This is a genomic window from Janthinobacterium aestuarii (genome assembly GCF_051380835.1).
GTDB lineage: Bacteria > Pseudomonadota > Gammaproteobacteria > Burkholderiales > Burkholderiaceae_D > Janthinobacterium > Janthinobacterium aestuarii.
In genome coordinates this window covers 657,963-712,071 of the sequence record NZ_JBNYXU010000002.1, presented here as the reverse complement: position 1 = coordinate 712,071, position 54,109 = coordinate 657,963, and the positions used below count along the sequence as shown (strand labels likewise).

The following is a 54,109-nucleotide window of genomic DNA, read 5'->3' as shown; positions in this document are numbered from 1 at the left end:
ATTGCAGGTAGGCCGTGGCTTCCTTGCGGATGCCGCGGCGGTCGACGACCTTGTCGACGACGGCCACCGGCGACTCGGCGAGGATGGAGATGCTTGGATACACGACTTCGAAGTTGTCGCCGAATTCGGCGCGCACCAGTTGCACTTCATTTTCAAACGTCACCAGCACGTCGCCGATTTCACGCTGCGTGAAGGTGGTCGTGGCGCCGCGGCCGCCGCCGTCCAGCACGGGTACGTTCTTGAACAGCTTGGTAACGAGGTCGCGCGCCTGCGCTTCGCTGCCGCCTTTTTTCACGGCATAGCCCCAGGCCGCCAGGTAAGTATAACGACCATTGCCCGAGGTTTTCGGGTTCGGCACGATGACCTTGATGCCGGGCTGGGCCAAGTCGTCCCAATCCTTGATGCGTTTCGGGTTGCCTTTGCGTACCAGGTACACCATGGTCGAGTAAAACGGCGCCGCATTGTTCGGGAATTTCTTGGCCCAGTCGGCCACCACGAGGCCGCGGTCGACGAGGATATCGATGTCATTGGCCTGGTTCATGGTCACGACGGACGCTTCCAGGCCATCGGCGACGGAGCGCGCCTGCTTGCTCGAGCCGCCGTGCGACTGCTTGATGGTGATAGTTTCGCCCGTTTTGGCTTTCCAGTCAGCAATAAATGCGGGATTCACATCCTTGAACAGTTCGCGCATCACGTCGTACGAGGCGTTCAGCAAGACCACGGGTTCGGCGGCGCCAGCTGCCATCGGCAGACTCAGGGCGGCGGCGGAAGCGGCCAGGGCGCTAGCCAGGAACCAGCGGCGCGAGCGTTGGGTGAGCGTCGCTGCGGTGGTCGATACGGCGTTGGAATGGGGCATGTTGAACTCTTGTTGTGAGAATAGATAGACATAGTCTAAAATTCCGGCCGGAAAAGAAACGAATTTTTCGTAATATGCTTAGATTTAATTCCCGTTTACGCTAAAAAACAGATATCGATTTTTGGAAACATTCGTGGGCAAGGCGCGCATCAGCACTTAGTCTGCAGGCATGGCGCCATAGGCAAAACCGGTCTGTGGCGTGCGGCAAAAAACCCGATTGCGCCGCTTGGTGTATAGTCGAATCGCACGATACAAGGGTGAAACCGTTTGCATCGGCAACTGGAATATTTTGTGAGCGTACATGAGTCTTGAAATTCGTATTGCAACATCGACCGACGCTTTCGAGGCGTGCAACGTATTACGACGCTCCATCGTCGAATGCTGCCGCCTCGATCATCGGGACAATCCGGCCATCCTGGAAGCCTGGCTGGGCAATAAAACACCGCAGATGGTGGCGTGCTGGTTTGCGTCGCCCACCAATTTTTCGCTGGTCGCAGTCGAGGCGGGCGCCGTGGTCGGCGTCGGCTTGCTGACGCGCGCTGGCAAGCTGGCCCTGTGCTACCTGCTGCCCGAGGCGCAAGGCCGCGGCGCGGGCAAGGCGCTGGTCGAGCAACTGGAAGCGCAGGCGCGCGAGTGGGGCATCAAGGCCCTGCAGCTGCACAGCACGGCCAGCAGCCAGGCCTTTTTCGTCAAGCGGGGTTATGTCGAGGCGGGCAATGTGCGTTCGCCATATGGCGTGGAAACGATTTTTTGCTGGAAACAGCTTGATCCCGCAGGTATTTCCAGCGGCGACCCCAAGCGCAAGCGCTTTTGCAACTGCAATTCGGCCTGACGGCTATCCTGCACTTCAGCCCGTCCATCCGGCGGCGGGCCTTTCCTTCCTTTGAATAATTTCTCTCAATAACTGATCTGGATATACACGCCTTGTGGCGCGCTATCGTTTCCCGGCAGCAAGGTGCCGCCGGCAAACAGTTTCAGTTCGCCGGGCGCGAAGGCCAGCCAGTCCTCGTTTTGCGTCAGCGGATGCGTGGCGATGACGGCGATGCGGTCGTCCAAGTGGTTGTGCTGGCGAAAATCGATGCTGCGCTCGCAGTCGATCAGTTGCGCGACGGAAAACGGGTATTCGCGTATCACATAGTGCAAATGCGTGGAGCAGTGGGCAAACAGCAGTTCGCCGTCCGACAGGATGAAATTGAAAGTGCCGTGCGCGGCGATGTCCGTGGCGACCTCGGCGATGGCGGCGCGCAAGTCGGCGCGCGCGGGTTCGCCGAGCGGAAACCGCGTGCGCAAGTGGGCCAGCAAGTGGCAAAACGCCTGTTCGCTGTCCGTGTCGCCGCTGGCGCGGTAGTGCGCGTTGGCGGGCGCGCGCCACGTTTTCAAGTCGCCATTGTGGGCAAACGACCAGGTCTTGCCCCACAGTTCGCGAGCGAACGGATGGGTGTTTTCCGGCGCGATACGGCCTTGCGTGGCTTTTCGGATGTGCGCGACGATGTTTTTCGCCTTCACGGGATGTTGCTGCACCTGCGCCGCCAGCGGCGAATCGATGGCGGCCAGGTGATCCGTCAGCAAGGTGCAGCCGCTACTGGAATGATAGGCGATACCCCAGCCGTCGCGGTGCTCGTCCGTGCGTCCGCCCCGTTCGGCAAAGCCGGCAAAGGAAAATCCCAGCGCTGCCGGCTTGCTGCTGTTCATTGCGAGTAACTGGCACATGGCGGCCCTTTCTGATGGTATCGGTACATGACCACAGTAAAGGCCGGGGCAGGTGGCCGGAACGAATGTTTCCGACTATCGTTATGCGCTGGCCGTCGCATGCCTTATGTGCTGGGCGCATATCAAATGGCGAAACCATTCGTTCTCCTTTGGTTTGTGCTGCCTTACTCTGCACACTTTGGCGCCGTCTTCCCCACGAGGGCAGCCGGCGCAGCCCGATGAAGGAGCACGTATGCCATTTCCCGTCCTGAAAAATTACCTTGCCCGCCTGTCGCACCAAACCCAGGCCGGCACCAGCGTCTGGCTCGACGGGGAGGGCAGGGCGCTGGGGCGCTTTTTCAATTGCACCATGACGAGCGCCTTCCAGCCGCTGCGCGAACTGGGCAGTGGCAAGCTGGTGGCGTTCGAGGGCCTGGCGCGCAGCGTGTCGAAGGCGGACGAGGGCTTGTCGCTGTGGCGCTTGCTCGACCACGCGGCCAGCGACGACGAATCCGTGGAGCTGGACCGGCTGTGCCGCATGCTGCACGCGATCAATTTCTTCCGCCAGGGCGAAGCGGAGCAGTCGGACCTGTACCTGAACGTGCATGACCGCCTGTTGAGCGCTGTCAGCAGCAATCACGGCCACGCCTTCCAGCGCATTCTGGACGCGCTGGGCTTGCCCATCGAACGCATCGTGCTGCAATTGCCGACGGTCACGCCGAACCAGGGCTGGCTGCTCAACTATGTGGCTGACAATTACCGGCGCAACGGTTTCCGCCTGGCCATCAACGTGGCCAGCGTGCAGGAAGCAACAGGCATGCTGGAGCGCTTGCACCCGCATGCGTTCAAGCTCGACGCGGGCAACCTCAGCGACGAGCAGGCCGTTGCCAGCTTCGTCACCGTGTGCCATGCGGCGAAAATCCGCGTCATCTTCAAGCGCCTCGACACGCCGGCGGCGCTGGCCGCGCTGCAGCGCATTGGCGCCGCCACGGGCTTGCCCATCGTGACCCAGGGTTATCTGCTCGATAAGCCTTTGACGGCGCTGGCGCAGGCGAAAGGAGGCGTCGCGTCCGTCGCGGCTGCCGCCTGACGCAAAATGTCTTGAAATGAGGGCGACACGATAGGCAACGGAGGGTTTTTCTTCGCAGCACAATACGCTATAGTATTCCCATCGTTAAATTGGACTGACTATGGCATCGCGCAGAAATTTTCTACATCACGGTATGGGCCTGGCCGCGCTGGGCCTGGTAGCCACCCCTCTCATCGGCTGCGCCTCGCGCACGGCCGCTCCCGCCTCGGCTTCGGCCAGCGCCAAGCCGCGCGCGCCGCGCACGGCCGTGCCACCGCAGCCGACGCAACTGGCCAGCGTCGACCGCTCGATCACGTCGCAGTCGCGCCAGGCCATCACCGAGATGGAACCGCCTCCGGACATCTTCGACGCGCAGGCGCTGGACCTGGAATTCTGGCTCAAGCCCCGCACCCTGGAAGTGGTGCGCCCGGCCAGCAATGAAAAGGCCAAGCTGCTGTACTGGAAAGATGGCGAAGTCATCGATTCTGCCTACCAGGAACTGTGCCACTTGCTGCGCGACGTGAACGGCAAGAAGACGGCGCCGATCGACCCGAAACTGCTGGAAACCCTGTGGGGCACGCAGGCGTTCGTGGCCCGTTACGGCATCGAGCAGCCGCTGGAGATCCTGTCGGGCTACCGTACGGCCGAGTCGAACAGCCGCCTGCGCGAAGCGGGCGTGCCGGCCGCGCGCCAGTCGCTGCACATCTCGGGCCGCGCCGCCGACATCCGCGTGGCGAATCTGAACGCGGAAGTGCTCGGTTCGCTCGTGCGCAGCTTCAAGCAAGGCGGCGTGGGCTTCTATTACCGCAACGGCCCGCGTGGCGGCTGGATTCACGCGGATACGGGTCTTCAGCGCACCTGGAAAGGTTAAACACCTGACCAAACCTACTGCGCGGCGCGCTTTGCGGCTTGCGATGCTCGCTGTGCTATAGCACTGCTGCGCTTCTCGGCCACAAATCACTGCCGCTCGCTACGGTTTTGTCAGGCGTTTTTAGTCGTAGTGATACGGCGGCTCCGGCACGCTGTCGGCGTGGATCAGTTCCAGTTCGCGCAGCTTGGCCGGGCGCTCCCACCAGATGCGCCAGCCGCGCCGCTGGTTTTCCAGTACTTCCGGGTGCATTTGCAGATAGCCGTCGATAAAGCGGGTAAAGTCCGAGACATAGCCGCTGCGGCGGTAAGGTAGTCGATGGCGCATGCGCGTCCTCCCATGGTTTTTCCTTTTGACCGCCCTTGTGCGCAAAAGTGCCGCACTTTCCACCGCACTTTCTACTTTCCCCATGAAATTGTCCAGCCATAACATCGAACTGTTCCTGGCCGTCGTCGATGGCGGTTCGTTCTCGGCCGCCGCGCGCGCCTTGCGGCGGGCGCCATCGGCTGTCAGCATGGCGATGGGTAATATCGAGGCGGAACTGGGTATCGCCCTGTTCGACCGGGGTGCGCGCGAAGCCGTGCCCACGCCGGCCGCCATGGCGCTGCTTCCCCACGCGCGCCTGATCGCCGAGCAGTTGAAGCAGTTGCATCTGCACGTGCAGGAATTGTCGCAGGGACTGGAAAGCCGCATTTCGCTGGGCATCGCGGCCGAGCTCGACCATACGCCCTTCCTGGCCGCCGTGCGCGCCCTGTCGCAGCGCCATCCGCTGCTCGACATCGAAGTGCTGACGGCGCCGCAGGATGATGTGCTCGACATGCTGCACCGGGGCCGCATCAGCGCCTGCATGGCTTTTGCTGGCGGGCGCATCAATCACGAAGAACAGTTCCAGCTGGTGGGCAGCGATGCCTTGCTGGCGATTATCTCCACCCAGCATCCGCCCGACGTGGCGGGGCGGCCCTTGTATATCGAGGAATTGGTGAATCTGCGCCAGATCATCGTCGCCAGCCGCGAACTCGACCTGGCCGATGCGCGCCCCGTGGTGGGCTTGTCCTATTGGCGCACGGACAGTTTGCCGATGGCGCTGGCGATGGTGGAAGCGGGACTGGGCTGGGGCAATTTTGCCGCCTCGGCCATCAAGGATTCGCTGGCGGCGGGGCGGGTGCGCTGCGTGGCGTTCAAGAATACGGGCAATGGCCTCGTCGTGCCCATCCACCTCGTGTGGATGAAGGACCGGCCGTTGGGCATGGCGGCGCGGTCCTTTCTTCAGTTGCTCAGCGAAGCGGCCTGAACATTCGCTGGCTCTTCCTTCGGCTGCTGCGCCGACAGGGGCACGCCGAACAGGCCGTCGAAGAAGTAATTGAAGATGAAGCTGTAGCACGGGATGATCAGCATCAGCGCGAAATCGAGCACGAACGCTTGCCACAGGCTGATGTCGAGCCACCAGGCGATCAGCGGGATCAGGTAGATGACGAGCGTGATCTGGAAGCCGATCGCGTGCAGGATACGGCGCCAGACGGTGCGCGTGCGCGACACTTGGCGGATTTCCCAGTATTCGAACGCCGTGTTGTAGAGCAGGTTCCAGATCACGGCGATGGTGGTGATCATGATTGCCAGCGGACCCGTGCTGGTGGGCGATTCGCCCGAAAGCAGTGTCAGCCAGGCCGTGGAAATGGCCATGCCGATGATTTCAAAGGCGGTGACGTAGACGATTTTGCGTTTGATGCCTTGCATGTAAAGCCTGTAAAGAAGAGATGGCGGCTATTTTAAGTCAGGTGTACTGATGTTTGAAGTCGATAGCTGTCAGATTTTCTGATCGATCCAGCGTGGGAATACCATGCGCCCCGCGAACGGTGGATAATGGCGGCTGGCGGGCAACCTGTCCCGCCGCATCACCGCAGAAAAGGTCAACGAGCATGCAAGGCGCAGCAGACAGCAACATCCCAGATACCCCCGCCAGTCCGGAAGAACGTCCCCGTTTCCGCCCCCGTCCGTGGGAACACCTGGAAACGCCGTACGACGTGGAAGTGTGGATCGAGGAACATAATCGCAGCATGCAGGACAATATCCGCGCCACGGAGACGGGCGTGGGCATCTGTTTTACCCTGGCCGAAGGGGGCGATATCTATATGCAGACGAGCGCCGACGGCGCCGTCGTGCTCGACGTGACGCCGGACGCGGCCTGGGTGTCGCCCCTGATCAGCGCGGCCACGGGCTGCGAGGCGCCGGACTCGTCGCTGTGGATATTACCTGACGATAAGCTGATCCAGCTGATCGTCGGGCTGTCGAGCCTGGTGGCCAGTACTTTGCTGGTGGTCGGTCATGATTTCGGCTTGCGCCGGCACCGTATGGGTCTGGGCCGCTGAGGGCCTTGTTGCGGAAACGGCATCCATGACAGGCATGGCTCGACACTGTGCGTGGCGCGTGCTAGTCTCGCTACTGCACCCACCTGTTTTCCAGGGCGGCCATGCCAAGGACAGCCATGGATACACCACCGCAAGCGGTACCTGCTCTGGATTCCTCCCCGCCCGGCCACGACGGCGTGCCGCGGCATGTCGCGCCCCTGCTTGACGATGGCGTCTTCAGTCCGGAACGGATGAAGGCCGAACGCGAACAAGCGTATTTCAACGATTTATACCTGCTGGCGCCCGTCGCCTATTTCGTGCTGGGACTCGATGGCGTGATCCTGCAGGTCAACCTGGTGGCGGCCGAACTGTTCGGCCTGGCGCGCGGGCGTCCCGGCCACGTGCTGTTCCGTTCTTTTGTGCACGAGGCGTTCCGCCGCGATTACGAACAGTTCGTGGAGCGCGTGCTCAATAGCAGCGAGCCCGAGCGCATCCAGCTGCAGGTGCAACTGCCCCCGCCGCGTCCCGGCGTGCGCGAGGCGGGCTTGCCCGTCAGCCTGCTGGGCAGCGCCGATCCGAACGGCCAGGCACTGCGCCTGGTGCTCGAGCAGGCCGAGGGCAAGCTGGCCGCGCTTGAACGCAGCGAAGAGCGCTTCCGGCGCATCGTGCACAGCGCCGAGGAAGGCATCTGGGAAATCGATGCGCAGGCGCTGACCAGCTTTGTCAATCCGAAGATGGCGCACATGCTCGATTGCCAGATCGAGGATATGCTGGGCCAGCCGCTGGCGGCCTTCATGGATGAGGAGGGGCGCGCCATCCTCGAGCGCAACATCGCGCGTCGCCAGGACGGCATCGTCGAGCGCCACGAATTCAAGTTCCTGCGGCGCGACGGCAGCACCTTGTGGGCCACCCTGGCCACCAATCCCATCTTCGACTCCAGCGGCACCTACCTGGGGGCGCTGGCGCTGGTCAGCGACATCACGGCGCAGCGCGCCGCGTCCGAGCGCATCTGGCGGCAAGCCAATTTCGACCAGCTGACGGGCTTGCCGAACCGCTACATGTTTCTCGACCGCTTGCAGCACGAGGCGGCCCATGCCAAACGCGAGGGCGCTTGCCTGGCCCTGCTGTTCATCGACCTCGACCATTTCAAGCAGGTGAATGACAGCCTCGGTCACGAGAAGGGCGACATGCTGCTGCGCCAGGCGGCGCGTCGCATCAGCGAGCGCGTGCGCGCCACCGACACGGTCGCGCGCCTGGGCGGCGACGAGTTCACCGTCATCCTCGCTGGCGTGGGGCAGCTGGGCGGCATCGAGCGCGTGCTGCAGGAATTGACGGCTGCGCTGGCCCTGCCGTTCGTGCTCGACGGCGACACGGCGCAAGTGTCGGCCAGCGTGGGCGTGGCCCTGTATCCGGCCGACGCCGAGTCGCCCGACACCTTGCTGCGGCATGCCGACCAGGCCATGTATGCGGCCAAGAGTGCGGGGCGCAACGGCTACAGTTATTTCACGCCGGCATTGCAGCAGGCAGCCGAATTGCGCCGCAGCACGGTGCGCGAGATGCGTCTGGCGCTGGCGCAGGACCAGTTCGAAGTCCATTACCAGCCCATCATCCGCCTGTGCGATGGCAGCATCGAGCGGGCCGAGGCGCTGTTGCGCTGGCGCCATCCGCTGCGCGGCTTGCTGGCACCCGCCGATTTCATCGGCTTTGCCGAGGCGAACGGCCTGATCATCGATATCGGCGAGTGGGTGTTTCGCCAGGTCGTGCGCCAGGCGCGGCAGTGGCAGGACGAGCATGGCACTGCGTTCCAGATCAGCATCAACAAGTCGGCCGTGGAATTTCGCTGCGACGCCGCGCTGTACCAGGACTGGGGCGGGCATCTGGCGCGCCAGGGGCTGGCGCCTGGCGCCATCGTCATCGAAACAACGGAAGCGGTGCTGCTCGACGAAGCGCGCCAGGTGGTTGACCGGCTGCGCCAGTTCCGCGCCATGGGCCTGGCGCTGGCGCTCGACGATTTCGGCAGCGGCCAGGTGTCGCTCGCGTGCATACAGAAGGCCGATATCGATTTTCTCAAGATCGACCGTTCGCTGGTCGGCGAACTGGGAGGCGATGGCGCCGGGCAGGGCTTGTGCGAGGCGATCATTGCCCTGGCACAGCGCCTGGGCTTGAAAGTCGTGGCCGAGGGCGTGGAGACGGCGTCGCAGCGCGATCTGCTGCGCGCCGCCGGCTGCGACTATGCGCAGGGATATTTCTTTTCCCGCGCGCTGCCGGTGGGGCAGATGGATCGCCTGCTGGCATCTCAGCCGGCGGCCTGAACTGTCTCCTGCGCCGGGCCGGCGCCCTCCATCAGTTGTTCCACGGCGGCCAGGGTGTCGACATCGCTGACGGTGGCCAGGGTCAGGCCCGGCGCCAGGATGACGCGGTAATGACGGCTGGCTGGATAAAACCAGCGGTAGTTGTCGGTGCGGATGTAGTAGCCGACGATTTTCTTGTCATACGCCGAAGCGATGTGGATCACCGACGTGTCGGGCGACAGCACCAGCTCGCAGCGGCGTATCAGCGCCGCCAGCTCCAGGATGTGGCCGGTGGGCGGCGCGCTCATCACATTGGCATGGCCGGCGTCGCGCACGATCTCGGCGGCGCGCGCCTCGGTGCCGGGCGCGGCGATCACCAGCAACGCATGGCGCGGATAGCGTGCCGCCAGGGCGGCGCAGCAGCGCTGTGCATCGGCCACGCTGACCGTGCGTTGCGCATTGCTGCCCTGGAAATTGAGGCAGAACAAGCCTTCATGCGTGCGCAGCAGGCTGTCGCAGGCGGCGTCGACCCGTGCCGCGTGCGCGTCCACGCCGAACAGTTCATAGCGCATATCGATGTCGCGCAGGCCAAACTCCTCGAACGTGGCGAAAAAGCTGTGCAGGATGTGGCGGCTGCGGTCGCAAGGCACCGTATGGTCGAACATGCCCAGCTTCGCCGTCGAAGTGCCGTACTTTGGAATGGCAAAGCCCGTCAGATAGCGCGCACCGAGCCATTTGATACGTAGCAGCAAGGGAATCGAAAAGCGGTTGTAGGGGTTGAAGATGACGTCGTAGCGGCGCCGGCGCAGGTCGGCGATGGTGGTGCGCAAGTCGCGCAGCAGCGGCTGCTTGTCCCAAATGAGGATCTCGTTCACATGCGGGTTGCCGGCGATGACATCGCGGTTGGCACTGCTGGCGGCCACGTCGATCTGCCAGTGCGGATAGTTTTTCTTCAGCTCGCGCAGCAGGGCCGACGTGACGATCATGTCGCCGATCTTGTCGTTGCGCAAAATCAGCACCTTGCGCACCTTGGCGATATCGAGGGGCTGCTTGCCGGATTTGCCCAGCAGGGTGTAGCTGATCAGCCGGGCGGCGGTTTTTATCAAGGGAACTCCGGAGGTGGATGACGGGACGCGCTGGCGTATTGGTGAATCAGCCAGCGACAGCAGCATCTTACGGATTGGCTCTGTCATCGGCAAGTAGGGGAATGCCGGAATTTTTCCTTGGCCGTGCTGTCTGACTCTGCATATCAATCACGCAGGGAGCAGATCATGCGGCCAGCCGAATGGAAGAGATTTATCGCGCAACTTTCGCAGTTGAGCCAACGCCAGCGGCAGGCAGGCATTGCCCTGCTGCATGGCAACGCGCCACACGACGCGACCGTTGCGCTGCTGGAAAGTGTGGCGCAGTCGCGATTGGCCTGTCCCGCCTGCCACTCGGCGCACCTGCACCGGCACGGTCATGCGCACGGCCTGCAGCGCTACCGCTGCGTGCCCTGCGGGCGCACCTTCAATGCGCTCACCGGCACGCCGCTGGCGCACCTGCGCCACAAGACCTTGTGGCTCGACTACGCCGATTGCCTGCTGGCATCGGATTCCGTGCGCAAGGCGGCCAGTCAGTTAGGAGTGCACCGCAACACCACGTTTCGCTGGCGCCACCGGTTTTTATCGCTGGCAAAAACGGACCGGCCGCATGGCCTGCACGGCATCGCCGAGGCCGACGAGTTATATCTGCTGGAATCGGAAAAGGGAGCGCGGCAGATGAAGCGTCCGGCGCGCCGCCGTGGCGGCCATGCCCACAAGCGTGGTATTTCCAATGAACAGGTCTGCATCCTGGTGGCCCGCGACCGTACGGGCCAGACCCTCGATTTCGTCACGGGCAAAGGGGCGTTGACGAAGGCGCAGTTGCATCACTGTTTGTTGCCTGTCATCGACAGGGACGTGCTGCTGGTCACCGACGGCCATACCGCCTACCGGGCTTTTGCTCGGGAAGCTCGTATCAGCCATCAGGCCGTCAACTTGCGCGCAGGCATCCGTGTACAGGGTGCCGCCCACGTGCAGAACGTCAACGCCTATCACAGCCGCTTGCGGCAATGGCTGGGCCCGTTTCACGGCGTGGCGACGCGCTACCTGCCGAACTATCTGGGATGGCGCTGGATACTCGACGCCGGGCGTATCCGCTCCCCTGAAACGTTATTGAAGGCAACGCTGGGCGCATTCCCACATCTAATGGTGACATAGCCTACGGATTTCCATCGTCCTGAGCTAGGGGCATGCCCCATTATTGCCGCGTGCGCCAGGGCGGCGCACGCGCGGGAAGCGGTTATTCCAGGCCCAGCAGGGCGACGACTCTCTCGCGGCTGATGCCGACCAATGCCGAGCTGATTGCCAACAGCGATTCATAGCCGGGTTCGCTGGCCTTTTGCGTGAAGTTTTCCGCCAAGGTATCCATGCTGACGTTTACTTGTACCGGTTGCGCGCGGGCAACCCGTCCCGTCGCTTGCGCCAGGGCCAGGCTGACGGAACTGCGCGCCGCCTGCAACTGCGCCAGCGCCTGCACCACTTGTTGCAAGGTGGCGCGCAGGGCTTCCACGTCGCCGGTATTCCATTCTTCCGGGGCGATGGCGGCCGGTTCCGCATCCGTGCGCACGCGGCTCATCTGGCCGGTCGGGTAGCGGATGCCGCTGCCGCGCACGGACAGGCTGTCGCGTACGTTGGCCCAGGCCGCTTCCGACGTGCTGAACACCAGTTCGCCATTCTCGCCCAGCTTGACGCCGATGCCTGATGGCATCAAGGCGCGGTCGAAGCGCGAGACGATTTCGTTCGTGCTCAGGCCAGGTTCGATATTGACCGAGCGCAAGGCCTGGTTCGCGCCGCCGACGGAAAATGCCAGCACTTCCTGCGGACCTTCCTGCAGGCTGGCCATGGTCAGGCCGCGGATGCTGAAGTTTTGCTGTGCCGCCTGTGGGCTGGTATAGCTGAGCTGTGCGTCGAGCGTGCCGCCCGAGGCGCTGGCGCGCTGGCGCCAGGTATTGCTGAACTGGCGTACTCTTGCCTCGACTTGCCCTTCGCGGCCCTGGCGCGCGGCCAGCTTGGCCGCCAGTTCGCTTTTCAGCGCTTGCAGCTGGCTGCTGCTGCGTTCCAGATAGTCGAGTGTTTGCTGCGCGTTGGAAATCTCTCCCTGCAGCTGGTGATCCCAGTTGCTCAGGCCCCGCTGCAGGCTCGCCGTCGACCTCTTCGCCGCTGGCGCCTCGCTGCGCGCACTGGCGCTGCCGTTGATGGCGGCGGATGCGTCATCGACGACGCGGGCTGTGCCGGCGCCTTTGGCATTGACGCCGGAAGAGGAGGAGGTCTGAACGATTTGCATGATGGTCAGAGAAGATCAAACAGGGAAAGGGTGCCAACCTTGGCGTATGCCTTGTATGTTGCCTGCAGGGCCGTCTGGTAGCCGGTCAGTTCGATGGCCGCCGCACCCATATCGGTCTTTTTCAGGTCCAGCAAGGCCGAATTGTTCGACAGCGAGACATTCGACAGGTTGCCCGACAGCGTGGTGAGGATGTTTTGCGCGCCGCCGAAAATGGCGATCTTGCCGGAAAGCAAATCCATGCCATCGTCGGTGCCGCCGAGGCCATCGTTGACGATGGCGCGCACGGCCGGGTCGTTCGGGTTGACGCCCGGCGCGCCGAGGGTGGCGACGACCTGGTCGATCTTGTTGAGCCACACTTCCAGGTCCTTCACGTCGACGTTGGCCGCCTGCGTCACGCCATTGCCGACCACGACGGTCTGCGTGTCGGTATTGCCGACGTAGCTGTAGCGCGAGCCGACAGCTGCCGCCGGGTCGTATTTGATCGCTGGCTGGTCGGTGGCGGTGCCGGAAAACATGTAGCGGCCTTCCTGATCCTTCAGGTTGGCCGTGTACAGCACGCTGTCACGCATGGCCGTCAGCGATTGCGTCATCGCGTTCAGGTCGCCGGGCGTATTGCTGCCGTCGGCGGCCCACACCAGCAGGTCGCGCGCCTGGCCCATGTCGGTCACCATGCTCGACAGGTAGTTTTCGTTTTTCAGCAGGCGCACTTTCACCGTGGCGATATTGTCCTGGTACTGGGTGACCATGGCTTGTTCGCGCGTCAGGCGCGAAATGCGCACGTTGCCGATCGGATCGTCCGATGGCAGCTGAATGCGCAGGCCCGAGGACATCTGCTGGGTCAGGAAGTTGATGCGCTCCTGATTTTGCTGAAGCGAAATATTGATCAGCGATTGGTACTGGCTACTGGCGACACGCATGATCTTCTCCTTAACCCATCATTTGCAAAGTGGCGTCAAACAAGCTATTTGCCACGGAAATGACTTTCATGTTTGCTTGATACATATTCTGGAATTCGACCAGGCTCATCGCTTCTTCGTCCTTGTTCACGCCGCTGGTGGACTTCCAGTCATCGATTGCTTGCGAACGCACCGTGTTGGCCGTCTTCAGCAGGGCCTGGTTCTGCTGGCTGTAGATACCGAGCTTGCCGACCAGTTGCGTGTCCGCGTCGCTCATCAGGACCGAACCCACCCAGCTGACGGTGATCGGTTGATTCTTGATCTCGATCAATTTCTGCAAGTTGCCGCTGTCGCCGGCCGCGCCCGTCAGCGACAGGGCCAGATCCTTGGCGTTGAAGCCCGGGGTAATGCTCAGCTTGCCATTTGCATAGGCCAGCAGGGGACCGCCTGGGGCGCCGGCCATGGTTTTTCCCAGTGCCAGCTGCGCGTTGACCTTGTTGGTCAACTGGGTCGCCATGTCTTGCAGCGACTGCTGTAGCGGTTTCAGGGTGTTTTTCTCGAATTCGCCCAGGCCGCCCATCTGGCCGCCGATGGCAACCATATCGAGCGTGTACGAGGACTTGGAGAAATCGAGGCTCAGGGTCTGGTCGCCCGTGTTCGTCATGCTGCTGGTCAGCGTACCGGCCAGGCTGCCGATGACCAGGGGCTGGCCCGATTTCAGCGAGACATTGCGCGAGCCGTCCGGCTGGTCGAGGACCTCGATGCTCATTTGCGCCGCCAAGCCATCGATCAGCTGGTCGCGCGCATCCATCAGCGACGACACATTCGTGCCCGCGGCGGTGGAGGTGCTGATGCGCTGGTTCAGCGCGGCGATATTGGCCAGGGTGGTATTGGCTTGCGGCACGATCGCAGCACGTTGCTGCTGCAGCGACAGCAACTGGTTGCCCATGACGGTGCTGATGCTGTTGAAACGCTGCGCCATGGCGTCGGCGGAGGTGACGATCTGCTGGCGCAGCGGCGTCGACGTCGGGTCGACGGCCGAGGCGTTGAGGGCGGCGAAAAAGCCGTCGATGCCATTGCTGATGCTCGACGCATCGTCGCCCATCACGCGTTCGAGCTGGGTCAGGTAAGGCTGGGTCTGCGAACGGGCACCCTGGTCGGACGCGGCGCGCCACATTTGCTGGCTTTTATAAGCATCGGCAAAACGCAGCAGGGCGGACACTTCCACGCCATTGCCGGCCGAACGTACGCCGGCGGTGGCGCCAAGCGACGACAGCAGCACACCCTGGCGCGTGTAGCCCGCCGTTTGCAGGTTGGCGATGTTCTGGCTGGCCGCATTGAGTGCGGCCTGGGCGGCGATGCTACCTGACAATGCATTGCTGATGATGCTCATTGGGCAAGTTTCTTTCGTGAAGAGTGTGGCGCGTGCGGGTGGGCGGGCATTGAGTCCTTGTTACCTTTTACAGGCGACACTTCAGACGGATTTATTAAGCGGCGCTGCAATATTGTCGGTCTTGACGGCGTTTTTGGCTGCCACGGGTGCGCTGGCCGCCGGCAGCAGCTGGCGCAGGATGGCGTCGGCGATGCCGAAGGCGCGCTGCCCGGCCATTTTGTCGGCCACCAGGTTGTCGGCCATTTCCAGCATGTCGCTGTTGACCGGGTCCTTGAAGACGCTGTCTTCGCCCGCCATCTCGCGCGTGCCCGAACGCATCTGGCGCAGCATGTGCGAGATGAAGAAGGCTTCGAACTTGACGGCCGCCTCGGTGGCCTTGGCCGCATAGCGGGGATCGGCCGGCTTGGCGGCTGCAGGAGAGCGGTCGTCGAGCGCCGAGGGCAGGGCGCTGCTGCTGTCGTTGATATTCATCATATAACCACCAGTTCGCCTTCGATGGCCCCGGCTTGGTCCAGGGCTTGCAGAATTGCCATGATGTCATCGGGCGAAGCGCCCAGGCTGTTGACGACGTCGATGATGGCCTGCAGCTTGGCGCCGGCTGGCCATTTGAACATATTGCCGTTGCCCTGGTCGACGGACACCTTCGATTGCGGCGTGACGGTGGTCTGGCCGCGGCCGAACGGCGCCGGCTGGCTTACTGCCGAGCTTTCGGAAATGACCACTTTCAGCGAGCCGTGCGTGACGGCGGCCGCCTTCACGCGCAAGCCTTCGGCGATGACCACGGTGCCGGTGCGCGAATTGAACACCACTTTCGGCGTATCGACGCCGACGTCGACGGAGAGCGCTTCCAGCTTGGCCATGAAGGCCACGCGCTGGGTCGGGTTTTCCGGCGCCAGCACTTCCACGCTGGTGGCGTCGCGCGTGGTGGCGACGGCGCCAAAGCGGCGGTTGACGGCTTCGACGATATTGATGGCCGTCTCGAAATGCGGGTGGCGCAAGTTCAGGGTGACGGTCGGCTTGGTCGAGAAATCGCTGAGGATTTCGCGCTCGATGTTGGCGCCGTTGGGAATGCGGCCCGAGGTGGGCGTGTTGACGGTGACGGACGAGCCGCTCTTGCCTGTGGCGTTCAAGCCGCCGACGACGACGTTGCCTTGCGCCAGCGCATACGTTTCATTGTCGGCCGCGCGCAATTGCGTCAGCAGCAAGGTGCCGCCGCGCAAGCTTTTCGCATCGCCCAGCGACGAGACGGTGACGTCGATGGCCTGGCCACGGCGGTATCCCGGGGGGAATACGGCGCTGACCATGACGGTGGCGACGTTCTTGCTTTTCGATTCGGCGCCGTCCGGCATCTTCACGCCGAACTGCTTGAGCATGTTGACCACGGACTGGCTGGAAAATTTTACCTGGGTGGTGTCGCCGCTGCCGTTCAGGCCCACGACGAGGCCGTAGCCGACCAGCGGGTTGTCGCGCACGCCCTCGATGCTGACCAGGTTGCGCAGCACTTGCGCGGCGCTGGCGGGCAGGGCAAAGCCGGACAACGCAGCGAGCATGGCTGCCAGGGGCAGGGCGGAACGAAATTTCATGAGCTCACCTTAAAACGGCATCCATGGGCCGACGAAGAAGCGCGTCAGCCAACCTGGTTTGTTGGCTTCGGCCAGGGTGCCCTGGCCGGAATAGGCGATCTGCGCATTGGCAATGCGCAACGATGACACCTGGTTGTTCGAATCGATGTCGGCCGCGCGCAGGTAGCCGCGCAGGCGCACGAATTCCTCGCCCTGGTTCAGGGTCAGGGTTTTCTCGCCCTGCACGCGCAGCAAGCCGTTCGGCAACACTTCCTGCACGATTACCGTGATGGCGCCGGACAGTGCGTTTTGCTGCGTGCTGGTCGAGTCGCCGGCGAAGTTGCGGTCGGCAGACAGGTCGATGCCCGTCTTGGGGAAGGTCTTGCCGAGGAGATTGGCCGCTTGCACGCCGACGGACGAGCCCTTGTTGAACGAGGTGCCCGCCTTCTTGCTGGCCTGCGTGGTTTCCTGCAGTGCCACCGTGACGACGTCGCCGACGCGGAAGGCGCGGCTGTCGGAAGTCAGGGCCAGGCCCGCGTCGGGATTGAAGACGCCGCCGCCCACGCCGCCTTGCGCAGCGCTGCGCGGCGCCACGGGCAGCGGCGTATCGGAAAAGCTGGGCGCCAGGGGCGCCATCGGCTGGCTGGCGCAACCGGCCATCAACACCAGCAGCATGGCTGCCGTGGCTTTCATGGCGGCTGTCATCAGCGTGCCGCTTGCGCCAGGTATTGCAGCATATTGTCGGCGGCCGACAGCACCTTGGTGTTCATTTCATAGGTGCGCTGGGCAGCGATCATGTCGACCATCTCTTCGACCACCTGCACGTTCGAGCCTTCCAGCGCGAACTGCTTCAATTTGCCCAGGGCGCCTTCGCCTGGACGGCCTTCCGTCGGCGTGCCGCTCGATGCCGTTTCCTGGAACAGGTTTTCGCCGAGTGCCAGCAGGCCTGTCGGGTTGACGAAGCTGGAAAGATTCAACTGGCCCAGTTCGGTACCCGCGACATTGCCCGGCACGGTGGCCGTGACCATGCCGTTTTCGCCGATGGTGATCGCCGTGGCGTTGTTCGGCACGGTGATCTGCGGCACCAGCGGCAGACCCTGCGCGTTGACCATCACGCCGTTTTCATTCAGGCTCAACTGACCGGCGCGCGTGTAAGCCGCTTCGCCGTTCGGGCGCAGCACTTGCAAAAAGCCGTTGCCGGTGATGGCGACGTCGAATTCGCGGCTCGTCGTTTGCAGGCTGCCGGTGGTAAACACCTTTTGCGTGCCCACCATGTGGGTACCGTTACCCAGCTGTACGCCCGATGGCGAAAGGGTATTGTCGGCGCGCTGCGTGCCCGGCTGCTGCTCGACCTGGTAAAACAGGTCTTCGAAGACGACGCGGTCGCGCTTGAAGCCAACGGTATTGACGTTGGCCAGGTTATTCGCGATGGCTTGCAGTTTGGCATCTTGTGCCTGCACGCCGGTCTTGCTGATCCACATTGCTGGATTCATGATTTACTCCTGGTAATTGGTTGGCGTTGGGCTTAGGCGCCCAGCAGGCGGTTGCCGGACTCAGTCATCGCGTCGCTGGCCTTGAAAATTTTCATCTGCATCTCGAAACTGCGGTTCAGGCTCATGGTGGCGACCATTTCCTCGACGGCCGAGACGTTGCTGCCTTCCAGATGGCGGTCGCGCAGGCGTACCGCCGGGTCGGCCTGCAAGTCTTCGCCGCTGCGCGCCACGATCAGGCCCGCCTCGTTCTTCGTCAGCTCGCCCGCTTCCGCGTTGACCAGCTTGAGCTTGTCGACGGTCTGCATTTGCGCGGTGCCCGGCACCTGGATGGAAATCGTGCCATCGCCGCCGATCGACAGGCTGGTGTGCTCGGGAATCGTGATGGGGCCGCCTTCGCCCAGCACAGGCCGGCCGTTGATGGTCAGCGCGCCCGTTTCATCGAGGTCCATGGCGCCGGCGCGCGTGTAGGCTTCGCCGTTTTGCCATTGCACCGCGAGAAAACCGGGGCCAGTGACGGCCACGTCGAGTTCGCGTCCCGTTTCCTTGATGGCGCCCGTGCGCGTGCCGATGGCGCTCGACTGCGTCTGCGTCATGTGGCGGTCGTCGTAGCCATAGCCGTTCTGCAGCGGCTGGGCAGTGGACACTTCCAGGTTGGCGCGAAAGCCGCCCGTCTCGATATTGGCCAGATTGTTGGCGTGTACCTGCTGTGCCCGCAGGGCACGGTCGGCCCCGCTCATGGCGGTATAAATCAGCGCATCCATTGCTCTTTACCTTTGCGTATCGTGGATTACAGCGCTTGCATCAGCGATTGCAGCATGGCGTTCTCGGTCGAGATGACCTTCGAGTTGGCCTGGTAGTTACGCTGCGACGTCATCAGACCCACCAGTTCGGAGGTGATGTCGACGTTCGACTGTTCCAGCGAACTCGTCACCAGTTTGCCGGCCATGCCGACGCCCGGACGGTCATAGATGGCGGTGCCGGAGGTGGTCGAGGCGACCCAGCTGGTATCGTTGACGGCCGTCAGCGCGCCTTCGTCGGGGAAGGTGGCCAGGGCGATCACGCCGATGCTTTGCTTTTGGCCGTTCGTGTATTTCGCCACGACGGAGCCGTCATCGGCCAGTTCCACGCCCGTGTAGGTGCCCGAGGAATAGCCGTCGGCGCGGTCCGTCGAGGTCGTCGCTTCGCCGGCGTACTGGGTGGTGCCCGTGTAGTCGATGGCGATCGCCAGCGCTGCGGCGCCAGCCGGCGTCGGCAGCACTGGCGTGGCGGCCGTGCCCGTTACCAGCTTGCCATTCGTGTCGAAGGTCATGCTTGTCACCGGTGTCACATCGGCGTTGTCGAAGGTGTAGTGCACGTCCACACCCGTTGCCGTCTTGACGAAGTACTGGCCCAGCGAGTGCTTGGCGCCCAGCGAATCGTAGACGATCGAGGTCTTGGCGCTGTTGTAGCTCAGTTCGTTGGTCTTGTTGAAGGGCACAGCCTTGATGGTCCATTCGGACGACATGTTGGCCGCATACGCGAGCTTGGTCGACGCCACGGCGGGAATCTGGCCTGTCGGAATGTTCATGTCGCCCATGGTGCCCAGGGTGGTGCTGCCCTTGACGGCGGCATAGCCTTGTACCAGGCGGCCGTTCGAATCGATCAGCTTGCCTTCATTGCTGGCCGAGAAGATGCCGACACGGCTGTAGCTCATGGTGTTTTGCGCATCGCGCGCGACGAAATAGCCGCGGCCATCGATGGCTGCGTCGAGCGCGCGGCCCGTGTTCAGCACGCCGCCATTGAGCGACATGCTTTGCGTGATCGAGCCGATTTCCGTGCCCGTGGCGCGCGAACCGGCGTACATGGCCGAAAAGTTGGCGCGGCTGCTCTTGAAGCCATAGGTGCCGGCATTGGCGATATTGTTACTGGTGCTGTTCAACTGTTGGTTGATGGACTGGATACCGGACAGGGCGATGTCGAAACTCATGTTGATTTCCTTTAGTGAAGGACGAGATTAGTGTGCGGGAAACGAAGGGGCGAGCGGATCAGGCCGTCTTGCCGTTAAAGCCGGTGATCGCGCCAGGGTTGACTTCGCCCAGGTTCGACACGCTCAGTATCATGCTGCCGCCGGACGACAGGCGCACGCTGTTGAGTTTGCCTGCGATATCGACCGATGGTTTTTCGGCGCCGCTGGTGGTGACCTTCATGCTGTAGGTGCCGGCAGGCAAGCCCAAGGCCACGGGATCGATGGTGAACGGCACCGTGCCGGCCGACTTGGCGCCCAGTTCGATCTTGTATTCCTTGTCGTCCAGCCCTTTCAGGGTCACCGTGGTCTTGGTGGTGCTGGCGGCCAGCGCTATGCTGCCGCTGACCTTGCTCTTGTCGAGCTGCACCGTTTCACTGTTGACCATCACTTCGGAACCCACTTGCGCACCCAGCGCCAGTACTTGCATCGATTGCAGCACGCTGGCATTGGCGCTGGTCAGCGCCGACAGGTTTTGCATCGCTTCCGTCTGCGCCTGCTGCGTCAATTGATTGACGAACTGGCTCGGATCGGTCGGCGCCAGGGGATCCTGGTTCTTGATCTGGGCGACCAGCAATTTGGTGAACATATCCTGGGTGGCATTGCTTTGCGACTTGACTGCATTGCTGTTGCTGCCGCTGCCGCTGGTATTGTTTGTAAAGAGATTGGTTTCCATGGATTATGCTTCACCTAATTTGAGGAGCGATTGCTGCATCGACTTGATGCGGCCCAGAACTTCGACATTGGTTTCAAAGGCGCGCGACGCCGACATCATGTCGGTCATCTCGGCTACCTGGTTGACGTTGGGGTAGAACACCATGCCATCGGCATTGGCCATCGGGTGGCCCGGCTCGTACACCTTGCGCAGGGGCTCGTCGCTTTGCACCACGTCGAGCACCTGTACGCGCCCGCCGGCACCGCTGGCGCCAGGGCCGTCCATCACGGCCGCAAACACGGGTTTGCGCGCGCGATAGGTTTCGCCTTCGGAACCGGCAACGGAATCGGCATTGGCCAGGTTGCTGGCGATGGTATTGAGGCGCACGGTTTGCGCGGCCATCGCCGAACCGGCGATCTTGGAAATATCCTGGAAGCTCATGCTGATCCTTATTGTCCGGAAATGGCCTTGGACAGACCCTTCAGTTTCATGTTGACGAAAGTGAGGCTGGTCTGGAAGTCGGTGGCATTCTGCGAGAATGCCGCCTGCTCGACACCGATTTCGACGGTATTGCCGTCGCGGCTAGGGTGGTAGGGGACGCGGTACAGGGCGCTCGCATCGTCATCGGTCGACAGCAGGCCGGCCTCGTTGTCCTGCAACTGTTGCAGGGCGCTGCCGAAATCCATGTCCATGGCCTGGAAGCCGGGCGTGTTTTCATTGGCGATGTTGGCCGCCAGCACGCGTGTGCGGTCGGCACGCAGCGCGAGCGCATCCGCGTGCACGCCCAGCGCATCCTTGAAATTAATCCCCATGGTCATCCTTTGTGTTGAATTCGATCGTGCTTTTTGTGGTTCGGGCCAGAAAACAGGTGGTGCAGAGGTAAAATCTCAGCCAGGTCATGTTGACGCATGGTAAGGTCATGCCGCTTCAGTATCTTTGATTAAGGTTAGCAATGATTTACTTTGAGAACTATTTCGTGATGTGGAACAAGGCGCAATGTCGTCAAATACTGCTTCCAGGCCTCTTTTTACTGGCCAGCCTATATAGTAGTGCAGGTCGCGCAGAATTGCCAGCCGACAATATATTTTCACGTGTGGAACAGTTGGCGCGTGAGCAATTGGCGCAGCAGGCGGACAAGGCGGGGCTGCTGGAACCCCAGTTTCAGGTGACCGTCGTGAAAAGCACGCGCCCCGTGCCAGCGTGCGCGGCGCCCGTGGCGCTGGAGACGGCGGACAGCCGCTCGGCGCAGCGCATGCGCTTTGTCGCGGTGTGTCCTGGAAGCAACGGTTGGCGTTACGAAATGCTGGCGCGCGGCAGCATCACGGCCCAGGTGGCCGTTACCAGCGTGCCCGTCACGGCCAATACGCCGTTGCAATCGGGCGACGTGACGTTGGCGCGGCGCGACGTGACGATGGTGCCGGACAGTATCGCCTCCTTGCCCGGCGCCATTGGCCTGTCGAGCCGGCGCAGCTTGCGTGCCGGCGAAGTGCTGCGCCAGGGGCAACTGGCCTCGCCCGTGCTGATCAAGCGTGGCAGTGCGGTCAGCATCGTGGCGCGCAAGGAGCAGGTCGAAGTGAGCATGGCCGGCGAAGCGATGGATCCGGGTGCGCTGGGCGAGGTGATCCGCGTGCGCAACGCCACCAGCGGCACGGTGATACGCGCCAGGGTGGTCGATGCGGGCGTGGTGGAACCGGCCGATATTCCCGGCCGTTAAGGAGATCAGTCTGCGGCGGCCGTGCGCTGCAGACGTGTCGCCAGCTGTGTCAGCTTGGCAGCGTAGTTCGGATCGGTGGCGTAGCCGCCGCGCGCCAGACCTTGCGCAAAGGCGCCCGCGTCGGCGCCCGTGTTCAGGGCGGCGCGGTAGCGTGGGTTGTCGAGCAACACTTGCGCATAGTCGCGGAAGGCGCTGGCCTGGTCCGGGTAGCTGCGGAAACGCTCGGTTTTCTTCAGCGCCGTGCCGCTGCCCGCTTCGTACTCGGTCGTCATGTTGCTGGCCACGTCGCCCTGCCATTTGCCGCCGGCCTTGATGCCGAACAGATTATTCGTGTCAGCGCCCGTGCCCTGGCGCAGCGGACGCTGGCCCCAGCCCGATTCCAGTGCCGCGTGGGCGGCGACGATTTCCGGCGCCACACCCAGGCGTGCGCCCGTTTCTTCCGTCCACGGCTTGATCGAGGCGAGGAATTGTTGCTGCGTCTCGCCGATCTCGCCGCCCTGGTTGATGCTGCCCAGCACATTGACGGGCTGGCTTTGCTCCAGGTAGGCGCGTCCTTGCGGGCTCAGGCTGGTGGCATTGCCGCCGCCCTGTTCGATGAAGCGGGCCACTTCGCCCTGCACTTGCCGGAACACGCTGCTGAAGCTGCCGCTGGAGCCGGTGGCGTCGGTGGCGCGCATATTGCTCTGCACGGCGGAGGTGGCCGCCGTCGATGGCGTCGCCGCCGTGGCGCGGGTGGTCAGGAAATCAGCCTGGCGCATACGTATCTTCCTCGCCATGCAGCACGCGCTGCATGATGCTGTACTGCTCTGTTAATAAATCGCTGTTGCGGGCATTCAGGCGCTTGCATTCGAGCACCATCTGCTCGAGCGCGGCCCAGTCGCGCTGGGCGGTCGTACGCGCGTCTTCTTGCAACAGTGCAAACAATTGTGCCATATTGCCTTGCGGGCCCAGCAGGGCAGTGACGAGGCTGACCCGCTGGCGGCGGCGCGCATCGAACGGTTCGACGGCGGCGACGACCTGGTCGGCCAGCGCCGTCAGCCGGGCGCTCTGGTGGTGCAAGGTGGCCTGGAATTGCTCTTCCAACAAGGTTTGCAGGGCCGCATAGCCGGCGCGGTCCTCCGTCATGCCTTGCAGTACGCGGCGCACGGCTTCCTGGCGCGTGATGCCCTTGCGCGGCGCGGTCACGATTCACCGCCGTGGAAACGCTGGATCAAGCCTGCCAGTTTCGATGGATCGAACGGCAATTCGCCCTTGGCCAGCGCATCGCGCAGCATGGCCACTCTTTCATGGTCGATCTCGGGCATGGCGCGCAGCGCGGCCATGGCCGGTTGCAGCACGGCCGATTGCAGTTCCGCCCCGGCCGACGAGCCGCCCATGGCGCCTGCGGCGCCCGCGTTCTCGGCGATCGCCTCGGCAGGCGCGACGGCACTGCTGCGCACGGCAGCACCGGTATTGCCGGAGGAGATTTTCATACGTTGTCCCTTGCCCTTAATTTGCATGCTCGTCCCGATCTTTCTTTGCGGGCAGGCCCAGTTTTTCGCGCAGCCGTTGCAGGGTACCGGAGTCCGGTTCGCCCACCTGCAATTCGTCGCCTTGCGGCTTTTGTCCGGCCATGCCGAACATGGCGGCGATGCTGTCGGCCTGGCCACGCGTCAATATTAACAGTTCGATGCGGCGGTTGATGCCGGCGCCGGCATTTTTCACGTCCAGCGGCGCGCGGTCGGCCATGCCCACCACTTGCAGCACGCTGTCCGGGCTCATGCTGCCGATCAACAATTGTGCGCGCGCCGACATGGCGCGGTTGGCCGACAGGGTCCAGTTCGAAAAGCCTTCATAGCCGGTATTGGCGTATTGCATCGAGTCCGTGTGGCCGACGATCAGCATCTGGTTTTCCATTTGCGCAAACACGGGGCCCATCTGGCGCAGCAGCTTGCGGAAACGGTCGGTCGGCACGGCGCTGCCGCGCACGAACATGCCTTGCTTGTCCGTATCGTGCAGCATGACGCGCAAGCCGTACGGCGTGATCACCGATTGCAGGTTGCTCTTCAGTCCCGCTTCGTCGCTGAGCTTGTCGAGCGCGCGCGACAGCGACAGCAAGTCTTCCGGCGACTGGTAGCTGACCTTGGTCTGGTTTTGCGGCGCGGCGCCGGCCTTGCCGTCCTGCATCTGCTTGCCTTCCGTGCGCGTATCGCCCGAGCCCTTGCGGGGCATGGGGAAGCGCTCGATCAGGCTGCCGCGCGTACCGCCGCTCTGTTCCGGCATGACGCCCTGGCCTTCGCCCTGGCGGCTGCTGGCGGACGCATCCATCATGATTTCCTTCATCGCCTGCTGTTCGCGCGCGGCCATCAGCCACAGCACGAGGAACAGCGACAGCAGGGCCAGGCAAAAGTCGGCGAACGCTACTTTCCAGGCGCCGCCATGGCCATCGTCGTCGTGCTTGCGTCCCGCACGCTTGATGATGGCCTGTTCATGTTTCTCATGCGGCTTTAGCACGGCGGCCTCCCCGGCCTTGGCCTTGCTCTTGTTCGGCGCCGCCATCTTCCAGCGCATTGATCCAGCTTTCCAGCTGGGCGAAGCTCGGCTTGATGTTCAGCTGTACCAGGCGGCGGCCCGCATCGATGGCCAGCAGCGGCGGTTTGCCCGCCACGTGCGTGACCAGCACGACCTTCACGCACTCCATGGTCGAGCCTTCCTCGCCCACCAGCTGCTTCATCATGTTGCACATCGGATCGAGCACGCCGTAGCAGAAGAAAATACCGATGAAGGTACCGACCATGGCGGCGCCCACTTTTTCCGAAATTTCCGCCGCATCGGCGCCGTCGGCCACGGAATTCATGGCCATCACGATACCGAGAACGGCGGCCAGAATACCGAAACCGGGCATCGCTTCGGCGATCTTGTGCAGGGACTTCGACGGTTGCAGCAATTCATCATGGATGGCTTCCAGTTCCTGCTCCAGCACGCCTTCGAGTTCATGCGCGTTGATCTTGCCCATCGCCATCAAACGGAAGTTGTCGACGATGAAGGCCAGCAGCTTCGGCTCTTCCAGCACCAGCGGATAGCGCTGGAACAGGGCGCTTTCGCGCGGTGCCTCGACGTGGGCGTCGAGCGCCTTCAGGCCGCCGGCGGCCGTTTGCAGCAGTTCATACATCAGCAGCAGCAACTGGCGCTGGAATTCCGAACCTTGCTTCTTGTGCGTGACGATCTTGCGCATCTGGTGCAGCATTTCACCGAGTACATGCTTCGGGTTGCCCAGCACCAGGGCGCCGACGGCGGCGCCGATGATGATGATCAACTCGACCGGTTGCCAGATCGCGTGGACGGTGCCGCCCATCAGGGCGAAGCCTCCGAATACACACCCCATCACGATTAAGATACCGATAATTACCATGTCAACTGCCTTTCTGCGTCATTGTGCTGCGTCAATTTGATGGATAGTGCTGAAACTTATGCGTCTTGCAGCATGGCTTTCATCTTGCCCAGCGCCGTCTTGTTGAGCTGGCAGACGCGGGCGTCGCTCAGGTCCAGCACGGCGGCTATTTCTTTGTAGCTCAGCTCGAATTCGTAATACATCTGGATCACGCGCTGCTCGCGTTCGTCGAGCGCGCGCAGTGCCTGCTCCAGGCTGCGCCGCACCATCAGCTGCTCTTCCGGGCTCGGTGCGCTGTCGGCCTGTCCCAGGCTTTCCTGCAGCACTTCGTCGAAACTGGCGATCAGCTCGGCGTTTTCCGCCAATTGATATTCCTGGAAGGCTTCCGGCGTCAGCTTCAGGGTGGCCATGATTTCCGCGTCCAGCGGCTCGCGTCCCAAGCGGCGGGTCAGGGCGCGCACGCTGTCGCGCAGGCGGTGGCTTTCCTGGCGCACGGCACGCGGACGCCAGTCCTGGCGCCGCAGTTCGTCGAGGATGGCGCCACGGATGCGCAGGCTGGCATAGCTGCCGAAAGACTGGTCCGGCACGCCGTAGCGGCGCAAGGCTTCGAGCAAGCCCATCAGGCCAATCTGTTCCATGTCGTCGCGGTCGATGGCGCCCGACACCTGCGAATTGAGCTGGCGCACGATGCGTTTCACCAAAGGGGAGTACGCCACCAGATGTTGTTGCTCTTCAGCAACGCTGAGCACGGCCGCGCAAGCGCTGGCGGCGGCATATTCGCCGGCGCCGTACGCTTCCTGGTATTGCTCTACATAGGCCAAGGGATCTCCCACTAGGTCGGCTGGCGTGTTGGCTTATTCAATGATCAGCTTGCCGACCATGACTTCGGTGAACGGTTTTTCCATCTGTTCGCGCTCGTAGCTGACGTTGAAGGCCTTGTTGATCTGCTCGGCATATTGCTCCACGGTCATGGTCTGCGCCTTGTCCAGCGGAAAGCTCGACAGGGTGCTGACGGCGATCGAGCGCATCAGCGGCAAGTGGTCCTTCGTCAGTTTTTCCTTTTCCTCGGTGGTGGCGATCACCAGGTCGGCCGACAGATAATGCGTTTCGCCTTCGCCGGGGCCGCGGCGCAGCATCACGATGACTTTGTCGAGCGTGAGGAACTTGCGCGCCTTCTTGCCCGTGGCCGGCGGTGGCGGGGCTTTCGCTTCGGCTGCATCGGCATGGCCGGCGACCGGCTTGGCCAAATACCACATGGCGCCGCCAGCCGCACCGGCGGCCAGCACGGCCACGCCGACAAAGCCGGCTATCAGTTTCATTTTCATATTCATCAGGCGGTCTCTCGCTCGTGCATGGCGTAAGTGGTGGCGGCAGTGCTGCCGTCGGACAGGGCGCGGCCCGGCTCGGCATCATCGTGCTGGCGGCCCGGTTGACGCTGGCCGCGCGCATCGCCTTCGGCAAACGCCTGGGCGGCGGGGCTGCGCGGGGTGGCGCTGATATTGACGGCCACGTCGGTGTACTGGCGCTGCGCCAGGTCGCTGCGCATGTTTTCGCCGATGCCTTGCAACTGGCGCAACACTTCCGAGTTCGACGCCGTGACGTTCACCTGCAGCGCACCGGCCGTGTGGCGGATGGAAATTTCAATGCGTCCCAGCATGGGCGGGTCGAGGCGGATTGTCGCGTGTTCGCTGTTGCGGCCGATCTGCGTCTGCAGGCGTTCGCCCAGCGCTTCGCGCAGCGGTTCCTGCCATTGCTGGGCAGGGCCGTTGAGCTTGATGGTGTCGCCGGCCGCGGCCGCCGTGGCCGTATTGCCGATGGCGCCCGTCAGGCCCAGATTGGGCGTGGCCGGCGCTGCGGCGCCACGTTCGCCCTCGCGCGCGGCAACCGCGGCAACGGCAGGGGCTGCGACGGCTGTGGCAGGAGCGCTTTGCTGCAGCAGAGATTCGAACGGCTGTGCCGGCGCGCTGCCTTTGGCGGGCGCCGCCGGATTGGCGGCGGCCAGCGGCTCGCGCGTGTCGCGGCCTGGCGCTGGGGCCGTTGCCGGCGCATTCAAGGTGATCGCCGCGGGATGCAGGCTGATGTTGAGTGCCGGGTTGGCTTGCGCCACATTCGCCTGCACTTGTGTCTGTGTTTGTGTCTGTGTCTGTACTTGCGCTTGCGCGTAGGCGCGTGCTTCGGCCGCGGCGGCGTCCGCCGGCGGCGGCATGGTTACCGGCAAGCCGATGACGGGGGCGGCCATGGCTGGCAGGCTGCTGTCGGCCGGGCTGTCGGTATCGCCGTCCTTGGCGGGCGCGGGCGCGGGCGTGTCGGCGTCGGCCGTTGCCACGCCGGTCACATCGAGCACCTGCGCAAACAGGGGCAGGGCGGCGCCAGTGCCGCCATAGGCGGGCGCGCCGGGCAAGGCAGCGGCTTGTGACGGTGCTGTCGCCGGAGTTGGTACGGATGCGGCTGGGGCCGCTGGTGCCGGAGCGGCCGGCGCCGTGTTGAAGTTCATGATCATGCTTGATTCCCGTCCGAGTCGTATTCGCCGAGCGCGGCGTAGGCGACCCAACCTTCCTTATTTGCCTGTAATGCACCCAGGTGTAAGCCCAGGCGTTCTTTTTCCTCAGAGCAAATTTTAACCGCTTGCGCGTGAATTTTGCGCAAATGCAACAATTCTGTTTGTTCCTGCGCATTCCATGCGCCCCGTTCGGCCAGCAGCGGGATGTTTTTCGCCAGGCTGGCCGAGAGTTTTTCCATCGCATCCCAGTCCGGCTGAGCGACCGCCGCGCTCAATTGCCGGCTCAGCTGCTGCAGCGCCGCGCGCCTAGGCATTGTTGGCCTGGACGCCCACCCAGCCGCGCTTGATAGTGGTCATCAAGGTCGTCACTTCGTCGATCAGGGTCGGGTCGAGCTTGATGCCTGCCGTGTACAGGCGCGCCACGCAATAGTCGTACAGGCGCGCCAGGTTGACCACCACTTCGCCGCCATTGTCGAAATCGAGCGAGCTCGACAAACCGTTGATGATTTGCGTGCACTTGTCCAGGCTGATGGCCTTTTGCTCGTAGCGCTTGCCCACGATGTGCCCGCGCGCGCGCGCCAGTTCTTCCAGCAGGCCGTCCGTCAGCACCAGTACCAGCTCGACCGGTGTGGCACGGGCGGTCTGGGAATCCAGGTTGACGGCGTGGTAGCTGCCGTAAGCTTCATTGTTCAACATTGTTATCTTCTCGCTATGTTAACGTGGCGCGGTGCGGCAGGCACGCTCGCCTTAGGATTTGTCGTTGCCGAACATGGCATCGAACATGTCGGAATTCCGGGTCATTTGCTCCTGCAATACCTGCAGGCGGGAATACTGGTCCAGGAAGCGGTTGTACGCCGTGTTGTACTGATTGGTCAGGCGTTCGCTGCTCTGGGCCAGACTTTTCTGCAACTTGTCCGTCGCTGCCAAGCGTTGGGTGATCTGGCCTTTGGTGACATTGCTCCACTGTCCCAGCACCTTGTCCAAGCCGCCGAGTACGCCGGCTGGTGCCGACAGGCTGTTATTGCCGAACAGTTTGTCCAGGCCGCCAGGATTGTCCGCCAGCTTGGCCGTCAGCTTGGCGGTATTGAGGCTGATCGTGCCGTCGCGCTGGGCGGTAATGCCATACGCCACCAGCGATACGCCATCGACGCTCAGGCGCAGGGCATCGCCCATGCTCGAGCGCAGGGCGTTCAGGCCGGAGTCGTGGGCAAAGAGGCCGGCGGCGATGTTCTTTTCCGGATTGCCGGGGCTGGCCAGACCATCCATCACGCTTTTCAGCTTGTTGTAGGCGTCGACGAAGGCTTGCACATTGGCGATGGTGCCCGTGTTGTCGGTGCCGACGGTCACGGTGACCGGGCTCTCGCCAGGGCTCATGGCCTTGGTGAACGTCATTTTCACGTCGGGCACGTTGGTGAAGGTATTCGATGCCTGAGTAATTTTGGTGCCGGTGCCGTGGGCGCCCAGCCAGACGATGGCATCCTTGGGCTCGACGAGGGTTTTCTTGTCGCTCTGCAGCGCTGTCTGCAGCCCCGGATCCGTCACGCTGTTGGTGTCGATCGAGACGGCATTGGCCACGCCGGTGAGCGTCGACGTCAGCACCAGTTGCGCCTGGTTGCCGATATTGATGACGGAAGCGGTAACGCGCGCATTGTTCTTGCTGTTGCCATTGATGGCGGCGGCGATTTCCTGCGGCGTCAAATAGGCGTCGCCATCCTTGTTGGCGGCGGCCAGGTCGATGTCGAAGGCGTTGTCGGCGGTCACGGCGGCCAGCGGATCGCCGATGCGGATGGTCATGGCGCCGCCGTTGGCGGGCATGGTGTTGCTCAGGCCGCCATACGACGTCTGGCTGGCCGTGGCCAGCTGTTCCACAAAGAACGCGTAGCTGCCTGGCGCCGCCTTGATACCGGCCGTGCCCGTGCCATACGCGGTATTGCTGAAGGTGGCGGACTGGCTCAGCACGGATTTGCTGGACGTCATGGACGACATCGCCAGCTGGAATGCCGAGATGGCCGATTTCAGGTTACCCAGCGCGCTGGAGGTATTGTTGGCCAGCGCGGTCTGCGCTGCCAAGGCGGCCTGTTGCGCCGCTACCGACTTGGTCGCCAGATTTTTTGCGGTGACGATCGGATCGTATTGCGGTGCAGTAATTACGTTTGCCATGCCAGACTCCTGAATAAAGGGATATACCGGTACAAGGCGACCCCCATTCCCGTTTCGTGAAGTTTTCCTGAAAGAAACTTACACAAACTCATTTTACCTGTCCGCGGAACCAGAATTGCGTCGCCAGTTCGTCTTGTCGCTTGGCATCGACACGTTGTTGCTCGTTCGCAACATGCTTTTGTTTTTGTGTCAGCACCTGGTCCAGCACCTCGCGCTTGGCCCAGGCCGTATTCAGGGCGCGTTGCGAAACGGCCATGTTGGCTTCGTGCAAATGCAGGTCGGTACGGTGCTGGTCGGCCATCTGCATGACGGCCTGCTTGAAGTTGCCGCAGTTGACGGACAGGGCCAGGGGCAGGGCGCCGCTGGGGCCGCTATCCGTGTACAGGCCCGTCAGGCGTTCCAGGTTTTTCTGGTAGCGCTCGCGCACGGCTGTCTGCGCCGCCATTTCGCTTTGCAGGCGTTCCACTTCGGTGCTGCGCAGGCCGACCAGGGTGGTCAGGTTGCGGATGGTATGCGCGTTGCTCACGTATGCTCCTAGCCCATGATCTGTTCAAGTTGTTCGATGCACGGCGCCATCGGCGCTTCTTCCTTGGTGCCCTGGCACAGGAACGCTTCGATGGGCGCGTGCAACTGCACGGCGCGGTCGGTGATCGGGTCGGCGCCGGGCACGTAGGCGCCCAGCGGGATCAGATCGCGCACGCGCGCATGGCGCGCCATCGACGCTTTCAGCGCGCGCGACGCCTGCATGTGGGTGGGCGTGATCACCTGGGCCATGCAGCGGCTGATCGAGGCGGCGATGTCGATGGCGGGGTAGTGGCCCCGCTCGGCCAGCTCGCGCGTGAGCACGATGTGGCCGTCGAGAATTGCGCGCGCCGTGTCGACCACGGGGTCCTGCTGGTCGTCGCCTTCGGCCAGCACCGTGTAGATGGCGCTCATGCTGCCTTCCGGGTGGGCGCCATTGCCGGCGCTTTCCACCAGTTGCGGCAAGTTCGAGAAGACGGACGGCGGATAGCCGCGCGTGGCCGGCGGCTCGCCCAGGGCCAGCGCCACTTCGCGCAGGGCCATCGCATAGCGCGTCAGCGAATCGACCAGCAGCAGCACGTGCTTGCCCTGGTCGCGGTAATGGGCGGCGATCGAATGGCACAGTTCGGTCGCCATGATGCGCATCAGCGGCGATTCATCGGCCGGCGCGATCACCAGCACAGCCTTTTTGAGACCTTCGGCGCCCAGCGACTTTTCCACGAATTCGCGCACTTCGCGGCCCCGTTCGCCGATCAGGCCGACGACGACGACATCGGCCACTGTCTGGCGCGTGATCAGGCCCAGCAGCACGCTCTTGCCCACGCCGGAACCGGCCATCAGGCCCACGCGCTGGCCCTTGCCCAGGGTCAGCATGCTGTTGATGGCGCGTACGCCCACGTCGAGCGGTTCGACCACCGGTTGTTTCTTCAGGGGATTGACCTTCGGCGGCGTCACTTCCAGGATGTGTTCGCCGCCGAGGCGGCCCAGGTCGTCGATCGGCTCGCCGAGGCCATTGACCATGCGGCCCAGCCACGACGGGCCGATCTGCAGGCTGGCCTTGTCGGGCAGCGGCAGTACGCGCGCGCCCGTGGTCAGTCCCGTCGCCTTCTTGAACGGCATCAGGTAAGACAGCTTTTCGCGGAAACCGACGACTTGCGCGTCGAGCCACTCGCCGTTCACAGTTTCAATTTGACAACGCTGGCCCGTGTGCAGGCGGCAGCCGGCGCTTTCCAGCAGCAGGCCGGAAGCGCCGACCAGGCGGCCGGTCGGTGTCGCGACCGGGATATCGCCGATCTCGAAGCTGCGCAGCGTGTCGGCGATCATGCAGGAGCGCCTTGATCCGCGTGTTCGGCGGCCAGCGCCAGGTGGCTGCTGACCTGTTCCATGCAGGCCGACAGGCGCTGATGGCAGCCCGCGTCGACTTCATTGTCGCCCGCCTTGATGCGGCATTCGCCCGCGTCGAGGCGCGCGTCGGCGATCAGGTTCCAGCGTTTGGCGCGCTTCGGATCGAGTTCGCTGATGCGTTTCAATTCTTCCGGATTGAGGAAGACGTCGATTTCCTCGCGCGTGGGCGGCATCGAGGCCAGGGTCTCGTCGACCAGGGCCAGCAATTGCACCGGCTGCAGCGCCAGTTCCGCGCGGATCACCTGGCGCGCCACCTTGGCCACCAGGTCGACCACTTCCTTGCGCTGCGCTTCGCGGTAATCGGCGCGCACTTTTTTCAGGTCGCGCAAGATGGCGTCGACAGGGCGGGCCAGGCGGTCCAGCGCCACCAGGGTTTCATTGCGGCCTTCTTCGCGGCCCTGCGCCATGCCATCGTTGCGTCCGGTGTCGTAGCCGTCTTGCTGGCCTTGTACCAGGCCCACTTCGTAGCCGTCGCGCTGGCCCTGCTCGAAGCCTTCCGAGACGGACGCCTGCCACTGGCCATCCGTGTCCTCGTTGGAGGCACGCTGGCCGGCGGCGATGAATTGCGACAGCGGCGGGAAACGATACGAGCGGAAGTGTTTCATTCGATCACCGCTTCAGCAAACAGTTGCACTTCGATCTCGCCCGCATCGGCGAGGCCCTTGACGGTGGCCATGATTTCCTGGCGCGTCTGTTCGATGCGCGACAGCGGCACGGGGCCGGAACGGCGCATCATGTCTTCGAAGCTCTGTGCCTGGCGGCGCGGCATGGTTTTCAGCACGGCGTCGCGGATCGACGGTTCCGCGCCCTTGAGTGCGATCGCCCACTGTTCCATCGGCACGTCTTCCAGGATGCGCGTGAGCGTGACATCGCTCTGCGTGGCCAGGATCAGGAAGTCGTACATGCTCAGTTCGATTTCCGAGACGACGTCCGGGTCGTGCGCGCGCAGCAGTTCGACCAGTGCGGCGCGGTTGCCCGGCATGCGGTTGAGGATCTCGGCTGCCTGGCGGATGCCTTCCACGCTGGTACTCTGCGTGTCGAGCGTGCCCAGGCAGCGGCCCACCAGCTCGTCGAGCTCGACCAGCAGGTCGCGGTCGATCTCGTCCAGGCGTGCCAGGTTCAGCAAGACCAGGTCGCGGCCTTCGACGGGGAGGGCGTCGAGGATCTGGCCAGCCAGCGCGGGCGGCAAAAAGGCCAGGAACACGGCTTGCATCTGCACGTGCTCGTTGACGATGTATTCGGCCAGCCACTTTGGCGAGGCCCACTGCAGGCGCGCCATTTTGGGGCGGATCGCATCGCCATAAATATTGTTCAGCACGCTATTCGCGATATCGCTGCCCAGCGCCATGTCCAGCGAGCGCTTCAGGTAGCTGCGCGAGGCGCCATGCACGCCGCTTTGCTGGCGGTAGTCGTCGAAGAAGGTCTGCATGGCCGTTTTCACGGATTCGACCTTGATGCCGCTCATGCGCGACATCACTTGCGTGACTTCCAGCAATTCTTCACGCGACAGGCAGCGCAGCACGTTGGCGGCCTGCTCTTCGCCGATGCTCAGCAGCACGATGGCGGCCTGTTCCACGGGATTCAGACTGGCGCTTTCGTATTCGGCGCCGTCGGAGGGATTACTGTTGTTGAGTTCGGCCATTTTTCTGCATCCATTGTTTGACGACTTCGGCGACACGCTCGGGTTCTTTTTCCGCCAGCACTTTCAGGTGGTCGACCATCACGTCGACCGCCGAGCCTGGCGGCGGCAAGTCATAGTTTTCCAGCAGCGGCACGACCGGCATGTTGCCGGCGCCGGCCTCGCCTTCGAGCGCCAGCGGGTTGCCGTTCACGCCCAGGGCCGGCGCGCCGGCAGCGGCTGTGCCATTGGCGCCCGCGGCGGCGTTGCCGCCGCCCAATGCCAGGGCCGGATCGAGCTGTTTCAGCGGCGGCGGCGCCAGGCGCGTGGTCAGCAGGCGCAGCAGCGGACGCAGGATCAGGAAGTAGCCGAGCACGGCGCCCAGCGCGTACAGCAGCCAGCTGCTGAAATCGACGACGGTGTCGCGCTCTTCCCACCATTGCGCCACAGGCGGCTTGGCAGGGAAGGCCAGCGCCGTCAGGCTCAGGCTGTCGCCGCGCTGGGCGTTGATGCCCAGGCCGCTGGTCAGCATTTTTTCGATATTGCCCAGTTCGGCAGGGGTCCAGCCCGTTTTCGGATTCGGTGCGGCGGCGCTGTTGAGGACGACGGCGACGCTGAGTTTTTCCAGGCGGCCGCGGCTGCGCTTGATCTGCGTGATGCTGCGGTCATATGCGTACTGGCGCGTGGTGGCGTTCTTGCGGGCCGTGCCATCGTCGGACGGCTTCGGCGCGCCATCGGCGGGTGCGGCGCCGGCGGCGTCGGCCGGTGCCGGCACCGCGGCCGCTGGCGGACGGTTCGACAGGCTGCCGGGAATGCCGGCCACGGTGCGGTTGCGTTCCTGCTCTTCGCGCATCGCCTCGCTCGTCACTTTCGGGGCTTCGCCGTATTTTTCCAGCGTTTCGTCCACGCGGTCGTTGTTCACGGCGGCCGTCACGCTGAGCTTGAAGTTGTCTTCGCCGATGACGGGACCCAGCAAGCCGGTGACGTTGCGGCGGATGTCATCCTGGAAGCGTTTCGCGCCTTCATTGCCGGCGGCCGACGCGTCGAAGCCGTCCGTCAGGTCGACGTGCGAGGACAGCAGGTTGCCGCCCTGGTCGACCAGGCTCACGCGCGTGGGCGCCAGGCTGGCGACGCTGCCGGCCACCATGTTGATGACGGCGGCGATCTGTTCCGGCGCCAGGGTGCGGCCCGGTTTCAGCGCCACGACGATGGAAGCCGACGATTTGTCGCCGTCGCTGGCGACGAACGACGTCGACTTGGCAATCGACAGATGGACGCGCGCCGAAGCGATCGCGTCCATCGTCATGATGCTTTGCGCCAGTTCGCCTTCCAGGCCGCGGCGGAAGCGCACGTCCTGCACGAATTGCGACACGCCCAGCGGGTCATTCTTGTCCATCAGCTCCAGGCCGGCCGGCAGCTGCGCCGTCACGCCTTTCGACGCGAGCAGCATGCGCACCTTGCCCAGCATGGCGTCAGGCACCAGCACCTGGCCGCTGTCCGGATGCAAACGGTAGGGGATGTGTTCGGCATCCAGGGTGGCCATCATGTCCGTCACGGCCACTTTTTCGCGCGCGCCAAACACCGGCTTGTAGTTGGCCTGGTCGCGCCACGCGTACATGGTCACCATGGCGGTGATGCCGATGGCCAGCACGACGATGGGAACCAGGTTTTTCAGCAGGGCGGGCGGGATGGCGGGCTGGGCGCCTGGGCGCCAGCGCGCAAATGCGGACTTCATGGTGGTAATCACTTGGGGTAACTTTCGCTGGGAGGCTGGGCGTGGATCAGGACGTGAAGATTACAGAGGCAGTTTGATGAGTTCGTCGATGGCGCCCATGACCTTGTTGCGCACTTGCATCAACATGGAGAAGGACAGGCTCGCTTCCTGGCTGGCCAGCATGGCGCCGACCATGTCGTCGCTCTTGCCGCTGTCGACGTCGCTCATTTTTTGCGCGGCCAGGCGGTCGTCGCCGTTGACCTTGCCGATGGCGTCTTTCATGCTTTGCGCAAACGAGAAACCGGATTGTTCCGGTGCGCCGAACTGGGCGGCGGGCGCGATACTGGCGCCCAGGGCGCGCGCGTCATTGCTCAGTGCTGCCAGATCGGCCTTGATCAGACCTGCGAGTTCGTTGCTCATCTTGCCCTCTACTTTCAATATGCGGTGACGTATCAATCAGAAATTACTGGTTTGCCATTCCGGCAGGCATTACATCCAATGCCATCTTGCCCGGCCCGATTTAAATTGGACTCATCAGTTTTATCAGTTGCCACACCATCCGCTCAGCAGATTCAAACAAACCCGGCAGACTTGCGCCGACATGATTTACATGGCCATGACAACTAATAATTATCTGATAAAAGTTTCTTCTGGTGGCAATAAGAGGGGCTGGGAACTGCCATAAAAACCGGAATCAGGTAAGCGGAATGGCGCACTGCAAATCACTATTTTGTCGCTATAAGCTTACCTCGGGGCAACTATAAAGTAAAGAGAGAATTGCCTCAAGGAATATTGATACATGGCAATATTTGGCTTTTTCATGTATTGTTCAGCACCGTAGTCATCGAGCATGCGATACGATGCGCAATCGTTTGCTTGCAGACCTGTTGGCAAGGCCAAGATGATGCTGTATTTAATTTCGGGCGATCCGTATAATTTGTTCTGCCACCGCAATACCGACATGACCACTACATGACAATCATTACCAAGACAGATCAAACTGTGCGCCATCAAGTCCTCGATTCCTGTCTGCTTGGACGTCCTGTCCATTTGCTGCATGTATTCGGCGCCCAGCTGCGCGACGACCTGGCCGTGGCCCTGCGCCAGCCAATGAGCCGTCGCTACTGGGGCAATTTCCAGATCGACGCCGTGACTTTGTCGCGCGTGGACAACGAAGACAGCGTGAACCGCTGGTTGAGTTTTTCCACGTCGGCCGGTCAGCCGGGCTTTGCCCTCGAACGGCAGATACTGTTGAGCGTGCTGAACTACCGCTACGGTAGTGCCGGCGCCAAGGGTGCGCTGCCCGATCCGGCGCAAGTGCGTGTGACGGCAACGGAAGAGCGCCTCGCTGTGGTGCTGGGACAACAGCTGGTCCACAGTTTGTTCACCCGCATCCACAAGAACCTGCAAACCCTGGGCAAGAGCAGCGACATCGACACCAGTGCCGAGGTCGCCGTGCAGTCCGGCGTGCATCCGGCGCGCGGCAGCTGGATCGTCACCGTGGCGCTCAGCGACGTCGAGGCGGGGCAGAGCGGCCAGTTCTGGTTTTCGCTGGACAAGCGCCTGATGGCCGACGTGCTGCGCGGCCTGCTGCCCGAGCGCGCGCAAGCGAAGAAAGCCTTGCGTGGCAGCGTGCGCCCGCTCGCTTCGCGTCTGCAAGTAACCCTGGAGGGGCGTCTGGTCAGCAAGCAGGTGCAGCTGGGCGCCTTGTTCGACCTGCGCGTGGGTGACGTGATTCCCGTCAGCCTGAGCCGTACTGACGTCATGCTTGACGACTCCCGTTTATTTACAGCGGCTGTTTCCGAACACAAGGGCAAGCTGTGTTTAACCTCATTTGAAGATGTCGAATAATATGAATATCACCGATACCAACCAGAGCGAAACCCTGCTGGAAGACCTGGGCGACGACATGATCATCGACCAGGGCGACGTCTCCGACGTGGCCAGCACCCGCGCGCGCCGCGACATTCCGCAGATGATGCGCAAGATTCCCGTCACCCTGACCCTGGAAGTGGGCTCGGCCCGCATCTCGCTGGAAGAGTTGATGGCCATCGGCCCGGAAAGCGTGATCGAACTCGACATGCTGGCCGGCGAACCGCTGGTGATCAAGGTCAACGGCACACCGATCGGTCGTGCCGAAGTGGTGGTGGCCGGCGAGAACTATGGCCTGAAAGTCATCGACCTCGACGGCCTCAATCTCGACCTGATGACAGCATGAAGCTGGCGGTACCCGGCTTGAGCCGGCGCCGCGGCGCGCTGGCTGCCGCGCTGGCTGTCCCTGTTCTGATGCTGTGCTGCAGCACGGCCGGCGCGCAGGACCTGCTCGCTGGCGTGGTGCCGGGCGCGAAAACCGACCTGTCGGTGAAGATGCAGATCCTCGTCGTCATGACCCTGCTCGGGCTGCTGCCCGTGATGGTCATGATGATGACCAGCTTTACCCGTTTCGTCATCGTGCTGTCCCTGCTGCGCCAGGCCCTGGGCCTGCAGCAGGGCTTGCCCAACCGTATCGTCACCGGCATCGCCCTGATTCTCACCTTGCTGGTCATGCGTCCCATCGGCGACCAGGTGTGGAAGGAAGCGTTCGTGCCTTATGACCGCGACCAGATCGGCATGCAGGAAGCCTTGAAAATTGCCGAAGTGCCGATTTCGCGCTTCATGCTGGCGCAGACGAGCAAGGCGGCGCTGGCGCAGATCGCGCACCTGGCCGGCGAACCGTCGAGCACGCGTCCGCAAGACCATAGTTTCACGGTCAAGCTGGCCGCGTTTGTATTGTCCGAACTCAAGACGGCGTTCCAGATCGGCTGCATGCTGTTCATCCCCTTCCTCATCATCGACCTGGTGGTGGCATCCGTGCTGATGGCCATGGGCATGATGATGCTGTCGCCACTCGTCATCTCGCTGCCGTTCAAGCTGCTGCTGTTCGTGCTCGTCGACGGCTGGACCCTGACCGTCAACACCTTAGTTACCAGCATACAGGGCTATTGACCGATGTTTACCCCTGAAGTCGCCGTCGACCTGATCATCGAAGCATTGCATGTCGTCATGCTGCTGGTGGTGATCCTGGTCGTGCCGGGTTTGCTCATGGGCTTGCTGGTCGCGCTGGTGCAGGCGGCCACCTCGATCAATGAACAGACCATGAGTTTCCTGCCGCGCCTGCTGGTCACCCTGCTGGCCCTGATCCTGGCCGGACGCTGGATGGCCGGTTACCTGATGGATTATTGCGTGTCCATTTTTCAGCGCGCCGCCACCCTGGTCGGATAGCGCCGCGCGCCATGGATCAGATTTTCAATCAGGTGCTGCCGTTTCTGCTGGCCGTGTGGTGGCCGTTCTGCCGCATCCTGGCCATGCTCAGCGCCTCGCCCGTGATCGGCGACGCCATGGTGCCCGTTCCCGTGCGGGTGCTGCTGTCGCTGGTGCTGGCGATCCTGATGCTGCCCGTGATGCAGGCGTCGGGCGTGTCGCAGGAATTACTGAAGATCGATCCGTTTTCCCTGCACGCCCTCGTCGCCACCCTGGAGCAGGCCATCATCGGCTTCGTCCTGGGCCTGGCTTTCCACTTCGCCATGTCCGTCATGTCGGTGCTCGGTTACCTCGTGTCGAGCCAGGTGGGCTTTTCCATGGCCGTCATGAATGACCCGCTCAACGGCACGTCGTCGGACGTGATCACGGGTTTGCTCACCATCATGTGCATGATCGTGTTTTTCGCCATTGACGGCCACCTTGTGCTGACGGGCGTGATCGGCGCCAGTTTCACGGCCTGGCCCGTGGGGCAGGGCTACGGGCCGATGCTGTTGCAGACGGTGGCGTATAACGTGGCGTGGATCTTCGCCGCCGCCATGCTGCTGGCCTTGCCCATCGTCTTTTCCACCATGGTGGTGCAGCTGGGCTTTGGTTTCCTGAACCGGGTGGCGCCGTCGCTGAACCTGTTTTCGCTGGGTTTTTCCATGATCACCATGTTCGGCCTGCTGATGCTGATACAGATCGTGCGCTTTATCCCGGAGCACTATGTCGCCATGACGAACCGCGTGCTCGACATGATCCAGGAACAAATGCGGGTGGCCCATGGCGGATAGCAGCACTGGCGACAAAACAGAAAAGGCTTCAGCACAGAAGCTGAAGAAATCGCGCCAGGAAGGGCAGGTGGTGCGTTCGCGCGACCTGTCGACGGCGCTGGGCATCCTGATCAGCATGAAGGTCTTCATTTACCTGCTGCCCGGTTATCTGCTCAGCTTTCGCGAGCTGTTCGCCATGGCCTTCATGCCGCTCGACAGCAAGGGCGCGCTGGAAAATGCCATGTCGATGGCGTTTACCACGTCGGTGGGTTTGCTGATCAAGATGATCGTGCCGCTGTTCTGCGTGCCCTTGTTCGTCGTGCTCGGCTCCTTGATCCCCGGCGGCTGGGTCATCAGCACGAAGAACTGGGCGCCGAAGATGGAGCGCCTGAGTCCGGCCAAGAACCTGGGCCGCCTGGTGTCGCCCAAGCATGGCTTTGAATTCGGCTTGTCGATCGCCAAGGCCGCCGTGCTGGGCATGGTGCTCGTGCACGTGAGCCGCTCCAGCCTGACGCAGTACGTGGATTTGCAGCACCGGCCCCTGCAGCAGGCCATGCTCGATGGCTCGGCGCTGATGCTCGACGGCCTGATGGCGCTCATTTCCGTCTTCGTGCTGTTTGCCATCATCGATGTGCCGGCGCAGGCGTTTTTCTTTGCCCGCAACCAGCGCATGAGCAAGCAGGACGTCAAGGAAGAACATAAGAGCAGCGAGGGGCGGCCCGAAGTGCGCCAGCGCATCCGCCAGCTGCAGCAGCAGATCGGCCGGCGCAGCGTGCGCAAGACCGTGCCCGACGCCGACGTGGTGATCGTCAATCCCGAGCATTACGCCGTCGCGCTCAAGTATGACCAGGACCGCGCCGAGGCGCCGTTCGTCGTTGCCAAGGGCGTCGACGAGATGGCGCTGTATATCCGGCAAGTGGCGAAGGAACACAATATCGAAACGCTGGAGTTGCCGCCGCTGGCGCGCGCCATCTACAACACCAGCCAGGTGCAGCAGCAGATTCCCGTGCAGCTGTACCAGGCCGTGTCGCAGGTGCTCAACTACATACTGCAGCTGAAAGCATTCCGTACTGGGCAGCGCGCTGCCCAGCCCCCATTTCCCACCGAGGTGGTCGTGCCATCTCATTTGAGCGAGGTAGTACCTTCATGAATTTCCTGAACCGGTTGGTTGCCGAAATGCGCCGCCACAAGTTCGCCACGCCGCTGTTCCTGCTGGTGATCCTGGCGATGATCATCCTGCCGCTGCCGCCCGTGCTGCTCGATATCTTGTTCACTTTCAATATCGTGCTGGCACTGATCGTCATCCTCGTCAGCGTCTCGGCCAAGCGGCCGCTCGATTTCTCCGTCTTCCCGACGGTGATCCTCGCCACCACCATGCTCAGGCTGACCCTCAACGTGGCGTCGACGCGCGTGGTGCTGCTGCACGGCCATACGGGCGCGGATGCGGCCGGTAAGGTGATCGAGGCCTTCGGTAACGTGGTCATTGGCGGTAACTTCGTCGTCGGTATCGTGGTCTTCGTGATCTTGATGATCATCAACTTCGCCGTTGTCACCAAGGGCGCCGAGCGCATTTCGGAAGTGTCGGCGCGCTTTACCCTCGATGCCTTGCCGGGCAAGCAGATGGCGATCGACGCCGACCTGAATGCCGGCCTGATCAACCAGGAAAAAGCCCAGATTCGCCGCAAGGACGTGGCCGCCGAAGCGGATTTCTATGGCGCCATGGACGGCGCGTCGAAGTTCGTGCGCGGCGATGCCGTCGCCAGTATTTTGATTTTGATCATCAACATGGTCGGCGGCGTGGCCATCGGCTCGCTGATGCACGACCTGTCGTTCGGCGACGCCTTCCGCCAGTACGCACTGCTGACCATCGGTGATGGCCTGGTGGCGCAGATTCCGGCGCTGCTGCTGTCGGCTGCGGCCGCCATCCTCGTAACCCGCATCAGCGATTCGGGCGATTTCGAACAGCAAGTGGCAGGCCAGGTGCTGACCTCGCCAACGGTGATCTACAGCGCGGCCGGCATGATGGTGGCGCTGGCTCTCATTCCGGGCATGCCGTGGTTCATGTTCATGACCTTTGCCGCCGTGCTGGCCTTTGTCGCCTGGCGCCTGACCAAGCGCGTGAAGGGGCCCGACGCGGCCGGCCTGGCGGCCATCGAAGCGGCCCTGCGCGACGACAAGCCGGCCGAACTGGAATGGCAGCAATTGCCCGCCGTGCAACCGCTGATGGTGATGCTTGGCTACAAGCTGGTTGGCATGGTGGATAAAACCCAGGGCGAACCGTTGAACAAGCGCGTCAAGGGCGTGCGCCAGAGCCTGTCCGAATCGATGGGCTTGCTACTGCCAAATATCGGCGTGCGCGACGACCTGGCCCTGAAGCCATCGCAGTACGCGATCGTGCTGTCTGGCACCGTGGTGGCGCAGGCGGAAGTGCAGGCCGACCGCCTGATGGCGATCCCGTCGCCGAACGTGTATGGCCAGCTCGACGGCATTCCCGGCATCGAGCCGGCCTACGGCATGCCCGTCACGTGGATCGAGCCGAGCGAAAAGGCGCATGCGCTGGGCCTCGGCTACCAGGTCATCGAGGCGCCCAGCGTGATCGCCACCCACTTGTCGAAGATGGTGCGCGAATACCTGCCGGAACTGTTCCGCCACGAAGATGTCTCGAACATGATGGAGCGCCTGACGGCCCTGTCGCCGAAACTGGCCGGCGCGCTGGACAAGGCGCTGACGCACACGCAGCTGCTGCGCGTGTTCCGCGTCTTGCTGGCGGAAAGCGTGTCACTGAAGGATATCGTACCCATCGCCACCACCTTGCTCGACAGTTCGGAAACGACCAAGGACCCGATCCTGCTGGCCGCTGAAGTGCGCTGCGCGCTGCGGCGCCAGATCGTCAGCGGCCTGTTCGGCCAAAAGATGGAAATGCAGGCGTTTAACCTGGGTGGCGAGCTGGAAAACATGCTGCTTGGTTCCCTGAACCAGGCGCGCCAGTCGGGCAAGGTGACTTTGGACAACTATCCGATCGACCCGCATTTGCTGTCGCAGCTGCAGGTGAACATGCCGGTGGCGCGCGAGCAGATGAAGCAGCAGGCCACGCCGCCGCTGCTGCTGGTGCTGCCGCAGATCCGTCCGCTGCTGGCCCGCTACGCGCGCCTGTTCGCGCCGGGCCTGCACGTGCTGTCGTACAACGAAATCCCGGAAAACCGCGAAGTGAGCATCATCGGCACGGTGGGGTAAATTGCAGGAACGATAAAAAACGGCGCTGCGGGCGCCGTTTTTTTATGCCGCGTCAATCCTGCTCGTCGATGGGCGGTAACAGCTCGTGCTCCTGGCCGTCGGCCAGCAGCAGCACGGTGCTGCCTTGCGCCGACTCTTCCTCGTCGCCATAGTCGTAACCGAACGGCGCCGCCACTTCCTTCGAGACGAGGATGGGCTCCTCTTCGGCTTCGGCGGCGGGTGCCGTGGGCGCATCGGGATCGGCCGCCGCTTCCGCTTCCGGCTGCGTCAGCAGCAGGGCCACTTCGGCCATGGCGCGGAACAGGGGCAGCGATAGCGAAGCGGCGCCCGCCTGCATCGGGTAGTTGCCGTGCACGCGCTGCGCATGCAGCTGGCGGTTCAGGCGGCAGCGCACCAGGCGCAGGCCCGCGCGCCGCACGGCGTCGGCGATCTCGGGCAGGGCCAGGCGCAAATGGCGCAGCGCCGCTTCCTCGTCGGCGGCCAGTTCCAGCAGCACGCCGTCGCCGGACGGCTCCATCTGGATCACCACCCGGCCGATGCCGATGATGATCAGTTCAACGCGCAGCGCCACCTTGCCGCGCCGTCGTGGTGTTGCGTCGTCGTCTTCATCGCTGGCCAGTACGCGCAGCAGCAGGCGCTGGCCGCCCCAGCCATACACGGCAAAGCGCCACGCTTCGCTGTCGACCGTCAACGGCGGGCGGGCGCCTTCGCGCAGCAGGGCCGGTTGCTGTTCGGCCATGAACAGATTGCCCGGCACGTGCTGGCCGCGCGCCTGTTCCTGCAAGGCCGCATATTGTTCGCCATAGGTCCTGACCATCACGCGCCACGAAGCGGCCAGCTGCGCCGCGTCGGGCGGCTGCCAGATCAGCTGGCGCGTGAAGAACAGCTGGTTGACCTGCATGGCGCTGCTGTCGCGCGGCAGGGCTCCGCCCGTACCATCGGCATTGGGCTTGATGAGGGATGCCAGGCTGTCCTGTCCCTTCTGCTGCAGCTGGGCGGGCAGGGTGCCGGCGTCGGGCGCGGGCGCCATGTAGGGGCCGATCGGCACCAGCGGCTGGACCACGCCCGGCACCATCGGCGTAGCGGGGCTGACGTCGAAGCGCTGGGTAATCAGGGGCACCGGATTGCCCGATGCAATGCGGTCTATCGCCATGCCATTGTTTCCTGCTGATACATATTCATCCGATCTGCCATCGCGCCCTGCCGGTAATTATTGTAATAAAGAAAGAATCAGCTTGCTCATGCTCTGGCTTTGCTTGAGCATTGCCGTGCTCGCCTGCAGCAGCATTTGCGCCGAAGTCATGTTGGCGCTTTCTGCCGCGTAGTCGACATCCATGATGCGGCCGATGGCGGTCCTGGTGTTGGTGACCATGTTGGACAGGTTATTGTAGATGTGTCCGAGCCGGTTCGCGGTGGCGCCCAGCGCCGAGCGCACGCTGCCGACCTTGTCGACGGCCGCCGCCAGCATGTCGATCATGCCGTTGGCGCTGCTGTTGCTGGCAAATTCGCTGCCGGCGGTGGCGCCTGGCGCGAAATTGACGGAGATCGCCTGTAGTGCCGCGTTGAGCGCGCCCATGTCGCCCGCCACGCTGAACTGCATGGTTTCGCTGCCGGTGGCGCCGATCTGGAACGTCAGGGCTTGCGACAGGGTGCCCATGCCGGCGCTGCCGTTGCCCAGCAATAAAGTGCCGCCGTAGCGGGTGTTCGTCATCACGTTGTACAGTTCGGCGCCCAGCGCATCGTATTCGCCCTGCATGGCCTCGCGGTCCTTCTGGTTCGACGAGGCATCCGCTGCCTGGGTGGCCAGGTCCTTCATGCGCACGAGCATGCTGGTGACTTCGCCAAACGCGCCTTCGGCCGTTTGCAGCAGGGAAGTACTGTTTTGCGTGTTGCGCATGGCGACCGCCATGCCGCTGGTCTGAGCGCTCAGCCTGGTGGCGATCTGCAAGCCGGCCGCATCGTCCATGGCCGAGTTGATGCGAAAGCCCGTGGAGAGGCGCGTCATCGACGTCGACAGCAGTTGCTGTGCCCAGCCCATGGCCCGCTGGGCAGACAGTGCGGCAGTATTGGTATGAATGCTCAGCACGCGGCGGCTCCAGTGGACGATTGTTCGGTGTTCTACCTTGTATAGGCGACTATGCCGGCAACATCGTTAAACGTGATGGCAATTTAGGTCAAGATGCCGGAAATACCAGAAACTGCAGACGAAAAAAAGCCAGACCGGAGTCTGGCTTCGAAGAGACTGGCCGCAAGCGGCCAAGCCGATATTATTGCAGCAGGGACATGACCATCGAGGACATGCTGTTGCTTTGTTTCAGCATCGCGGTGCCAGCTTGCAGCAGCATTTGCGACGACGTCATGTTCGAGCTTTCGGTAGCGAAGTCGGTGTCCATGATGCGGCCGGTAGCAGCTTTGGTGTTGGTGGCGATGTTCGACAAGTTGGTGTTGACGTGGTCCAGACGGTTAGCCGTCGCGCCCAGTGCCGAACGCACGGTGCTGACGCTGTCGATGGCGGTAGCCAGCAGGCCGATGGTGGCGTTGGCGGTAGCGGTCAGTTCCGTTGCGCCGGTCGATGCTGCCGACGAGAAGTTCTTGCTCAGGCCGGTCAGGGCTGCGTTCAGCGCGGTCAGGTTGCCGGAAACGTCGAAGCTCATTTTTTCCGTCGAGCTTGCACCGATCTGGAACGTCATCGAGGTCGACAGCGTGCCGGAGGCAGCAGCTGCGCCGTCGCCCAGCAGCTTGGTGCCGCCGAACGTAGTGTTGGTCATGACGTTGTACAGCTCTTGGCCCAGTGCGTTGTACTCGGCTTGCATGGCGATCTTGTCGTTGGCGGTCGACGAAGCATCGGAGGCTTGGGTAGCCAAGTCTTTCATGCGCACCAGCATGTTGGTGACTTCGGCGAACGCGCCTTCAGCCGTTTGCAGCAGCGAGGTGCTGTTTTGCGTGTTGTTCATCGCAACGGTCATGCCGCTGGTTTGTGCTTTCAGGCGGGTTGCGATTTGCAGGCCGGCAGCGTCGTCCATGGCCGAGTTGATGCGGAAGCCGGTGCTCAGGCGCGTCATCGAAGTCGACAGTTTGGATTGGGTATTCGAGATCGAATTTTGTGCCGACAGGGAGGCAGCGTTGGTGTGAAGGCTCAGCATGGTGTCATTCCTAATTGGGTGGTTACGGTGAGGAGCGACGGTTTATCTGCTCCTATCAGTACAAGACGACCGTGCCGCCACCTTAATTAAATGCTTTAAGGAAATTTTTTAAAATAAATGCTGTTTCTTGTTCCGCCGGCCCATTTTGCTGGTGTTGCGGCCGGTTTGCGCCAGCTGCAGACGAAAAAAAAGCCAGACCGGAGTCTGGCTTCGAAGAGACTGGCCGCAAGCGGCCAAGCCGATATTATTGCAGCAGGGACATGACCATCGAGGACATGCTGTTGCTTTGTTTCAGCATCGCGGTGCCAGCTTGCAGCAGCATTTGCGACGACGTCATGTTCGAGCTTTCGGTAGCGAAGTCGGTGTCCATGATGCGGCCGGTAGCAGCTTTGGTGTTGGTGGCGATGTTCGACAAGTTGGTGTTGACGTGGTCCAGACGGTTAGCCGTCGCGCCCAGTGCCGAACGCACGGTGCTGACGCTGTCGATGGCGGTAGCCAGCAGGCCGATAGTGGCGTTGGCGGTAGCGGTCAGTTCCGTTGCGCCGGTCGATGCGCCGCTCGAGAAGTTCGCGCTCAGGCCGCTCAGGGCGGTGTTCAAGGTCGACAGGTTGCCCGATACGTCGAAAGTCATTTTTTCGGTCGAGCTTGCACCGATCTGGAACGTCATCGACGTCGACAGCGTACCGTCGGCAGCGGCGCTACCTTTGCCCAGCAGCTTGGTGCCGCCGAACGTGGTGTTGGTCATGACGTTGTACAGCTCTTGGCCCAGTGCGTTGTACTCGGCTTGCATGGCGATCTTGTCGTTGCTGGTCGACGAAGCGTCGGCTGCCTGGGTTGCCAGATCCTTCATGCGCACCAGCATGTTGGTGACTTCGGCGAACGCGCCTTCAGCCGTTTGCAGCAGCGAGGTGCTGTTTTGCGTGTTGTTCATCGCAACGGTCATGCCGCTGGTTTGTGCTTTCAGGCGGGTTGCGATTTGCAGGCCGGCAGCGTCGTCCATGGCCGAGTTGATGCGGAAGCCGGTGCTCAGGCGCGTCATCGAAGTCGACAGTTTGGATTGGGTATTCGAGATCGAATTTTGTGCCGACAGGGAGGCAGCGTTGGTGTGAAGGCTCAGCATGGTGTCATTCCTAATTGGGTGGTTACGGTGAGGAGCGACGGTTTATCTGCTCCTACCAGTACAAGACGACCATCGCCTCCACTTTATTAAATGCCGTATGGAAATATATTTTTCCTTGCCTGAATGGCAAGGCTTCGGAACGCTCAGTCCGTCACGCCGCCGTGTTCCGCTTCCCATTGCTGGCGGCTGCTTTTCAGGATGTCGATGACCAGCAATGCCTTCGCTTCGTCGGCGCACAGGTCTTCCAAGAACATGGCGTTATTGTTGCGTACCCATTCCAGCGGCATTTCCCACCAGGCCAGTTCCAGCAGGGCGGCACGGACTTTTTCCGTGAAGCGGTGGCGGATCAGGCGCGCCGGCGAGCCTGCATAAATGCCATAGGGTTCCGAGCGGAAATTCGGTGGCAGCAGCGAGCGGGCGCCGATGACGCAGCCGTTTTCGATCACGCTGCCGCCCAGCACCATCACTTCGTCGCCGATCCAGACATCGTTCTTGATCACCGTGTCGGCATACTGTGGCGGTGGCGCATTTTTCAATCCGCCGCCGAGGATCGACAGCATGTACGTCGAGACCGTGCGCATTTCATGCTGGCCATTGAGGATGAAACTCAGGCGCGAGCCGCCGGCCACATAGCGTCCGACGCACAGGCTTTGCTGTCCGCTGTCATATTTCACCAGCGAACCGACGCCGAAACAGGAGCCGCGCCCGATGTAGAAGTGGCCGTCCTCCGGTTCCTGGTCCAGCCAGTTGCGGAAAAATTGATGGGGCAGGGTGCTGATGGCGCCATCAGCGTAGCCCAGTACCGTGAATTGGGCCGACCAGGGATGGTTTTCGGCCACGCCGGAAAAATTGGTTTCGGTGGAAATTTGCATCAGGCGATGTTCCGTATTACTTCTTGTTGCGCCAGATCGTTTCCAGATACGGCAGGAAATCCTCCAGCGGCAGCAGCAGGGGCTGGGTGACATGCACGGGTTTGTTTTTTTTGCGCGCTCATCATAATCCGATCGGCGGGTTGGGTACGGCCACGGGTGCTTCGAACGAGACGGGCGGCAAGCCTTCGCACCAGCGTTGCCAGATGATGCGCAAGCCATTTTCCAGGCCTTCCGTGATCAGCTTGGGTTTGCCCAGGACGGAACGTTCCAGGCGGTGCCGCATGCTGAAGCGGTAGGCGCCCAGCAACATCGGATTGGCCGCCATGGCCACGCTCTTGCGCACCAGATCCTCTTCGTCGGTGGCGATAAAGTCATCGAGTTCGACCTGGCGCAAGATCATGTTGCCGGCGCGGCTAGGCATGGTGGGGCCTGCCGTCGTCAGCGTGGGCACGCCCATCCACAGCGCATGCAGGGTCGTCGTGCTGCCGCAATACGGGAAGGCATCGAGGCACACGTCGATGCGGTGATGGATGGCCATGAATTGCGCCATGCCCGTGCGTCCTTCGAAGGTCAGGCGCTCCGGCGCAATGCCTTCTTCCGCGAACCAGGCCGCCAGTTGTGGCGGCGCTTCCGATTTCGGCATGGCCGCCACTATCATTTTGGAGTCGGGGACGGCGCGCAGCACCCTGGCCCAGCGCGCGATGACCTGGCGATTGATTTTATTGGTGCGGTTGAAGCTGCCAAACGTGATGTAGCCATTTGTCAATACAGGCGCGGGCTGGACGCTGGGCGCCAGCTTGGACGGCAGGAAGGGCACGCAGGCGGGCAGCAGCAGCAGTTTCTCGGAGAATTGGTCGCCCAATTCGTCCGGTGGCGTGAAGTGCTGATCGCCCAGATAGTAATCGATCGATTGCAGTCCCGTCGTGAGCGGGTAGCCGATCCAGCTGGCCTGGACAGGGGCGGGCTTGGCGGCAAACATGAGCAGCCGGTTCTTGCCGGTGTGGCCGGACAAATCGATCAGGATGTCGATGCCATCGTCGCGGATCAGCTGGCCCAGGTCAGGATCGGACAGGTGTTCCACCTGGCGCCAGTGGGGAATGACTTCCCGCAGGCGCTCCGTGATGTCGTCATTACACGGATTGTTGTGGTAGGCATACAGCGACAACTGGGCGTCATCGGCGATATTTTCCAGTATCGGAATGAGAAAGTGCGGCACCGGGTGGTTGTGCAGGTCGCCCGACACGAAGCCGACTTTCAAGGTGCGCAGCGGGTCGCGGCTGTTGCTGTGCTCCCCGCGTCCTTTGGCGATATGCGTTTCAAAGGTGTCACTGAAGCGCCGATGCTCGGCAAAGAGTGCCTGGGGATCGATCTCGGTGCTATGCGACAACAGGAACAGGTAGTTGCTGAACAGGGTTTCCCACAGCGGGCAGACGGCCAGGCCCTTGCGGCAGGTTTCAATCGCTTCTTCTATCCTGCCGATATTGCTGAAAGTGGCGCTGATATTGACGTAGGCGTCACGATAGTCGGGATTGATTTCCAGTGTCTTGTGGTAGCAATCGAGCGCCAGCAGCGGCTCGTTCATGAGCACGTAGCAATTGCCGAGCGCAAAGTAAGCGCGCTCGAATGCGGGGTCGATAGCGAGCGCGGCCAGATACGTCTGCTTTGCGTGTTCCAATTGTTTCTGCGCCTGTCGCGTCGAGCCCAGGTTGCACAGCGCCGAGATGTTTTTCGGTTCCAGTTCCAGTGCGCGCTCATAGGCGGCGGTGGCAGCGTCGTATTGCTCCAGCTCTTGCAGGGCGACGCCCATGTGGTTGTGCGTTTCGCTATCGTCGGAATCGAGTTCCAGGGTGCGGCGGTATGCCTCCACCGCGAGCGGATAGCGCTTGATGGTGCTGTAGTAATCGGCCAGCTGCCTGTGGTTCGCGGCGTTGCCGGGAGCCAGGTCGATGGCTTGCTGGAAATACTTCAGGGCATTGTCATGGTCTTCGGCGGCGCCGTAGGCGATGGCGAGCTGGCCGCAGGCTTGCGCGTCGTCCGGCCGCAGGCGCAGCACTGTTGCGCAGTACTCGATGGCGGCCGTGTAATTCTTTTGTTTGCATTGAAGCAATCCCAGATGGCTCAGCGCCTGGGTGAAGTCGCCATTGAGCGCGATCGCCTGTTCATACGCGGCGATGGCTTCTTCTGGCCGCTCCAGCGACTGGAGGGCGCGTCCCAGGTTGTTGTGCAGCTTGGCGTCGTCGGGATGCAATTCGATGGCGCGGCGGTAGCTGGCCACGGCACCCGCGTAGTCTTCGGCCTCATGCAGTGCCGCGGCCAGATTGGCGTGCGCCGCCGTGGTGTGGGGCGCCAGTTGCAGCACGGCCCGGTAGCTGACGATGGCCGCTTGCCATTGCTGCAAGTCCTGCTGGGCGTTGCCCAGATTCAGATAGATGTCAGCATCGCCCGGCAGCAGGGCCAGCGCGCGTTGATAGCACGCGATGGCTTCGGCGCTGCGCTGCATCGCTTGCAGTGTATTGCCGAGATTGAAATGGCCCTTGGCGTAATCGGGACGCAGCGCCAGCGCTTGCCGGTACGCCTGTTCGGCCTGCTCCAGCTTGCCTTGCGCCTGCAGGGCCGCCGCCAGGTTGCCATGCGCCTCGACAAAGTCCGGATTCAGCTCCAGCGCGCGGGTATAGCTGTCGATCGCCTGGTCGTACATGCCCCGTTCCTGCCATGCGGTGCCCAGGTTGCCATGCGCTTCGGCATCGTTGGGCGCCAATTGCGCGGTTTTTTGCAGGGCCTCGAACGCATCCTTGCCCTGTAATTGCAGGGCGGTGCCTAGCACGCTCCAGGCAAAATCGGAATCGGGATAGCGCTGCGTCAGGGCGTGGCTGGCCGCTTCCAGTTCGGCATGGTGGCCGGCTTGATACAGCGCAATGACGTGCTGCGTTTCCTGCGCTGTCGGCGTGCTGGCGATCGCCGTTTCGATGCGGCTGCGCAAGCCTTGCGACTGTTCGTTGTCGAGACCGCGCGTGATGGCCGCCGTGACGATCTCCAGCGCCTGTTCGCGTTCGCCCGCCTTGAGCAAGCCATCCGCATACGACAGCCAGAACTGGCCTTCGTCGGGGTTCACCGACAGCGCCTTGTGCAGATACGGCAAGCCTGCCTGGTATTGCCCGACTTGTCCCGCCAGCAAGCCCATATTGTGGTTGGCGATGGCGTGATACGGCTGCGCCTGCAAAATCGCCAGGTAAAGTTCTTCCGCCTCGGCATAACGGCCAGCCTGATGTTCGGTGATTGCCTGCTGCAATTCGGCGTCGAGGGACACTGCGGGGAGGGCGTTTGCGTTCATGGGCGGAGGGAATGGGAAATGGTTAGCAGAGGGAATTGTAACTGTTGGAAGTGCTTCTGAGAAACTTTCCATGTGGAATTTATCCAGGAATGCTGTCGCAATGCAAACTTGGTGTTGCTGGCTGGTCAAAGCGCGGGAAAAAGTGGCTGTTTTAAAAACTTTGCCGTCGGCTGGATGGGATATCTTGCGCCGGGCTGCTGGTATGATGGCTGGGATTGGCGCCGTCCTTGCGGGATGGCCGCTGCCCGGTATCGTTCACTTTTCAGCTCAGATATGCAAAACATTTTAATCATTGGCTCATCCGGCCACGCGAAGGTCGTCATCGACGTCGTCGAACGGCAGGGGCTCTTTCGTATCGCCGGCTTGATCGATGCGTTCCGAACGGTCGGCGAGGAAACCTCGGGCTATCGCGTCCTGGGCGCCGAGTCCGATCTGCCGGTCCTGGTGGAGCAGCTGGCCGTGGCAGGAGTGCTGGTGGCCATCGGCGATAACTTCGTGCGGTCAAGCGTGACCGCCCGCGTGGCGGCATTGTGCCCGCAATTGCCCTTCGTCAGCGCCGTGCATCCGCAGGCAAGCGTCGCCAGGACCGTGCGTATCGGCGCGGGCAGCGTGGTGATGGCGGGGGCGGTGATCAATCCCGGCTGCGAGGTCGGGCACGGTTGTATCGTCAATACGCGCGCCTCGCTCGATCACGATTCCGTGATGGAAGCATTTTCCAGCCTGGCGCCTGCCGCTGCGACGGGCGGCGGCTGCTTCATCGGCACGTGCAGCGCCTTGGGCATGGGCGCCTTGCTGCTGCAGCGCATGCGCATAGGCAGTCACAGCGTGGTCGGTGCCGGTGCCGTGGTGACGCGGCCCGTGGCCGAGCTGTGCGTCAGCTATGGCACGCCGGCAAAAACGATACGCAGCCGCCTGGCTGGCGACAAGTATCTGTAAGCCCACGGCAGCCGCAGCAGGGCAGCGCTACCGGCTGCGGTAGCGCTGTTGCGGCGGCATGCCGGGCGACGTGCTTACATGTTCGGATAGTTCGGGCCGCCGCCGCCTTCCGGTGTCACCCACACGATGTTCTGCGTCGGATCCTTGATGTCGCAGGTCTTGCAGTGTACGCAGTTCTGCGCATTGATCTGCAGGCGTTCGGCGCCATCGTCGTTCTTTACGAACTCGTACACGCCGGCGGGACAGTAACGGGCTTCCGGACCCGCATACGTGGCCAGGTTGACATCGACGGGCACGCTGGCGTTCTTCAACGTCAGGTGGATGGGCTGGTCTTCCGCGTGGTTCGTGTTCGAGATGAACACGGACGACATCTTGTCGAAGGTCAGCTTGCCATCGGGTTTCGGATACACGATCTTTTTCGACTGGGCGGCCGGTTTCAGGCATTCGTGGTCGCCATGCGAGTGGTGCAGGGTCCACGGCGCCTTGCCGCGGAAGATCAGCTGGTCGATGCCCGTCATCAGACTGCCCAGGTACAAACCTTTCGACAGCCAAGGCTTGACGTTGCGCGCCACGTGCAGCTCTTCATGCAGCCACGATTTTTCAAAGGCGACAGGGTAGCTCGTCAGTTCGTCGTGCTGGCGCTGTTCGCCCAGCGCGCCGAAGGCCGCGTCCGCCGCCAGCATGCCGCTCTTGATGGCCGCGTGGCTGCCCTTGATGCGGCTCATGTTCAAAAAGCCCGCATCGCAGCCGATCAGCGCGCCGCCGGCAAACACCAGTTTCGGCAACGATTGCAGACCGCCGGCCGCGATCGCGCGCGCGCCGTAGGAAATACGCTTGCCGCCTTCGAAGAACTTGCGGATTTCCGGATGCGTCTTGTAGCGCTGGAATTCCTCGTACGGCGACAAATACGGGTTTTCGTAGTTCAGTCCGACCACGTAGCCGACCATCACCTGGTTGTTTTCCAGGTGGTACAGGAAGGAGCCGCCATAGGTTTTCGTGTCCAGCGGCCAGCCGCTCGAGTGGATCACCAGGCCAGGCTTGTGCTGGGCCGGGTCGATTTCCCACAATTCCTTGATGCCGATGCCGTACGACTGAGGATCCTTGCCGGCGTTCAAGTCATACTTGGCCATCAACTGCTTGCCCAGGTGGCCGCGCGCGCCTTCGGCGAACAGCGTGTACTTGGCGTGCAATTCCATGCCCAACTGGAAGTCGGGACCCGGTTCGCCGTCGCGCTTGACGCCCATGTTGCCGGTCGCCACGCCTTTCACGGAGCCGTCGTCGTTGTAGAGGATTTCCGCGGCAGGGAAGCCCGGGAAGATTTCCACGCCCAGGTTTTCCGCCTGCTGGCCCATCCAGCGCACCACATTGCCCAGGGAGACGATGTAGTTGCCGTGGTTTTCAAAGCAGGCCGGCACGGCGAAGCCCGGCGTTTTATACGCTTTCGTTTCGGTCAGGAACAGGATGCGGTCTTCCGTCACTTCCGTGTTCAGGGGCGCGCCCAGTTCTTTCCAGTTCGGAATCAGTTCCGTGAGCGCTTTCGGATCCATGATGGCGCCCGACAGGATATGTGCGCCCAGTTCGCCGCCTTTTTCCAGCACGCAGACGGACACTTCCTGGCTCTTTTCAGCGGCCAGCTGCTTCAGGCGGATCGCTGCGGCCAGGCCTGCGGGGCCACCGCCGACGATCACCACGTCATACTCCATGGTTTCGCGCGGTCCGTACTGTTCAACTAAGTTATTAGGCTGTGTCATGGTCTCGATTTATAGTCACTCAATTAGGTAGCAAGGATAGGGAATAAAGCATCATCGGGGAAATTTAAGCACGAGTGTGCTTGTTTTTGACGAGGATTGCAACTTTGGCGCCATTTTGCGTGACATTGCCCCTCGCCGCAATCTAAATCCGGCCATTTTGTGTAATGATGGCGTTTACTTTTG

The 54,109-nt window shown here is 62.6% G+C and carries 57 protein-coding genes (1 of these 57 running past the window's edge); 16 read left to right on the top strand and 41 right to left on the bottom strand.

Translation table 11 applies throughout. The annotated features are described in order from the left end of the window. On the bottom strand, positions 1-856 hold the 5' portion of the coding sequence (locus ACQ4WO_RS09340) for a sulfate ABC transporter substrate-binding protein (protein ID WP_436481142.1). The gene continues 200 nt to the left of window position 1, outside the view; only the first 856 of its 1,056 coding nucleotides appear in the window; its start codon is at positions 854-856; its stop codon lies beyond the left edge, outside the window. 301 nt (positions 857-1,157) lie between these two features. On the opposite strand from ACQ4WO_RS09340, the gene ACQ4WO_RS09335 reads away from it, so the two are divergent. Continuing rightward, positions 1,158-1,688, top strand: a complete 531-nt coding sequence (locus ACQ4WO_RS09335; RefSeq protein WP_436481141.1) for a GNAT family N-acetyltransferase — start codon at positions 1,158-1,160, stop codon at positions 1,686-1,688. A gap of 65 nt (positions 1,689-1,753) precedes the next feature. Here the strand turns inward: ACQ4WO_RS09335 and ACQ4WO_RS09330 are convergent, their stop codons facing one another. Next, positions 1,754-2,566, bottom strand: a complete 813-nt coding sequence (locus tag ACQ4WO_RS09330; RefSeq protein ID WP_436481140.1) for a class II glutamine amidotransferase — start codon at positions 2,564-2,566, stop codon at positions 1,754-1,756. Between the two features lie 232 nt (positions 2,567-2,798). Here ACQ4WO_RS09330 and ACQ4WO_RS09325 point away from each other — a divergent pair, with 232 nt between their 5' ends. After that, on the top strand, positions 2,799-3,635 hold the full coding sequence (locus ACQ4WO_RS09325) for an EAL domain-containing protein (RefSeq protein ID WP_436481139.1): 837 nt from the start codon (positions 2,799-2,801) through the stop codon (positions 3,633-3,635). 100 nt (positions 3,636-3,735) lie between these two features. Further along, a complete protein-coding gene (locus ACQ4WO_RS09320; protein WP_436481138.1) occupies positions 3,736-4,485 on the top strand; it encodes a YcbK family protein in 750 nt (249 codons plus the stop codon). Positions 4,486-4,605: 120 nt separating this feature from the next. On the opposite strand, the gene ACQ4WO_RS09315 is transcribed toward ACQ4WO_RS09320, so the two are convergent. Continuing rightward, positions 4,606-4,809, bottom strand: a complete 204-nt coding sequence (locus ACQ4WO_RS09315) for a DUF3460 family protein (protein WP_230518696.1) — start codon at positions 4,807-4,809, stop codon at positions 4,606-4,608. Between the two features lie 82 nt (positions 4,810-4,891). On the opposite strand from ACQ4WO_RS09315, the gene ACQ4WO_RS09310 reads away from it, so the two are divergent. Next, a complete protein-coding gene (locus ACQ4WO_RS09310; protein WP_436481137.1) occupies positions 4,892-5,773 on the top strand; it encodes a LysR family transcriptional regulator in 882 nt (293 codons plus the stop codon). Here the strand turns inward: ACQ4WO_RS09310 and ACQ4WO_RS09305 are convergent. Beyond that, on the bottom strand, positions 5,749-6,216 hold the full coding sequence (locus tag ACQ4WO_RS09305; protein ID WP_034757742.1) for a PACE efflux transporter: 468 nt from the start codon (positions 6,214-6,216) through the stop codon (positions 5,749-5,751). The two genes, ACQ4WO_RS09310 and ACQ4WO_RS09305, sit on opposite strands and share 25 nt — an antisense overlap. 182 nt (positions 6,217-6,398) lie before the next feature. Between ACQ4WO_RS09305 and ACQ4WO_RS09300 the strand changes: the two genes are divergently transcribed. After that, positions 6,399-6,848, top strand: coding sequence for a hypothetical protein (locus tag ACQ4WO_RS09300; protein ID WP_436481136.1), 450 nt, complete (start codon positions 6,399-6,401; stop codon positions 6,846-6,848). A 116-nt stretch (positions 6,849-6,964) separates the two neighbouring features. Then, on the top strand, positions 6,965-9,139 hold the full coding sequence (locus ACQ4WO_RS09295; RefSeq protein ID WP_436481135.1) for a putative bifunctional diguanylate cyclase/phosphodiesterase: 2,175 nt from the start codon (positions 6,965-6,967) through the stop codon (positions 9,137-9,139). On the opposite strand, the gene ACQ4WO_RS09290 is transcribed toward ACQ4WO_RS09295, so the two are convergent. Next, on the bottom strand, positions 9,124-10,224 hold the full coding sequence (locus ACQ4WO_RS09290; protein ID WP_436481134.1) for a glycosyltransferase family 9 protein: 1,101 nt from the start codon (positions 10,222-10,224) through the stop codon (positions 9,124-9,126). The genes ACQ4WO_RS09295 and ACQ4WO_RS09290 overlap by 16 nt on opposite strands. 165 nt (positions 10,225-10,389) lie before the next feature. Between ACQ4WO_RS09290 and ACQ4WO_RS09285 the strand changes: the two genes are divergently transcribed. Beyond that, a complete protein-coding gene (locus tag ACQ4WO_RS09285) occupies positions 10,390-11,358 on the top strand; it encodes an IS1595 family transposase (protein ID WP_436481133.1) in 969 nt (322 codons plus the stop codon). Between the two features lie 82 nt (positions 11,359-11,440). Here ACQ4WO_RS09285 and ACQ4WO_RS09280 read toward each other — a convergent pair whose 3' ends face one another. From ACQ4WO_RS09280 to flgB, 12 genes are all read right to left on the bottom strand, one after another. Further along, positions 11,441-12,484, bottom strand: a complete 1,044-nt coding sequence (locus ACQ4WO_RS09280; protein WP_436481132.1) for a hypothetical protein — start codon at positions 12,482-12,484, stop codon at positions 11,441-11,443. A 5-nt stretch (positions 12,485-12,489) separates the two neighbouring features. Next, on the bottom strand, positions 12,490-13,401 hold the full coding sequence (flgL, locus tag ACQ4WO_RS09275; protein ID WP_128139632.1) for a flagellar hook-associated protein FlgL: 912 nt from the start codon (positions 13,399-13,401) through the stop codon (positions 12,490-12,492). A 10-nt stretch (positions 13,402-13,411) separates the two neighbouring features. Continuing rightward, a complete protein-coding gene (flgK, locus tag ACQ4WO_RS09270; protein ID WP_436481131.1) occupies positions 13,412-14,773 on the bottom strand; it encodes a flagellar hook-associated protein FlgK in 1,362 nt (453 codons plus the stop codon). An 81-nt stretch (positions 14,774-14,854) separates the two neighbouring features. Continuing rightward, entirely contained in the window at positions 14,855-15,247 is a 393-nt protein-coding gene (locus tag ACQ4WO_RS09265; RefSeq protein ID WP_436481130.1) for a rod-binding protein, read from the bottom strand. Continuing rightward, positions 15,244-16,356 carry a flagellar basal body P-ring protein FlgI gene (locus ACQ4WO_RS09260; RefSeq protein WP_034757769.1) on the bottom strand — a complete coding sequence of 371 codons (1,113 nt, stop codon included), beginning with the start codon at positions 16,354-16,356 and terminating at the stop codon, positions 15,244-15,246. Before ACQ4WO_RS09260 ends, ACQ4WO_RS09265 begins: the two co-directional genes overlap by 4 nt. A 9-nt stretch (positions 16,357-16,365) precedes the next feature. Beyond that, entirely contained in the window at positions 16,366-17,028 is a 663-nt protein-coding gene (gene flgH, locus ACQ4WO_RS09255; RefSeq protein WP_230518686.1) for a flagellar basal body L-ring protein FlgH, read from the bottom strand. A gap of 11 nt (positions 17,029-17,039) precedes the next feature. After that, positions 17,040-17,828: a flagellar basal-body rod protein FlgG gene (flgG, locus tag ACQ4WO_RS09250; RefSeq protein ID WP_170846442.1), complete on the bottom strand. Its 789-nt coding sequence runs from the start codon at positions 17,826-17,828 to the stop codon at positions 17,040-17,042. Positions 17,829-17,860: 32 nt separating this feature from the next. Then, entirely contained in the window at positions 17,861-18,589 is a 729-nt protein-coding gene (locus tag ACQ4WO_RS09245; protein ID WP_436481129.1) for a flagellar basal-body rod protein FlgF, read from the bottom strand. Positions 18,590-18,615: 26 nt separating this feature from the next. Beyond that, positions 18,616-19,794: a flagellar hook protein FlgE gene (locus ACQ4WO_RS09240; RefSeq protein WP_436481128.1), complete on the bottom strand. Its 1,179-nt coding sequence runs from the start codon at positions 19,792-19,794 to the stop codon at positions 18,616-18,618. A 58-nt stretch (positions 19,795-19,852) separates the two neighbouring features. Further along, entirely contained in the window at positions 19,853-20,506 is a 654-nt protein-coding gene (locus ACQ4WO_RS09235; RefSeq protein WP_230518683.1) for a flagellar hook capping FlgD N-terminal domain-containing protein, read from the bottom strand. A gap of 3 nt (positions 20,507-20,509) precedes the next feature. Further along, entirely contained in the window at positions 20,510-20,926 is a 417-nt protein-coding gene (gene flgC / locus ACQ4WO_RS09230) for a flagellar basal body rod protein FlgC (RefSeq protein WP_034757795.1), read from the bottom strand. Between the two features lie 8 nt (positions 20,927-20,934). Further along, positions 20,935-21,297 (bottom strand): flagellar basal body rod protein FlgB, encoded by a 363-nt coding sequence (flgB, locus tag ACQ4WO_RS09225; protein WP_034758109.1) that lies wholly within the window; start codon positions 21,295-21,297, stop codon positions 20,935-20,937. A gap of 281 nt (positions 21,298-21,578) precedes the next feature. On the opposite strand from flgB, the gene flgA reads away from it, so the two are divergent. Next, positions 21,579-22,199 carry a flagellar basal body P-ring formation chaperone FlgA gene (flgA, locus tag ACQ4WO_RS09220; protein ID WP_252866966.1) on the top strand — a complete coding sequence of 207 codons (621 nt, stop codon included), beginning with the start codon at positions 21,579-21,581 and terminating at the stop codon, positions 22,197-22,199. 5 nt (positions 22,200-22,204) lie between these two features. Here the strand turns inward: flgA and ACQ4WO_RS09215 are convergent, their stop codons facing one another. The 17 genes from ACQ4WO_RS09215 to fliE all read right to left on the bottom strand — a co-directional run bounded on the left by ACQ4WO_RS09215 (position 22,205) and on the right by fliE (position 35,907). Then, positions 22,205-22,957, bottom strand: coding sequence for a glycoside hydrolase family 73 protein (locus ACQ4WO_RS09215; protein WP_128139626.1), 753 nt, complete (start codon positions 22,955-22,957; stop codon positions 22,205-22,207). Beyond that, positions 22,944-23,384, bottom strand: coding sequence for a flagellar export chaperone FlgN (gene flgN, locus ACQ4WO_RS09210; protein ID WP_436481127.1), 441 nt, complete (start codon positions 23,382-23,384; stop codon positions 22,944-22,946). The genes ACQ4WO_RS09215 and flgN overlap by 14 nt, the downstream gene beginning before the upstream one ends. Further along, complete coding sequence (gene flgM, locus ACQ4WO_RS09205) at positions 23,381-23,671, bottom strand: flagellar biosynthesis anti-sigma factor FlgM (RefSeq protein ID WP_034757812.1); 291 nt, start codon at positions 23,669-23,671, stop codon at positions 23,381-23,383. Before flgM ends, flgN begins: the two co-directional genes overlap by 4 nt. A 16-nt stretch (positions 23,672-23,687) precedes the next feature. Beyond that, a complete protein-coding gene (locus tag ACQ4WO_RS09200) occupies positions 23,688-24,749 on the bottom strand; it encodes a flagellar motor protein MotB (protein ID WP_436481126.1) in 1,062 nt (353 codons plus the stop codon). Further along, positions 24,676-25,590: a flagellar motor stator protein MotA gene (gene motA / locus ACQ4WO_RS09195; RefSeq protein WP_034757817.1), complete on the bottom strand. Its 915-nt coding sequence runs from the start codon at positions 25,588-25,590 to the stop codon at positions 24,676-24,678. The genes ACQ4WO_RS09200 and motA overlap by 74 nt, the downstream gene beginning before the upstream one ends. Before the next feature lie 56 nt (positions 25,591-25,646). Next, positions 25,647-26,390: a FliA/WhiG family RNA polymerase sigma factor gene (locus tag ACQ4WO_RS09190; RefSeq protein WP_436481125.1), complete on the bottom strand. Its 744-nt coding sequence runs from the start codon at positions 26,388-26,390 to the stop codon at positions 25,647-25,649. 33 nt (positions 26,391-26,423) lie between these two features. Further along, a complete protein-coding gene (locus ACQ4WO_RS09185) occupies positions 26,424-26,888 on the bottom strand; it encodes a flagellar basal body-associated FliL family protein (protein WP_317617251.1) in 465 nt (154 codons plus the stop codon). Between the two features lie 11 nt (positions 26,889-26,899). Then, positions 26,900-28,069, bottom strand: a complete 1,170-nt coding sequence (locus ACQ4WO_RS09180; RefSeq protein WP_436481124.1) for a flagellar hook-length control protein FliK — start codon at positions 28,067-28,069, stop codon at positions 26,900-26,902. Beyond that, the gene (locus tag ACQ4WO_RS09175; RefSeq protein ID WP_128139621.1) at positions 28,066-28,383 is read right to left on the bottom strand and encodes a hypothetical protein; all 318 of its coding nucleotides are present in this window, start codon (positions 28,381-28,383) and stop codon (positions 28,066-28,068) included. The genes ACQ4WO_RS09180 and ACQ4WO_RS09175 overlap by 4 nt, the downstream gene beginning before the upstream one ends. Further along, the gene (fliS, locus tag ACQ4WO_RS09170) at positions 28,376-28,765 is read right to left on the bottom strand and encodes a flagellar export chaperone FliS (protein WP_034757830.1); all 390 of its coding nucleotides are present in this window, start codon (positions 28,763-28,765) and stop codon (positions 28,376-28,378) included. The genes ACQ4WO_RS09175 and fliS overlap by 8 nt, the downstream gene beginning before the upstream one ends. A gap of 51 nt (positions 28,766-28,816) precedes the next feature. Continuing rightward, a complete protein-coding gene (fliD, locus tag ACQ4WO_RS09165; protein ID WP_436481123.1) occupies positions 28,817-30,229 on the bottom strand; it encodes a flagellar filament capping protein FliD in 1,413 nt (470 codons plus the stop codon). Positions 30,230-30,317: 88 nt separating this feature from the next. Next, on the bottom strand, positions 30,318-30,755 hold the full coding sequence (locus ACQ4WO_RS09160) for a flagellar export protein FliJ (protein ID WP_051991901.1): 438 nt from the start codon (positions 30,753-30,755) through the stop codon (positions 30,318-30,320). Between the two features lie 8 nt (positions 30,756-30,763). Beyond that, complete coding sequence (gene fliI, locus ACQ4WO_RS09155; protein WP_230518675.1) at positions 30,764-32,074, bottom strand: flagellar protein export ATPase FliI; 1,311 nt, start codon at positions 32,072-32,074, stop codon at positions 30,764-30,766. Further along, the gene (fliH, locus tag ACQ4WO_RS09150; protein WP_034787861.1) at positions 32,071-32,760 is read right to left on the bottom strand and encodes a flagellar assembly protein FliH; all 690 of its coding nucleotides are present in this window, start codon (positions 32,758-32,760) and stop codon (positions 32,071-32,073) included. Before fliH ends, fliI begins: the two co-directional genes overlap by 4 nt. Beyond that, complete coding sequence (locus tag ACQ4WO_RS09145; RefSeq protein ID WP_128139617.1) at positions 32,757-33,797, bottom strand: flagellar motor switch protein FliG; 1,041 nt, start codon at positions 33,795-33,797, stop codon at positions 32,757-32,759. Before ACQ4WO_RS09145 ends, fliH begins: the two co-directional genes overlap by 4 nt. Beyond that, positions 33,775-35,508: a flagellar basal-body MS-ring/collar protein FliF gene (fliF, locus tag ACQ4WO_RS09140; RefSeq protein ID WP_436481122.1), complete on the bottom strand. Its 1,734-nt coding sequence runs from the start codon at positions 35,506-35,508 to the stop codon at positions 33,775-33,777. The genes ACQ4WO_RS09145 and fliF overlap by 23 nt, the downstream gene beginning before the upstream one ends. Positions 35,509-35,568: 60 nt before the next feature. Then, positions 35,569-35,907, bottom strand: a complete 339-nt coding sequence (gene fliE, locus ACQ4WO_RS09135; RefSeq protein WP_436481121.1) for a flagellar hook-basal body complex protein FliE — start codon at positions 35,905-35,907, stop codon at positions 35,569-35,571. Positions 35,908-36,459: 552 nt separating this feature from the next. Between fliE and ACQ4WO_RS09130 the strand changes: the two genes are divergently transcribed. Genes ACQ4WO_RS09130 through ACQ4WO_RS09100 form a run of 7 tightly spaced genes read left to right on the top strand, consistent with a single transcriptional unit; the run spans position 36,460 to position 42,773 of the window. Continuing rightward, the gene (locus ACQ4WO_RS09130) at positions 36,460-37,338 is read left to right on the top strand and encodes a FliM/FliN family flagellar motor switch protein (protein WP_436481120.1); all 879 of its coding nucleotides are present in this window, start codon (positions 36,460-36,462) and stop codon (positions 37,336-37,338) included. 1 nt (position 37,339) lies between these two features. Beyond that, complete coding sequence (locus tag ACQ4WO_RS09125) at positions 37,340-37,705, top strand: FliM/FliN family flagellar motor switch protein (protein ID WP_034757866.1); 366 nt, start codon at positions 37,340-37,342, stop codon at positions 37,703-37,705. Continuing rightward, positions 37,702-38,472: a flagellar type III secretion system pore protein FliP gene (fliP, locus tag ACQ4WO_RS09120; protein WP_436481119.1), complete on the top strand. Its 771-nt coding sequence runs from the start codon at positions 37,702-37,704 to the stop codon at positions 38,470-38,472. Before ACQ4WO_RS09125 ends, fliP begins: the two co-directional genes overlap by 4 nt. 3 nt (positions 38,473-38,475) lie before the next feature. Continuing rightward, the gene (locus tag ACQ4WO_RS09115; RefSeq protein WP_034757874.1) at positions 38,476-38,748 is read left to right on the top strand and encodes a flagellar biosynthetic protein FliQ; all 273 of its coding nucleotides are present in this window, start codon (positions 38,476-38,478) and stop codon (positions 38,746-38,748) included. A gap of 11 nt (positions 38,749-38,759) precedes the next feature. Then, on the top strand, positions 38,760-39,560 hold the full coding sequence (locus ACQ4WO_RS09110) for a flagellar biosynthetic protein FliR (protein ID WP_436481118.1): 801 nt from the start codon (positions 38,760-38,762) through the stop codon (positions 39,558-39,560). Continuing rightward, positions 39,550-40,689 (top strand): EscU/YscU/HrcU family type III secretion system export apparatus switch protein, encoded by a 1,140-nt coding sequence (locus tag ACQ4WO_RS09105; protein ID WP_128139613.1) that lies wholly within the window; start codon positions 39,550-39,552, stop codon positions 40,687-40,689. The genes ACQ4WO_RS09110 and ACQ4WO_RS09105 overlap by 11 nt, the downstream gene beginning before the upstream one ends. Then, a complete protein-coding gene (locus ACQ4WO_RS09100) occupies positions 40,686-42,773 on the top strand; it encodes a flagellar biosynthesis protein FlhA (RefSeq protein ID WP_436481117.1) in 2,088 nt (695 codons plus the stop codon). Before ACQ4WO_RS09105 ends, ACQ4WO_RS09100 begins: the two co-directional genes overlap by 4 nt. Positions 42,774-42,825: 52 nt before the next feature. Here ACQ4WO_RS09100 and ACQ4WO_RS09095 read toward each other — a convergent pair whose 3' ends face one another. The 6 genes from ACQ4WO_RS09095 to ACQ4WO_RS09070 all read right to left on the bottom strand — a co-directional run bounded on the left by ACQ4WO_RS09095 (position 42,826) and on the right by ACQ4WO_RS09070 (position 51,239). Beyond that, positions 42,826-43,926, bottom strand: coding sequence for a hypothetical protein (locus ACQ4WO_RS09095; protein ID WP_436481116.1), 1,101 nt, complete (start codon positions 43,924-43,926; stop codon positions 42,826-42,828). Between the two features lie 57 nt (positions 43,927-43,983). Then, the gene (locus tag ACQ4WO_RS09090; RefSeq protein WP_436481115.1) at positions 43,984-44,859 is read right to left on the bottom strand and encodes a flagellin N-terminal helical domain-containing protein; all 876 of its coding nucleotides are present in this window, start codon (positions 44,857-44,859) and stop codon (positions 43,984-43,986) included. A gap of 181 nt (positions 44,860-45,040) precedes the next feature. Then, on the bottom strand, positions 45,041-45,916 hold the full coding sequence (locus ACQ4WO_RS09085) for a flagellin N-terminal helical domain-containing protein (RefSeq protein ID WP_128139607.1): 876 nt from the start codon (positions 45,914-45,916) through the stop codon (positions 45,041-45,043). Between the two features lie 244 nt (positions 45,917-46,160). Further along, positions 46,161-47,036, bottom strand: coding sequence for a flagellin N-terminal helical domain-containing protein (locus ACQ4WO_RS09080; protein WP_436481114.1), 876 nt, complete (start codon positions 47,034-47,036; stop codon positions 46,161-46,163). A 143-nt stretch (positions 47,037-47,179) separates the two neighbouring features. Next, the gene (locus tag ACQ4WO_RS09075) at positions 47,180-47,908 is read right to left on the bottom strand and encodes an LbetaH domain-containing protein (protein WP_436481113.1); all 729 of its coding nucleotides are present in this window, start codon (positions 47,906-47,908) and stop codon (positions 47,180-47,182) included. Between the two features lie 121 nt (positions 47,909-48,029). Next, the gene (locus ACQ4WO_RS09070; protein ID WP_436481112.1) at positions 48,030-51,239 is read right to left on the bottom strand and encodes a tetratricopeptide repeat protein; all 3,210 of its coding nucleotides are present in this window, start codon (positions 51,237-51,239) and stop codon (positions 48,030-48,032) included. Between the two features lie 273 nt (positions 51,240-51,512). Between ACQ4WO_RS09070 and ACQ4WO_RS09065 the strand changes: the two genes are divergently transcribed. Beyond that, entirely contained in the window at positions 51,513-52,175 is a 663-nt protein-coding gene (locus ACQ4WO_RS09065; RefSeq protein WP_436481111.1) for an acetyltransferase, read from the top strand. A gap of 74 nt (positions 52,176-52,249) precedes the next feature. Here ACQ4WO_RS09065 and ACQ4WO_RS09060 read toward each other — a convergent pair whose 3' ends face one another. After that, positions 52,250-53,926, bottom strand: coding sequence for an electron transfer flavoprotein-ubiquinone oxidoreductase (locus ACQ4WO_RS09060; protein ID WP_175444538.1), 1,677 nt, complete (start codon positions 53,924-53,926; stop codon positions 52,250-52,252). Positions 53,927-54,109: the final 183 nt, after the last annotated feature.

Excerpts from the sequence above, each read along its gene's own strand:
- ACQ4WO_RS09335 (WP_436481141.1), top strand. The coding sequence starts at position 1,158 with ATGAGTCTTGAAATTCGTATTGCAACATCGACCGACGCTTTCGAGGCG.
- ACQ4WO_RS09330 (WP_436481140.1), bottom strand. The coding sequence starts at position 2,566 with ATGTGCCAGTTACTCGCAATGAACAGCAGCAAGCCGGCAGCGCTGGGA.
- ACQ4WO_RS09325 (WP_436481139.1), top strand. The coding sequence starts at position 2,799 with ATGCCATTTCCCGTCCTGAAAAATTACCTTGCCCGCCTGTCGCACCAA.
- ACQ4WO_RS09320 (WP_436481138.1), top strand. The coding sequence starts at position 3,736 with ATGGCATCGCGCAGAAATTTTCTACATCACGGTATGGGCCTGGCCGCG.
- ACQ4WO_RS09315 (WP_230518696.1), bottom strand. The coding sequence starts at position 4,809 with ATGCGCCATCGACTACCTTACCGCCGCAGCGGCTATGTCTCGGACTTT.
- ACQ4WO_RS09310 (WP_436481137.1), top strand. The coding sequence starts at position 4,892 with ATGAAATTGTCCAGCCATAACATCGAACTGTTCCTGGCCGTCGTCGAT.
- ACQ4WO_RS09305 (WP_034757742.1), bottom strand. The coding sequence starts at position 6,216 with ATGCAAGGCATCAAACGCAAAATCGTCTACGTCACCGCCTTTGAAATC.
- ACQ4WO_RS09300 (WP_436481136.1), top strand. The coding sequence starts at position 6,399 with ATGCAAGGCGCAGCAGACAGCAACATCCCAGATACCCCCGCCAGTCCG.
- ACQ4WO_RS09295 (WP_436481135.1), top strand. The coding sequence starts at position 6,965 with ATGGATACACCACCGCAAGCGGTACCTGCTCTGGATTCCTCCCCGCCC.
- ACQ4WO_RS09285 (WP_436481133.1), top strand. The coding sequence starts at position 10,390 with ATGCGGCCAGCCGAATGGAAGAGATTTATCGCGCAACTTTCGCAGTTG.
- ACQ4WO_RS09280 (WP_436481132.1), bottom strand. The coding sequence starts at position 12,484 with ATGCAAATCGTTCAGACCTCCTCCTCTTCCGGCGTCAATGCCAAAGGC.
- flgL (WP_128139632.1), bottom strand. The coding sequence starts at position 13,401 with ATGCGTGTCGCCAGTAGCCAGTACCAATCGCTGATCAATATTTCGCTT.
- flgK (WP_436481131.1), bottom strand. The coding sequence starts at position 14,773 with ATGAGCATCATCAGCAATGCATTGTCAGGTAGCATCGCCGCCCAGGCC.
- ACQ4WO_RS09265 (WP_436481130.1), bottom strand. The coding sequence starts at position 15,247 with ATGATGAATATCAACGACAGCAGCAGCGCCCTGCCCTCGGCGCTCGAC.
- ACQ4WO_RS09260 (WP_034757769.1), bottom strand. The coding sequence starts at position 16,356 with ATGAAATTTCGTTCCGCCCTGCCCCTGGCAGCCATGCTCGCTGCGTTG.
- flgH (WP_230518686.1), bottom strand. The coding sequence starts at position 17,028 with ATGAAAGCCACGGCAGCCATGCTGCTGGTGTTGATGGCCGGTTGCGCC.
- flgG (WP_170846442.1), bottom strand. The coding sequence starts at position 17,828 with ATGAATCCAGCAATGTGGATCAGCAAGACCGGCGTGCAGGCACAAGAT.
- ACQ4WO_RS09245 (WP_436481129.1), bottom strand. The coding sequence starts at position 18,589 with ATGGATGCGCTGATTTATACCGCCATGAGCGGGGCCGACCGTGCCCTG.
- ACQ4WO_RS09240 (WP_436481128.1), bottom strand. The coding sequence starts at position 19,794 with ATGAGTTTCGACATCGCCCTGTCCGGTATCCAGTCCATCAACCAACAG.
- ACQ4WO_RS09235 (WP_230518683.1), bottom strand. The coding sequence starts at position 20,506 with ATGGAAACCAATCTCTTTACAAACAATACCAGCGGCAGCGGCAGCAAC.
- flgC (WP_034757795.1), bottom strand. The coding sequence starts at position 20,926 with ATGAGCTTCCAGGATATTTCCAAGATCGCCGGTTCGGCGATGGCCGCG.
- flgB (WP_034758109.1), bottom strand. The coding sequence starts at position 21,297 with ATGGGGATTAATTTCAAGGATGCGCTGGGCGTGCACGCGGATGCGCTC.
- ACQ4WO_RS09215 (WP_128139626.1), bottom strand. The coding sequence starts at position 22,957 with ATGCGCCAGGCTGATTTCCTGACCACCCGCGCCACGGCGGCGACGCCA.
- flgM (WP_034757812.1), bottom strand. The coding sequence starts at position 23,671 with ATGAAAATCTCCTCCGGCAATACCGGTGCTGCCGTGCGCAGCAGTGCC.
- ACQ4WO_RS09200 (WP_436481126.1), bottom strand. The coding sequence starts at position 24,749 with ATGCGCTGGAAGATGGCGGCGCCGAACAAGAGCAAGGCCAAGGCCGGG.
- motA (WP_034757817.1), bottom strand. The coding sequence starts at position 25,590 with ATGGTAATTATCGGTATCTTAATCGTGATGGGGTGTGTATTCGGAGGC.
- ACQ4WO_RS09185 (WP_317617251.1), bottom strand. The coding sequence starts at position 26,888 with ATGAAACTGATAGCCGGCTTTGTCGGCGTGGCCGTGCTGGCCGCCGGT.
- ACQ4WO_RS09180 (WP_436481124.1), bottom strand. The coding sequence starts at position 28,069 with ATGATCATGAACTTCAACACGGCGCCGGCCGCTCCGGCACCAGCGGCC.
- ACQ4WO_RS09175 (WP_128139621.1), bottom strand. The coding sequence starts at position 28,383 with ATGCCTAGGCGCGCGGCGCTGCAGCAGCTGAGCCGGCAATTGAGCGCG.
- fliS (WP_034757830.1), bottom strand. The coding sequence starts at position 28,765 with ATGTTGAACAATGAAGCTTACGGCAGCTACCACGCCGTCAACCTGGAT.
- fliD (WP_436481123.1), bottom strand. The coding sequence starts at position 30,229 with ATGGCAAACGTAATTACTGCACCGCAATACGATCCGATCGTCACCGCA.
- fliI (WP_230518675.1), bottom strand. The coding sequence starts at position 32,074 with ATGATCGCCGACACGCTGCGCAGCTTCGAGATCGGCGATATCCCGGTC.
- fliH (WP_034787861.1), bottom strand. The coding sequence starts at position 32,760 with ATGAAACACTTCCGCTCGTATCGTTTCCCGCCGCTGTCGCAATTCATC.
- ACQ4WO_RS09145 (WP_128139617.1), bottom strand. The coding sequence starts at position 33,797 with ATGGCCGAACTCAACAACAGTAATCCCTCCGACGGCGCCGAATACGAA.
- fliF (WP_436481122.1), bottom strand. The coding sequence starts at position 35,508 with ATGAAGTCCGCATTTGCGCGCTGGCGCCCAGGCGCCCAGCCCGCCATC.
- fliE (WP_436481121.1), bottom strand. The coding sequence starts at position 35,907 with ATGAGCAACGAACTCGCAGGTCTGATCAAGGCCGATCTGGCAGCACTG.
- ACQ4WO_RS09130 (WP_436481120.1), top strand. The coding sequence starts at position 36,460 with ATGACAATCATTACCAAGACAGATCAAACTGTGCGCCATCAAGTCCTC.
- ACQ4WO_RS09125 (WP_034757866.1), top strand. The coding sequence starts at position 37,340 with ATGAATATCACCGATACCAACCAGAGCGAAACCCTGCTGGAAGACCTG.
- fliP (WP_436481119.1), top strand. The coding sequence starts at position 37,702 with ATGAAGCTGGCGGTACCCGGCTTGAGCCGGCGCCGCGGCGCGCTGGCT.
- ACQ4WO_RS09115 (WP_034757874.1), top strand. The coding sequence starts at position 38,476 with ATGTTTACCCCTGAAGTCGCCGTCGACCTGATCATCGAAGCATTGCAT.
- ACQ4WO_RS09110 (WP_436481118.1), top strand. The coding sequence starts at position 38,760 with ATGGATCAGATTTTCAATCAGGTGCTGCCGTTTCTGCTGGCCGTGTGG.
- ACQ4WO_RS09105 (WP_128139613.1), top strand. The coding sequence starts at position 39,550 with ATGGCGGATAGCAGCACTGGCGACAAAACAGAAAAGGCTTCAGCACAG.
- ACQ4WO_RS09100 (WP_436481117.1), top strand. The coding sequence starts at position 40,686 with ATGAATTTCCTGAACCGGTTGGTTGCCGAAATGCGCCGCCACAAGTTC.
- ACQ4WO_RS09095 (WP_436481116.1), bottom strand. The coding sequence starts at position 43,926 with ATGGCGATAGACCGCATTGCATCGGGCAATCCGGTGCCCCTGATTACC.
- ACQ4WO_RS09085 (WP_128139607.1), bottom strand. The coding sequence starts at position 45,916 with ATGCTGAGCCTTCACACCAACGCTGCCTCCCTGTCGGCACAAAATTCG.
- ACQ4WO_RS09080 (WP_436481114.1), bottom strand. The coding sequence starts at position 47,036 with ATGCTGAGCCTTCACACCAACGCTGCCTCCCTGTCGGCACAAAATTCG.
- ACQ4WO_RS09075 (WP_436481113.1), bottom strand. The coding sequence starts at position 47,908 with ATGCAAATTTCCACCGAAACCAATTTTTCCGGCGTGGCCGAAAACCAT.
- ACQ4WO_RS09070 (WP_436481112.1), bottom strand. The coding sequence starts at position 51,239 with ATGAACGCAAACGCCCTCCCCGCAGTGTCCCTCGACGCCGAATTGCAG.
- ACQ4WO_RS09065 (WP_436481111.1), top strand. The coding sequence starts at position 51,513 with ATGCAAAACATTTTAATCATTGGCTCATCCGGCCACGCGAAGGTCGTC.
- ACQ4WO_RS09060 (WP_175444538.1), bottom strand. The coding sequence starts at position 53,926 with ATGACACAGCCTAATAACTTAGTTGAACAGTACGGACCGCGCGAAACC.